Source organism: Tychonema sp. LEGE 06208, from assembly GCF_015207505.1.
Classification (GTDB): domain Bacteria; phylum Cyanobacteriota; class Cyanobacteriia; order Cyanobacteriales; family Microcoleaceae; genus Microcoleus.
In genome coordinates this window covers 1-57,671 of the sequence record NZ_JADEWT010000009.1, presented here as the reverse complement: position 1 = coordinate 57,671, position 57,671 = coordinate 1, and the positions used below count along the sequence as shown (strand labels likewise).

Here is a 57,671-nt window from a genome sequence, read left to right as displayed (position 1 = left end):
ATCGAATATATCGAGATGCGGCGCAAAGTCGGTGGCGCACCCTGGTCAGCCCATCTCGTCGAACACGCTGCGTTTGTAGAAGTTCCAGCTAAAATTGCCGCCACTCGACCGATGCGAGTCTTAAAAGACACATTTGCCGATGCAGTGCATCTTCGCAACGACCTGTTCTCCTACCAGAGAGAAGTGGAAGATGAAGGTGAGAATTCCAACTGCGTGTTGGTTTTGGAGCGCTTCTTGAATATTAGTACCCAAGAGGCGGCTAATCTCACCAACGAGCTGCTGAACTCGCGGTTATATCAGTTTGACAACACTGCTGTTACCGAGTTGCCCTCCCTCTTTGAGGAGTACGGAGTAGACCCCGTAGAGCGTGTGAACGTTCTCCTTTACATCAAAGGACTTCAGGATTGGCAGTCGGGCGGTCACGAGTGGCACATGAGGTCGAGCCGCTACATGAACGAGGAAGCGGGTAATTCTGCGACACCGACGCTGAATCTAGGCCCCACAGGGTTAGGGACATCGGGGTTGCGGTTGGAATCGTTATACTCCACCTTGGGTTTAGGAAGGTTCAATAGCTTTACTCACGTTCCCTACCAGGCTGTAGGGCCAGCGAAACTGCCTAAGTTTTATATGCCCTTCTCTACCACTTTGAATCCCAATCTGGATGAGGCGCGGAAGCATTCCAAGGAATGGGCACGCCAGATGGGGATGCTGGACGAGCTACCGGGCATTCCTGATGGCTTCATCTGGAATGACCACAAGTTTGATGTTGCCGATGTCGCCCTATGCGGTGCGTTGATCCATCCGAAGGGGTCTGAGGATGAGCTGAATCTGACAGCGTGCTGGCTGGTGTGGGGAACCTATGCCGACGATTACTTCCCAGCCATCTACGGAAATAACCGGGACATAGTTGGTGCGAAAGTGTTCAACGCCCGAATGTCGGTTTTCATGCCCCTGGACGACTCCACTCCCCCTGCCGTGCCGACTAATCCGGTGGAACGGGGCTTGGCAGATATTTGGTCTCGCACTGCTGGGCCCATGTCCCTCACCGCGCGGACTGAGTTCCGCCGCGCGATTCAGGATATGACTGACAGTTGGGTGTGGGAACTCGCCAACCAGATCCAAAATCGGATTCCTGACCCGATCGATTATATCGAGATGCGCCGTAAGACCTTTGGCTCGGATTTGACGATGAGCTTGTCTCGACTAGCCCAGGGCGGCGAGATCCCGATGGAGATTTACTACAGCCGGCCAATGCGATCGCTGGAGAATTCTGCGGCAGACTTTGCCTGTTTCACGAACGACATCTTTTCCTACCAAAAAGAAATCGAATTTGAGGGCGAAATCCATAACCTCGTGCTAGTTGTGCAGAATTTCCTCAACTGCAATATACCCCAGGCTGTCGAGATTGTGAACAATTTGATGACCGCCCGGGCCCAACAGTTTCAACACATTGTTGCCACTGAATTGCCTGCCCTGTTCGACGATTTCAACCTGGATGAAAGTACCCGCGAGAAATTGCTGGGATACGTCGAGAAATTAGAAAATTGGATGTGCGGCGTACTCAGGTGGCATATCAAGGTAGACCGCTATAAGGAATTTGAATTGCGTAATAGTGCTTCCCCGATAGCGCGGCTGCTCAGTGGCCCCACAGGGCTGGGAACCTCGGCTGCACGGATCGGCTCGTTGGTCGGTGCGGGAAATAATTTTGACAATATGTGGTCGAGCAATTCAGACCCTTATGTAAGAAAATAGGTTTTGTTGGAGTGGGTTCTTTTGTCAGCGTTCGGTCAAATTAGACCGAGTTTTTTAGTAACTAGATAGTTGAGGATTAAGTTGTGACATATTCTAATGATTCGGGTGCGGATGTTGAGGGTCAACAGCCCCAACTGAGTTTGGGTACAGCCGCTGCCAAAAATTTGGCGACGACGACCAAATCTGCACCGCAGATGCAGGAAATTACATCGCGGTGGTTGTTGAAGCTATTGCCGTGGGTGCAGACGAAGGGTGGCGTGTTTCGAGTCAACCGTCGGTTGAGTTATACCGTCGGTGATGGGCGAGTTACTTTCACCAACACCGGAGCCGAAGTGCGGGTGATTCCCCACGAACTTACTGAGTTGCCCTTGCTGCGAGGGTTTGACAACCTTGATGTGTTGACTGCGTTGGCAAATCAGTTTGTGCAGCGGGAGTACGCCCCAGACGACGTGATCGTCGAGATTGGGCAGCCGGCCGATCGCGTGATCCTGATTGCTCATGGCAAGGTGAACAAGATTGGTGTTGGCAAGTATGACGAGCAAATCGTATTGGATGTGCTCGCCGACGGCGACCATTTCGGCGATGAAACTGTGGTGCAGTCCGAGGACACTTGGCAGTACACCCTCAAGGCGATGACCAGAACCATAGTGTTGTCGCTACCCCAACAGGCGTTTGAGCAGTTGCTCGACCAGTCGGAAGCGTTGCGAACTCATGTTGAGGAGTTCAGAGCCAGCTTGGAACAGCCGCAGAACATGCACGGTGAAGCCTGCATCGACCTGGCAGCGGGACATCTCGCGGAGACCGAGTTGCCGGGAACCTTCGTCGATTACGACCTTGCACCCCGGGAATATGAATTGAGCATCGCCCAAACCGTGTTGCGGATCAGTACCAGGGTAGCCGATCTCTACAATGAACCGATGAATCAGACCGAGCAACAATTGCGGCTGACCGTCGAAGCATTGCGGGAACGTCAAGAGTACGAGTTGATCAACAACCCAGATTTTGGGTTACTGCACAACGCTGACCTCAAACAGCGCATTTACAGCCGTGGTGGCACACCCACCCCCGACGACCTCGACGAACTGCTAGCAACGGTATGGAAGGAGCCATCGTTCTTCCTAGCTCACCCCCGCACGATCGCAGCCTTCGGTCGCGAGTGTAACAGCTTGGGTATCTATCCAAGCAGCATAGATATGAACGGCGCTCAAGTGACGGCTTGGCGCGGCGTACCCATATTCCCCTGCAACAAGATCCCCATCACCAAGGCCCGCACCAGTTCTATCCTCTTGCTCCGCACTGGTATGGAAAAACAAGGGGTGATCGGCTTACATCAAACGGGTATCCCCGACGAATACCAACCCAGCCTCTCTGTCCGCTTCATGGGTATCAGCGAAAAAGCTATCATCTCCTACCTGGTCACTGCTTACTACTCGGCAGCCGTCCTAGTACCTGACGCACTCGGCATCCTCGAAGATGTCGAAATCGGGCGCTAAATATTTGTGAGAGATTAAGGGAAATAACTTGTGTCAATGAGCAATTGGCAAAAGGGTTATCGCCTTAACTTCTTATCTATTGGATTAGGCACTCAGGACTTACGCAAATGTCATCCTACTAGATAGCGGTTAATGGCAGAATTTGCGTAAGTCCTTGCATTTTTGTTAGTAACTAGAGGATGAGGTAATGACGTATTCTAATGATTCGGATTTGGATGTTGAGGGTCAACAACCTCAACTGAGTTTGGGTACGGCAGCAGCCCGAAATTTGGCGACGACGACCAAATCTGCACCGCAGATGCAGGAAATTACATCGCGGTGGTTGTTGAAGATGTTGCCGTGGGTACAGACGAAGGGTGGCACCTATCGGGTGAACCGTCGCTTGACCTATACGGTGGGTGATGGGCGGTTGACTTTCACCAACACCGGAGCGAGGGTGCAGGTGATTCCCCAAGAACTGTGTGAGTTGCCCTTGCTGCGAGGGTTTGACGACATCGCGGTGTTGAGTGCGTTAGCAGGTCGGTTTGTGCAAGAGGAGTTCGCACCTGGTGACATCATCGTGCAGTTAGGTCAGCCGGCCGATCGGCTTTTCTCGATCGCTCATGGCAAGGTCAACAAGATGGTTGTTGGCAAGTATGGCGAGGAGCCTTTGCTGGATATGCTGGCAGATGGCGATCATTTTGGCGATCATGTGTTGGTGGAGTCAGAAAGCACTTGGAAGTTTACAATCAAGGCTGTGACCCGATGCACGGTATTGGCGCTACCACAACAGGCGTTTCGGGAACTGCTCAACCAGTCGGGCGCGTTGCAGGCTCAGGTTGAACAGTTTAGGACTCGTGCCGAACAACCGCAAAACAAGCAGGGCGAAGCTTCGATCGCGCTGTCTGCCGGTCATCTTGCCGAAACCCCGTTGCCAGGGACTTTCGTTGATTACGAACTCTCACCCCGCGAATATCAATTGAGCGTTGCCCAAACTGTCTTGCGGGTGAATACTCGCGTCGCGGATCTGTACAACGAACCGATGAATCAGACGGAACAACAACTGCGGCTGACCGTGGAGGCATTGCGGGAACGTCAAGAACACGAGTTGATCAACAACCGGGAATTCGGGTTGCTGCACAATGCTGACCTGAAACAGCGTATCTACACCCGCAGCGGTCCTCCCACCCCCGACGATCTTGATGAATTGATTACTCGTCGGAGGAAGTCGAAGTTCTTCCTAGCTCATCCCCGAACAATTGCCGCCTTCAGTCGGGAGTGCAACCGCCGAGGCATCTACCCAGACAGCATTGACATGGATGGGAGCAAGGTAATCACTTGGCGCAATACACCCATTCTTCCCTGTAACAAGATCCCAATTACCAAGAACCAGACCAGTTCTATCTTGGTGTTGCGGACTGGTGAGGAAGACCAGGGCGTGATTGGTTTGCACCAAACGGGTATCGCCGACGAATACCAACCTGGCCTGTCTGTCCGATTGATGGGCATCGAGGAAAAGGCTATTATTTCTTACCTGGTCAGCGCCTACTATTCCGTTGCTGTCCTTGTTCCCGACGCCCTCGGTATCCTTGAAGATGTTGAAATCGGGCGCTAGGAGGGTACAGCTATTGAGCAGGTTCTGTGGGAAAAATTGTCCGATCCGAGACCTCGATTGCTTGCCCTAAATCCCGATCGCTAGCCAAGAAAACCTTCACTCAGCAACGCCAGAGTTCCCACAAAACTCTAGGAGATATTATTACTTTAGGACTTACGGAAGTGTAACAAGTAGTAAGGTGCTCTACTATCCCAAACTTTCGATAGTCGCCCTATTATAACGAAAGTAGTAGAGCACTCTACAAGTCAATAGAATTGTGCCAGTTGCATAAGTTTTCTACTTGTTAGGCACTACCAAATTTCAAAATAAAAGTAGGCCGACATCAATACAAACAAAATCAAGAAACCCGGTTTTTGTAGGCAATCCCTGTGGTTGCTATCGGGTTTCTTTGCAGTCTTTACCGAGCAGCAATCATTCCCGTTTGGCGCGCGTAGTCAAACAACCCTCCGGCATCAATTACCGGGCCTACTTCTCCTAAAGGTTTGAGCGAGAAAGTTCGATCGAGAGTGTGGTTGATAATTTGCTCTGCCGCAAAGTCGATCGTCACTTCTTGGCCAGTTAAAAATACATCGCAAAGTCGATCGACCGATTCGATCGGGTACAATTCGCCAGTAGCCGAGCAATTGCGAAAGAAAATCCGCGCGTAAGACAAAGCCACCACTGCTGTGACGCCCGCGGCCCCCAGAGCGATCGGAGCGTGCTCCCGCGAAGAACCGCAGCCAAAATTTTCGCCGGCAATTATAATCGGATACTGGGTTTTGATTTCGCCTGCTTCGATAAACTTGCCGTAGCGATCGGGCAACCCAATCATCGCATAACTGCCGAGTTTCTCGTACTCGTCGGGCTTCGAGGGCACCAGGGTCAGATATTCGGCAGGAATAATTTGATCTGTATCGATGTTGTCGTCTAAAACAAAAATTTTACCGCTAATTACTTTACCCATAGTTTATTTATTTCCTTTTGGCGCGAGCTCTTCGGCTGTGTTGATAGTTTTAAGTGCGATCGGTATGCAAAATTTGCACCAGTTCATTTTAACCTGGCAGCGCCAGTGATAACCTGTAGAAGTAAAAATTAGATCCGAGACTTTGGATTGATAAATATACAGACTGCTAAGCGTCAAGAAGTTTTATGGTGAATCAACAAATAGATGATATTGCTCGACAAGCTCGCCTGGGATCCGTGGCAGCGATTATTCAAATCCTTAACGACCAGCTCGCACAGGTAGGAGTCAGGGCTAGAGCCGTTTTTGCCGAAGGTGTGCTGCAACTGCTGTGCGAAGCTGCCACACCCCAACTGCTAGAACAGTCTAGTTTGGTCGATCGAGTCCGAGAAATTTTGGAGGGCTTAGATCCCCGCAATATTCGCCGAGTCAACATCAACAGCAGGCTTGTCCGAGAACACCAACTGCTGTGGCTCGAAGAAATTAGCCGCGATCCCGAAAATCAACTGCTGTGGTCTCAACAAATTAAACTCAGAAAGCCGAATTTCTTCAAGCGTTTGGTCGCCGCCCATCACGAACGCCAGGATCGAGGGGGCAAGCGGGCTTTGCCGAGAATTGCTCCACTTCGCTCGATGCAGGAACCGCGAAAATTACCGCGCGGTCTCGTCGCAGGTGTCGGCTTGACCGTGCTGTTGCTCGCTGCGATCGCCGCCATCTACAAAGGGCTCAATTCCCAAGTGCCAAACAGCACCGCAGCCACCACCCAAGCCGTTGCTACTCCAAGTCCAGCAACACCAGAAAAGAAAATTTCTCCGCAGACTGCTAATTCTGCTGTGGACTCTTTTGCACAAGCTGTGCGAACGGCCGAGCAAGCAGCCACCGAGGGCAAAAATGCTCAATCTCGCCAGGATTGGTTAATGGTAGCTGCTAAGTGGCAGCAAGCTTCGGATTTGATGGCCGCCGTGCCTCCAAATCATCCCCGCTACACGACTGCTGTCAACCGGAGGGCTGTTTACCGCCAAAATAGCGATAACGCCCAACAGGAAGCAGAAAATAAGTAAGCAGGAAGGTTGCATAAACTTAACAAGAGAGCTATCTCAGTGTCTCTAGAAGCAGTGAAAAATGTTTTTTTGAGCAAAAACTTCGTAACCATCAGCCAGACCGCGAGTGAGGATTTGGGGATTTTTTAATTTTTGCGATCGCCATCACTTGATGGGCTGATTTGTATCACAATAAAATTTTGCTAGGATCACAAACTTAAATAGGAAACATCACAGACTCAGCAGAGGAGTGTCACCAAGCGGTCTCTAGAAAAGCTTGATAATAATAACGGTCAGTCGATTTTCGTATTGAAGATTTACTTTCAGCATTCAATCTAGGAACCAGAACAAGACTCTAAAATCTTGGGATTTCCATGACAAAAGTGTCGGAAAGTAAGTACCCGTTTTTGGGGGCATGAAAATTAGTGGGATGGGATTTATCCCGATCGGGTAAAGGGTAGAAAACAGCAAAATAAAACTCGATCCGCTTGAGGTATATTTTCCTACAGACAATGACCCGCCCGCAAGCTACACAAACACAGAAAGCAGGCTCATAACAGTTAAGCTGACTGTGATTGATAGGTTCTATTTGCAGCGCGAGCCAGCTCAAACACTATTTAAAAATAAAGGCTTATTTGCCATGATCGATCGCCAGGGAAATCAAGACGTTATTCAGATCGATCGACCGATCGACCGATCGCCAGTCTTGCACTTTGCATCTACCACAAATCACAGAACCAGTATCAGTCCCAAAATTTCTGGATCGTCTTATGCAGTATCAGGTCGATCCCGCCCTTAATGGGCCGCAATTTTACCAAATTCTCGCTACCAGCATCGATCGAGAAATCCTCCTGCAAATAGCAAATACTTTGGGGGCTGCATGGGGGGTAGATTTCTGTTTGGTTGCTGCTGTAGCTAACCAGAAACTAATAAATCCCAATGCTTGCTGGGAAAATAAGAGCGATCGCCCAAATCCTGCCCCTGTCGCAGCGGATTCAACTCAAACAGCGGAACAGTCCCAAACCACCAAATTAGAATCGCCCAACATATCACTCGACCATCCACTCCTGGCCAAAGTCCTAGCAGAGGGCGAGATAGTGGCGATATCAGACTATCTCGATACTGCAGCAGCTTCATCGCCCAATTCCCCCGCGACACCGCTGTCTGGGAGGGCAATTTTGGCAGGCCCAGCACGATTTGGAGGAGCTGTAAATGGGATAATAGTTGTTGGTAAGTCGCAACCTCACGAGTGGTCGGCCGCCGACAAAAAGCGCCTAGAAGCAGTATCAGACGCGATCGGCATCGCGATTTGTCACATTCAAAAAAATCAAGAAATTGCCATTTTAAAACAACAGTTACAGCAACAAGCTCAATACAAAAATCTTCTCAAGTCTGTGGCCGCAGCGATGGAGACGAGTTCAGAAGTAGATCTAATTTTGCAGCGAGTTATTGAACGTACCGTCGATACCCTGCAAGTAGATAGAGGTCAAATCCTGCTGTTGAAATATACAGACCCCCTCTTAGAAACATCTTCCCTGACTCAAACGCCCAAAGCAAAAGTCGAATTGGTTTGCGAATTCGCTGTTAAAAAAAGTGCCAATAAACAAACAATAAAATCAAATAAGATCCACAAACAAAGTGCGAGTGGGAAAACAAAAAATTTAGAAAAAACAGCTAATTTCACATCTCAAATCTCCGATTCAAAATCAAAGAATTCTCCCGCTTTTTGGCTGTCGGAATCTAATTTGTGCGATCGAGCATTCCACACCGCACCCAAACCCCTCACCCTCGCTGACGCCAGCGAATTAATCGGCAACGAACCAGAGAAACTCGCAGAAATCTTGAAACTCCAAGACATTCGCGCCCTATTGCTAGTTCCCCTCACCGACACCAACAAAGAGCAAACCGTCTTGGGGTTCTTGGTGTTGCAGCACTCCGAGCCCCGCCCTTGGAGTCCTGAAGAATTGGAAGTGCTCGAATCAGTCTGCTTCCGAGTCAGCAAGGCGATTATCCAAAATCAGAAACTCAAGCAAGCGCAAACCCTAGTCGAAGATAGAACCGCTCAGTTGCAACAAAGTCTCGACGTGCAGGAAAAACTGTACGCAAAATCTGCCAATCAACGAGAGCAACTACGCAAATTGAAACTGATGAAAGACGAGTTTCTCAGTACAATGAGTCACGAGTTGCGTACCCCTTTAACCATCATGAAGCTGGCGATTCTGATGCTCAAACAAGCCGAACAGCCCTTAGCAAGTCGGGCTAAGTATCTCGACATTCTAGAGCAGCAGTGTTCTAAGCAAACCGCTCTGGTTAACGATTTGCTGGCTCTCAAGCAGTTTGAACCGCAGCAAGTCCCTATTGCTCCGATCGAAATCGATCTCAAGCATTTAATTCAAGATTTAGCTGGGGATTTTGAAAAAAATTGGGCGGATAGGGGATTGACTCTGAAGGTAAATTTGCCGAAGTCTTCCCCTTCGCTGCAAACCGACCCGGACAGTCTCAAGCGGGTGCTGCTGGAACTGCTGACGAATGCTGGCAAATACTCGGCTGCTGGAAGTGCGGTGATTTTGGAGGCATCTGAGGCTGGTGACTGCATTGTCTTGAGCCTCTCTAATTTCGGGCGCGGCATTTCTGCTGCTGATTTACCCCACATCTTTGACAAATTCCGCCGCGGGACTGGCATTACTGACCAAGCGATCGCGGGTACGGGTTTGGGTCTAGCGCTGGTAAAGTGTTTAGTAGAGCACTTGAATGGTACGATCGAGGTGTCTAGCTCTCCTGCAGAAAGTTCTGAAGCTGGCGACTTGTGGCGCACATCTTTTACTCTGACTCTGCTAAAATCTCCAGCGGAGCTCTGTCAACTAGAAGAATAGTTAGGTAGAAAAGCAACGCTTAATTGGCAACAAACAGGCGAAGACTTGCCTTGATTCGGAGATTGGAAAATCTCGCAAACCTAGTAAATCCTGCTTTTAAAATTGTTTGTCAGGTTTCCTGTCTCAATAGCAGGTTCGCGCCTGCGGAATTAAGTCCGCTCTTAAACAGGTTCGCGCCTGCGGAATTAAGTCCGCTCTTAAACAGGTTCTATAGGAGATAGAGGACTGGAGGAGGTGTTTAAATTATTAAATTTTAGTTCCTTAGTTTATCATCCATTTTTGACCGCATAAACCGGGTTTTTCAAATTTTTCAAAAGCCTGCAACGCGTCTTTTTGTACGTCGAAGCAGGTTTCTATGCTATATAATAGCCCTAAAAAATTATCGCGCTGCATGGAACTAGAACCTGAATATTATGCTAACAAAAGCTGCACCAAAACTCCTGCGTTGGCAGCGTTCTAAATATTCGCCCCTGGCACGACAAATAGACGTTTTTGCTGCGGCGGCAAAGTTTATGTTTTTTTTGTGGTGGGATGGACTGCTGCAAAATAATTCTCCTCAAACTAGAAGAATTCGCGCCCATTGGTTGGTCAATACTTTGCTGGATTTGGGCCCCACCTTTATCAAAATCGGCCAGTCTCTCTCGACGAGGGCAGATTTGCTGCCGCTGGAGTATGTCAAGGAACTCGAACAGTTGCAGGATCGGGTTCCTGAATTTAGTTCCGAAGAGGCGATCGCCCTTGTAGAATCAGAATTAGGCAAAGATATTTATGCTTTGTACCGCGATTTTGACCCGTTTCCCATTGCTGCGGCGAGTCTGGGACAGGTGCACAAGGCGAGGCTGCACACCGGGGAAGATGTGGTTGTCAAGGTGCAGCGTCCGGGTTTAGAAAGTTTATTCGATTTAGATGTGAAGGCGGTGCGCCAAGTGATGCGTTTTTGCGATCGCTATTTTCCGGCGACGCGCAAGTACGATTTGGAATCTATTTATCACGAGTTTTTTAAGATTTTATATCAAGAAATTGACTACGTGCAAGAAGGTAAAAATTCCGATCGCTTCAGCCATAATTTTCAAGAATATCCTCAGATTATTGTTCCTAAAGTCTACTGGCAATATACTACTAAAAAAATTCTGACTGTAGAATACGCACCCGGCATTAAGGTGGACGATCGCCTGAGTTTAGAAGCGATGGGAGTAGATATTGCTAAGCTCAATCAAGTGGGGATTTGCTGTTACTTGAAGCAATTATTAATTGACGGCTTTTTTCAAGCTGACCCGCATCCGGGCAATTTGGCGGTGACAGAAGATGGTAGGTTGATTTTTTACGATTTTGGGATGATGGCTGAGGTGAAGTCTCTGGCTAAAGACCAAATGGTCAATACTTTTTTTGCGGTGCTCAGAAAAGATACTGATGAGGTACTCAATACTTTAATGACGATCGGCTTAGTTGAGCCGATGCCGGATATGATGCCGGTGCGGAGGCTGATTACTTTTTTGTTGGATAAGTTTATTGATAAGCCGATCGACTTTCAAGCTTTTAATGAAATTAAGAACGAACTTTACATTATGTTCGAGCAGCAACCGTTTCGCTTGCCTGCAGAAATGATGTTTATTGTCAAGTCTCTGACAACTCTCGACGGCATTGCTAGAACTCTTGACCCTGACTACAATTTCCTAGCATCCGCTCAGCCTTTTGTCAAGAGTATTGCTGTGAGTAAGGGCCGGGGAAGTGCGATCGCAGAATTAGCCAGACAAGCCCGAGCTTTTATCACCTACAAATTGCAAAGCCCGAGCAAATCGCAAGTTTTCCTCAAGCGTTTGGAGCAGCGAATCGAAGATGGCGAATTGCAAATTAGAGTGCGAAATAGTTCGAGCGATCGCGCCCTCAAACGCATCAACCTAGCTCTGAAAACTCTAATTTTTGCCTGTGTGACTGGTTTTGCGGTGCTGTCGGGTGCGGTGCTGCTGGTGGGCGGATATCAAACGGGGGCGATCGTGGCTTTTGCTGTTGCGGGATGCGGCGGCTTATTTGCGCTGCGCTTTTTATTAGATTTGTTGGTGAAGGAAAAGCTCGATCAAATCGCTGAAAAATAAATATGCTGGGGAATGGGGAATTGGGAATAGGGTTTCCGCTAGTCTCAAAAAAATAGTTTTCCGATGGAGCGTGCGATCGCCCTTTCCAGATTCAAATAAAATTAAGTTAAACTAAATTCAAGCCAAATTATCCACCACTAGGCAATGGCCACCAAAAATCAAATTCTAGAACAGCTCAAAATTTTAGAAAAACTCTATAACCGAGGCGAAGTCAGCGAAGTTGTAGAACTTTCACTCTCAAAAATCATCGCCCACGAAATTGCCGTTGCTAAACAACAAGCGGCAGAACTAGAAACTGATTTACAGCAATTTGAAACTCAGTATCAAATGCCATCCCCTGAGTTTAACCAAAAATTTCGGGCTGGAGAATTAGGAGATGATATCGATTTTATCGAGTGGAGTTCTTTCTATCAAATGTCGTGTTCTGTGCGAGAACGCTTGCAGATTCTGCTCTCTAACTCCCAAGCATGATATCAGCCCAGTATCTCACAGAAATCAAAGCTAAATTGCTGGCAAGCCCTGCAGTCATAACTGTGGCGATTGTTAAAGAACGAACCTTGCTCGAAAGCGGCTATTTTCGCGATCGGTTAACCCTCAAGAATGGCGATTTTTTAGAAGTTGTAGAATTTTTTACCGTTCTCGATAATCGTTGCATTAGCGAAAGTTATCGATATCAGTGGATGGATGAAACTCAGTAAACTTTACGGAAGCGGTGGGATAATGTCGAACATTTCCCGAACTTACCCAATTTTCCCCATCATGTTCATATTGGCGAAGAGTCAAATGTTGAACCTAGCTGTTCAATAAATATTCTTGAATTGATTGATTTAATAGAACAAGATTTGTAAGCTGTTGTGCAAATAAACATTGTATATTTTGATGACAATCAAAAATCGTCAAATTCTCTCCCCCGATCCCCATCGGACCCTCTCCCCCTCAATCGCCATACACAATCTATATGAGCAACAGCTTACCCTTAATCAAAAACTAAGTTTCTCACCCACCCCAAATGCAAAAATGATACCTAGCGTGTGGGTTCGGGTTTTTGCCTTTACCAGTTGCTAGATATCAATTTGATATCAGAGTTAGATTTTTAATACCCCCAGGGGAATTCGAATCCCCGTCGCATCCGTGAAAGGGATGTGTCCTAGGCCTCTAGACGATGGGGGCGCGTTTCGCTGCGTTTGCTTGTGTTCCGCACCTTTATTACCTTAACTAATTTTTCCCAATCTGTCAACTACTTTGTGAAAGTTTTTTTTCTAGTCGTCCGAAAGCTGCTCGCAGTAAGCTTTGAGGATGCTGGCGCAGTTGCCGATCGCCCCCAAGTGAGCAATTTCAAACCCGTGGGTGTTCTGCGTCGGGAAAGCCAAACAAGCCGCGCGGGCTACATGGCCGAACTTCATGGCGATCGAAGCATCGCTCCCAAAACCGCTAATTACCGCCAACTGCACCTCCACATCGGCTGCGGCGGCGGCTGCGCGCAATTGGGCGTTCAATCCTTCATCGTAAACTCCGTAGCCGTCCTGAACCAGCAAAACCGGCTTTTCGCCATCGTCGATCGGGTATTCTGGCGCTAGAGGGCAAATTTCCAAAGCAATCAGCGCGTCCAACGGCTGGCGCTGCGAAAAATACAAAGCCCCGATCGCCCCAACCTCCTCCTTCGCCGAAGCCACCAGATAAACATTCACCGCAGGCTCTTGCAAACATTGGGCCAGAGCCAGCAAAATCGCCACAGAAGCCTTGTTGTCCAGGGTGTAGCTCGCTATCCAATCCTTCAACCGCAGCGGGCGCTTGCGGTGCTTTCCCACCACCATCCGCGTTCCCGGCCGAATGCCCGCCTCGGCTAATTCCTCCCTGGTACACTTGGTTTCAATCCAGGCATTTTCCCACTTGAGAGAAACATCTTCCTGCTGAGCTTTTTGGGGAGATTCGTGAGAAACGTGGCGGCTTCCGAAGCTGAGAATGCCGCTAATTGTTTGCTTGTCGCCCAACAAATCGACAACGCCTTCGCCGTAAACCCACGGAAACGTGCCGCCCAATCTGCGGACTTCCACGCGGCCGCGATCGCCTATGGTTTTGACGATCGCCCCAATTTCGTCTTTGTGGGCCGTAATGGCGATCGACCTTTCGGGATTGCGGCCAGGAATTAGGGCGATCGCATTGTCCGCGCGATCGATCCAAGCATTCACACCCAAAGCGGCGAATTTTTCCATCAACCGCTGGTTAATTTCCGACTCTACACCGCTGGGCGAGTGCAGCATGACTAATTCTTCGATTGTTTGAAACAGGCGATCGAACTCTAACATTTTTTATTCCCGCGTTTGGAATCGCATTTTGACATACATTAAAGCAGATTTACTCCTGAGAGTTCAAACCCTCCGAAATGTTGTTATTTTGACAGTAACGACAAAGTAAATTATGGCTTTATTTTTCAAAGATTTAGCGCAACTAATGCAGCGCAAAATCATAGCCCAAAAATTAGTGAAAAATCAACATATAGCGGCGATAACAAAAGTGAGTATAGTCCTATGCCCACGGAGCCCTATGCCGGATAGTACCTCATCTTTATGAGCAAGGCTATATTTGCTAGCTTTCAATTGCTAAAATAATTAATTGTGCAAAAAAAGCGGTATCAAGTAAACGTCCCTGCAAAAAAAAGCCTAGAGGGAGAATTTATAGAAGTGCTTTTAAATGACTGCTGCGGAGTCGAGCAATTCTCCCAATATCCAAGAACAATTATTGATATTTGAGCCAAGGTCGGGCTATTTCCTCTTGCTGCAAAAAACAAGTTTCCCAGAACGTGATTCACGCCTACGAAGCTAATTATAATTTTGAAATTCACCTCAAACATCAATCTAAGATTCTAAAAAATTGCATTCCCATGCTGCGAATCTATTTTAACAACAGAAGTTGAGTTAAATCTGTTCGTCTCCTCGATCAAAACGCTGACTTCCTTGATTTTCCTCAAGGCGAACAATACCATCATTGGGAACATTGAGGATACCCGTGAATGACTCTTGACTTAGTGGCAAAGCTTGTTCCTTGTTTTTGCGATCGGCAATTTCGCGTTGCAACTTATCAATTATCTGTTGAAAACGAGAGGCTTGTCTGAGCATTTCTTGTTCTGAAAAATCCAGCAATTGAATCAAATTAGAAATTTGATATTCCAGAAATTGAGTTTCGTGAAAATCATTATTGATGCCCGATTTTGCCGCAGTGTTTGAGGAATCAAATACAACTTTTTCACCACTAAGCAACAAAGCTGTTTTGACACTCAGTGCTAAATGTTTAAACATTTGGGCCGTGTTTTGTGAAATTTTAACTTTCAGGAAAATCTCTACAGCAAACAAACTCCCAGACGGCAGAAGTCCCCCAAATACCAACACAGATTTGACTTGGTAGGGAATAATTAAAGATTTTTGTTCGGGAATCAAGAGACTGCCTTTTGCCTCTGAAACGTGAAAAATATTTAATACTGCGGGTTCTAATTGCAGAAACCTTTCTGGCTGGGTTCCGATGACTGTAGGAATGTCTAAACCAAACTGCCGGATTATTGCCGAAATCGCCGGCATTTCGGCTACTAATTCGGCGCTAACTAACCCAATAGCAGTATTTTGGGCTGCTGTATGCCGAGAATTCCACTGCGGTTGGGAGCCTGCTGCTGCTAGCAAAGTCCAGCATTTCATGTCGGATGCAGGGGAATTATTGTTCATCAAACGGCGGACAGATTGTTGCAATGAGTCTTCTAATTCGCCGTAGGGATGAGTTTTGAACAAACGCACCAAAACACAGCTATTTTCTCCTGTTTCCGAACTGCAAAAATGTTGATAAATAAATTTAACAATTTTCTGGCTGCAAGCCTCCATACTAGCTGTATTTCTACCTAGCTGGCGCAGGACTAAGCTGCATTTCGCCATGTCTTGCGGGGTGAATCGGGTCATATCGTACATTAAAAAACGCTCTCCCAGAGCTCAAACACTCTTTTTCATTTATCGTTAAGGCCGCTACCGCATCCGGAGTCCTACTGAGAGGATTGAAAACTGTTGGTTAAAATACGTACAAAATCTTCTCGGAATTCCCAGAAATTGTGTCGGAGGATACATAAATGAAGACTGAGGGAAAACAATTGATCCCGCAGCGTGCGCCGTTCAAGCAGAAAGATGTTGATGTACGGTTTTTGAAAGGATTTGTGACTGTGACTCGCGCACAGAAATTACAGAAACGGGAATTTTCTACTGCGGTGACTACCGCAATCAAAAAGGTTCGATGGTTCTGACTTGGGTGCTTCTTTTGCTGAGAACCTAAGTCGGAACGATCGAACTTGCTTCAGAATAAGTAGAGGCTTTGTGTGAACTTTGAAACACTCAAACAACTTTACTGGGTAGGTTGAGACTTTGCTTGCAGAGCATCTTTAGCTGACAATCCCCCATCTTGAACGCCAAAATACCACAAACTAGCGGCAGCTTCGGCGCGAGTCACCGATTTCTTCGGCTGAAACAAAGTTGTAAAACCAAAAACTCGGCGAATATTTGCCAAATCTCCATTGTTAAAATCAGCTAAAATTGCCCGCGAAGCCTGGGAGTCAATTTTAGAAGCGTCTTGAAAACCCCACTTTTCTTTCACTCCGTCTATGTTAGCTGTCGGTAAAATTTGACGAGTATCTAAAGGCACTTTCCAAAGAATCATTGTTTCGCGAGTTAAAGGTGCATCGGGGCGAAATTTCACATCTTTAGTGTCTGCTGAAAGCGAACTCAGAATTACACCTGCTTCTGCTAAACCTTGAATTACTGAAAAATCTGGGTCTGTTTTGGATACGTCAGAAAAGGCGGGTTCGCTAGAGTCTACTGCTAATCTAATTTGTTTGCCTTGACGGCTGGCATAAATCTGGTTGTTTGCTGCTACTAACCAGCGGGCGTATTCGCGGCGGGTGATAATTTTGTTGGGTTTGGGCAAAGTGCTGTTAGTTTCTAAGTTAGCATTTTCTGTAGATCGCACTTTCAGCACTTCCAACTGAGCCAAATCTGCCACATACTGGCGCAATTGTTGAGGAATTTGGCTGTCTAATTCGCTAACTTTTGCTGATTTTGGCGAAGCTGATGGCGCTGGGGTAGTTTCCTCTGAGTTAGATGGAGTTGGTGAAGCGGTGGGAGATGGGCTAGACTCGGAATTGTTAGGTTGGGGACTGCTGGCAATTTCTGAACTCTCTTTGCTATAATTGATCGCAAATTCTGTAGAACCCCCTACTTTTTGAGTAGGAGAAAGCGACACTGTTACCCGCAAATTATCTCGCGTTGCGACTAAAGTACCTGGTTCGTCGGCGCTGGGGCTGCTGACTATTTGCCAGTTGCTGCGCCCAAATTCTTTGGTGTAAAAGTTCTGCACTGAATTAATCGGATCTGTGCTTTCCCAGCGCAGCCGCACAGTTTTTGGCGACGGATCGGTTTGCCCGCCAACTTCGATTAACTGAGCGTTAGGATAGAGTGGAATCTCGGTGGGGAAGTCGGGAGGAAGTTTGGCGGTTGTGCTGGTTTCGACTGCTGGCGGAGGAGGCGGGGGAGATAAAACTACTGGATTTTGTTGTAATTTGGGATCGGCGGCTAAAGATTCTTCGAGTGCTTTGCTGTTGGGGCTGTTTGCACAAGCTGTGACAGCAGCTAGCAGACACAGGGCCAGCCCAGTCTTTACACCAAAGAGTATATTGGTTTTATTGGTTTTACTGGTTTTGGCTTGCCCGATCGACTTGCGTTGTCGTTGAGTAAATATAGTATTCAGCATAAATCCCTCGTTTGCGGATATCTTTCTAGGCTAGCGCAGATCGATCGGGCAAATATAATTTTTACCCAAATGAAATTGCTGCATTTATTCTTAGTTACTGCTACATTACTGATATTCCCTGTCAAGTTTGCCACTTTGGCAAAAGCTCAAGCCGCCCCGCAGCGGCCTGCTTTGGAGATGCCAGAGTGGCAGCCGTTTTGCTCGGCGATGGGTTTGTTTGCGATCGATATGCCGGGAAATCCTAAAATTAATGCCGAAACTTTTTCAACTCAAATTATCGCTCATACCTACAGGTCTGTATTAAAAAACAAAGACAGTTATTTACTTCAATACTTCGATCTCGATTTTCGGATCGGCAACAATAATAGTAATAATAATATCAAAATTACTTTAAATAATGCCGTTGATTTCTTTGTTGTGGGGGAAAATGCTAAATTGCTGCAAGTGCGGGATATTTCCCTCGGCAGCTATCCGGGAAAAGAGTTTGAGTTTCAACCGCTTTCTCCGGCTGCACCTGTAGGTGTGGGCCAAGTATTTTTGGTGGAAACCCGCGTTTACGGCTTGGTTGCGACTACCTCAAAACCAGAAAACGCTCAAAAATTTCTTGATTCTTTTCGTTTGTTTTGAAGCCAGAAAATAGGCAAGTAATTGTTTGTGGCGTTTAACGAATTTAGCCGAAGTGGGTAATAGGTTCGAGGTGGGAGGGAAAAATTAGTTGGGAGTGGCGACGATCGAATTTATTAATAAAATTGAGGCTTTTCAACTTTGTTTGCACGAAAATATTGACTTTGGCAACGAAAAATATCGAGAACGATCGGGCTTTTGAGGAATAGTGGGTTTATAACTAATGATATTTTTTCTCAAAAAGGTGATAATTTTAGATTGGAGGATTTTAGATTGGGGGATTGATAACTCGATCGGTCAATACCCGATATTTGGCTCGAACTTGCTACAAGTTAAACAGGACGCAACACATTGTTTTGTTTTTTGTCATCTATCTAACGAAATACATACACCACTTACGCAAATGGCAGAATTAGTAGGATGCCCCGGAAGTCCAAACCCTGATGATCTCGATCTAATAATGCGTCTGACGTACCCTATAAGTTGATGGTAGCGTGACAATTGCGTAACTTATAATATAGAATTTACACCTGTAGAGCGATGTAAGAACTTCCTCAAATTTATATATTTGAGATAAGGATTTTTCCGCAATAAGCACAAACTACGTAGCCAACACAGATTCTGTCAGGCGCGGCGCAGTGCTCAACCAAGTCTAGACTCATCGAAAGCTTACCCGGAGGTTATTAGATCTTATGAACAAACTAACACCAATTGTCATCAGCGCTCTCCTATTATTTGGAGCTGCGGCTTGTACCGATGGAGCTAAAACAAGTGCTGACGCTCCTAATTCTACCACCACCACAGAAAATGCCGCCAGCCCGCCCCCAGCGGAGACGGTTAAAAAAACTCAGTCCGACGCCACTAGCGACATTCGCAAAAACCAAGCAAATGCTGATATCAGAGCCCGAGAACAGCGCAACAACGTGACTGGAGGCGATGCCATCAGAGCCGATGGCGACCTCCAAAGTGAAGTTCGCTCCAAGTTGGAAGTGAACATCACTAAAGGTCAGCTAACTGTGGACGCCAAAGATGGGGTTGTCACCGTAGCTGGCACTGTTCCCAATCAAGAAGATTTAGCTAAAATTGAGCCGCTAGCTAAAGAAATTAAGGGTGTCAAAATGGTGAACGTTACGGCTACTGTTGCCCCGGCTGCACCTGCATCGCCTAAGTAATAAATTAGCAGGAAGAAGCAATAAGGCCCTTGGGCTTGCTTCAGCTATGCTGGCTCACAAGTCGCGAGCGGGTAAAAAGAAGGAAAAGGGAAAGAAGGAAGAGAGCAAACGGAAAATTGGGAGTTTTAAAAGTGCTTTTAAAAGCGGCTCTCAATGCTTAGGTGACTCTTCCTTGTGGGTAACGGGGTTTTAAGTTAAAAGTTTTAAGATTCACGCACTCAAAACTCCCAACTCAAAACTCGTGCAATACCTGCAATTTCCCATTCCCAATTTCAGATTTCCAATTCCTGAAAATCAGGGTAAATCCGCCTGAAGAAAGAGGGCGAAGTTATTCCCAGCGACCGATGAAAAATGTCGAAAAAAATGAATAAATGTGATTAATGGTAGCAAGCAGAGCATAAATTCTGTAGTTGTGTAAAAGTAGTTTATTTTGAAGGACAAAAAAATGGCTTTAGGTCAAAACAAGCGAGCTGTAGGATCTTTTTCTAATTACCGCGATACGGAACTAGCCCTGTTGGAACTGCAAAGTAGCGGGTTTCCGATGAATAAAGTTTCGGTAGTTGGGGAAAGTCTCAATGGGAACGAAATTGGGGGCGCTAGCACTGCTAAGAGCACCGATGAGAAAGTGGGCGGCGGCGCGAAAGCTGGCGCGACGGCGGGAGTCGTGACGGGCGGTTTGATTGGGTTGCTCGGCAGCATTGGGGCGCTGGCGATTCCGGGAGTTGGCCCGATCATGGCGGGGGGCGCGATCGCGACTCTGCTGGCCGATACTGTAGTCGGAGGTGCGATTGGGGCTGCAGCAGGCGGTTTGGTGGGCGGCTTAATAGGTTTGGGCGTTCCCGAAGACAAAGCTAAAGTTTATAGCGATCGCCTCTCGCGCGGAGAATATTTGGTATTCGTAGAAGGAACAGATGCCGAACTTGCCACTGCTGAAGGAATTATGAGCGTGCGGGGCATTCAGGATTGGGGCATTTACGATGTGCCGACACACACCGGCCGCAGAGCTTCGACCCACGACAAGCGCGCTGTGGGGGTATTTTCAACCCGCCGCGAGACCGAGCACGCCCTGGGAGAACTCAGAACAGCGGGTTTTGACATGAATCGGGTTTCGGTGATCGCTAAAGATGCTGATTCTCAAGGCGACATCGCAGGGATTGACGTACACGACAGCGCCGACAACAAGGCTGATGAAGGGGCGACCAAGGGCGCGCTCACAGGCGGCACCTTGGGCGGTTTGACGGGCTTGTTGGTGGGTCTGGGCCTGGTGGCAATTCCTGGTATCGGGCCGATTATGCTGGCAGGAGCTTCCGCTACGGCGATCGCCACTACACTTGCCGGTACTGCTTTGGGTGCGGCGGCAGGCGGTTTGCTCGGAGCTTTGGTCGGTTTGGGAATTCCTGAAGAGCAAGCTAGAGTATACAGCGATCGGGTGGCAAGGGGAGATTATTTGGTGCTGCTTGACGGTAGCGAAGCAGAAATCGCCAGAGCTGAAAAGATTTTGAGCCGCGGCGGCATTCAGGATTGGAGCATCTACGACTCTCCCAGCGTCGATGGCGCTCGCGCAGATTACGGCGCTCCCGGCACTCCCGGCGTTGATACTACACCTGGTATTTACGACCCCAATCAGGGCCTGACCGGCCACCCAAGAATTTAACTGAATGTGAGTGGGAAGTCCCGCACCCTACCTGTACTCAGGTGGGTGACGGGATGAAAACGAACCAGAAACAAGTTGAGCGATAGCGAATCAGTGATACAATTGCACTATCTTGACCACTATCCTCCTAGGCGAAAACCAAGCTAAACGGAGCGTGTAGCCAGAAAAAGTATGGGTCTTAGGAACTAGGACTCCTGCCTGTGGAGGGAAGATCAGACTACTTGCTTCAACGGATAGCAACAGCACATCCCAATGAATCAGGAAGCCAGTGCTGTATGCTACGCATCAGCGTCTGGTAGTTCACTACTTCAAACTCGGTTTGGGTATTGTTTCTACGAACGGCAGGGTAGTGCCTCTCCCGCACTCGGATTGTTTATGGGATGGGCGTTGAACGCTTTGCCGATCGAATAATCTCAAAAGTCAGCTTTTTTTGTGAAAGCTGGCTTTTGTTTTGTTTTAGAAAGTTAAAAAAAGCGACACTATTCAACAGTTGATAGTTGACAAAAGGACAGTTACCCGGTAGTAGATCGCGAGGTGATTGCCTGCTAGGGAAATTAATTGTTCCTTGCACCCTACAAGGGGAAGGCTTTAAACCCATTTTTTCTGGTAAACAAGCAACTTTCGACCAACTCCAAACTCATACAGAATAAGTCATTGGCGGCCATGCTAAAATCTTAAATCACAAACTTGTACCCTCGCGACTTGTCGGCTGGCGTAGCCGAAGCAGGCCGAAGTATTTTAAATCGAAAATCTCAAATAATATGACCTATTAAAAGTTCATAGGACTAATAATAATATTGTCGTCCCCTTCAGTCCAGACTGAGGCTGGTCATTGGTTGGCTGTAGCAGCCCAATGGCCCTTGGCAACACCTGCGGCATAAATACAGTTTTTCTCGGCCTCAGCGAAGCATTTGAGCTAGGAACAGCTTTTATGTCCGGCAGCGCGTCTGGTGTCGGGCTTTCTGTTAATTAGAACCGCAAGCGCTCATGGATCGAGTCAAGATTGACAGCAAGCACAGCATCGCGGGAGCAAGTACCAGCCTCGCGGGGCATTTTTTCGGGAAATCTCAGGCGAGAGATAGCCTGTTTTTTGCTTCGCCCGGCCCTTGGGAGCGAGTGAGGGAAACAGCCTTCCTGTTAGATTTCACTGAACGCGAGTACAGTGGGGGGAGGTGAAACTAGCGGAGCTGGCAGGGTTCTGCTTTGATGGGCGATGGAAGATAGAAGGCAGAAAGTAGCAGGCATTCGGATTTTAAGCTTTGAGTTCTTATTTCTTTCTGGCACTAATAAATTCGATCGCCCGTACCGGCAATTTTTCGGCTCAGAAGGGGGCGGGGATGCCGGCAGCAATACCCCAAATAGGCGATCGACCTTGACAAGGGCGATCGACAATTTATCAATATTTTGCGAGTTTGGCAAATGGTTAGTAGTTAATAGTTAGTGATTAGCAGTTAGTATAAATACAACTAACAATTAACAACTAACATCAGTCGCAACTAACTATTAGCAAAATAAGACTTACAGGACTTACGCGGGGTGGCGATAAACTCTGTTTATTAATGACTGCCTCGGTGGAAAACCCAAAATCTGTTACGAAAAACATGGTTGATTTTCGTAAGTTATAACTAGGCAGCCCTGTCTGGCGGGTGTCAAACCCTTGGTTAAAACTGCTTGAAACCCTTGAAATTTGGTAAAAAACTAGGGTGTGCACCGCGTACCGGTTGACCTTGTTTCTCATCGCTGGGCGATCGGTTGACTTTTTGGCTACCGTCTTAAGCCAACCGTTCAAGATTAGCCGGTGCTGGCGGCCATCCTATATTCTGACGATATTTCAAGTATTTTGGAGACTTTCAACCAAACTCATCAAACACGCCCTACAGGGCTGGTTATAACTAAGTTAACAGAGTGATGCTAGCAATCAACCAGTTTTGATAATTTTTACTGTAGCCGTATCGATCGACAAAACTGACTAGCAAACACGATACAACCAACTTTCAGACAACATAGAAGATCGAGAAATTAAGGAAACTCACTCAACTTTTTTTATGGATTTCACTGAAATTTTAAGTGCCAATGAACTTTTAACTAGACATAGAAACGGGGAACGAGATTTTCGAGGAGCAAACCTCATTGCAGCTCATTTGAGTGAAGCTAATCTCAGTCGCACAAATTTGAGCAACGCTAATTTGAAAGGAGCCAACTTAATTAGAAGCAAACTAATTGGAGCTAATTTAAACGGTGCCGACTTAAGCGGGGCTAATTTATCTAAAGCAAAATTAATTGAAGCTAACCTCGGCACTTCTAGTTTAACTGGAACTGTGGCGATCGCAGCAGATTTTAGTGGGGCAAATCTCAGCGGAGCAATATTGTCTCGCGCTGACTTGAGCAAAGCTATTTTAACTGGAGCGAGTTTAGTAGGAGCTTGTTTGTTAAGCAGCTCGAAACTAAATGAGGCTAATTTGAGCGGGGCGACACTTAGTCGAGCAATTATGAGCGGGGTTGACTTAAGCAAAGCAAATTTGACTAGAGCGATTCTCAGCGAAGTGGATTTGAGCGGGGCCAACCTGAGCGGAGCAACTTTAATTCGGGCTTATCTCAATCGCGGAAATCTCGGAGGTGTCAACTTAGTTGGCGCTTATTTGAGCGAAGCAAGTATGCGGGAGGCTTCTGTTTGCGCTGCTGATTTAAGCGGGGCTGATTTGAGCGGGGCTGACTTGAGCGGTGCTAATTTAAATGGCTCTAATTTGAGCGGTGCTGACTTACACGGAGCTAATTTAAGTAAAGCCAATTTAAATGGTTTGATTCTGCACAATGCTGATTTGAGGGCTGCGAATTTGAACAAAGCTTCTTTGCGGGGAGCTGATTTGAGCGGTGCGAACTTGTCGGGTGCTAGCTTGTTGGAAGCGGATTTGCGGGGGGCAAATTTGAGTCACGCCAATTTGTCGGGAGCGGGTTTGCTGCTAAGTTCTTTGACAGGAGCAAATTTGACAGGAACTAATTTGTCAGAGGCTAATTTGATTGGGGCGAGCTTAAATGTTGATAATTTGAATCAAGCGGCTTTGGGCGGCGCTATTTTGCCGAATGGAGCTACTCACAGCCGCGATTGATATGTTGCAAGTTGTTAGTTGTTAGTTGTTAGTTGGCAGTTGGCAGTTGGTTGTTGGCAGTTGGTTGTTGGCAGTTGTTGCTATAATAGACCTCTTCTAAAAGCCAAGAACAGGCTCTACACCTGTTTCAAAATAATTCTTGAAATGTCTAATAGCAAATATTAGACAGTTGATTCAAGTCTGGTTGAGTCGATAAACTATAATACCTGTAAACCGGGTTTATTTGAGAAACTGGGTTTCTCACAAGCACGGGTTTTAGAGCTATCTCAAATCCGGGTTTGGGTTCCCCTTTAGAAACCAGTCGGCGCAGGCCGACTTTGTTTGTGTAGACGCGGTTTCAACCGCCCCCGTCACAACTGGCGTTTAGTATAATAGTGCTGGCGATTTTGGTTTATCCACTGAGATTCCGACCAATTCGGATCGGGTTGGTGCGCTAAATGGAGGTAGATTAATTCGGGCGATCGACAAAAATATCTATCCTCTCCTAAGTAGCGTTCAACAATATCTTGATCCTCTGCTCCCCAGCCAATGAATGTCTCATCCCATCCCCCGATTTCTATTAAGCGCTGGCGTTGAAATATGGGTGAAACTCCAAACCGCTCCCGCCGTGTCAAGTGCTTAAATAGGGCTGTCGGCCTATCTTCTGGTGCAACTTTCAACTCTTCAATTATGGCAGAATTTTGCTCGAAATCCAAGCAGGCTTTATCGCACATCATTCGATAGCCAGTGACTAACATTTGGGAGGAAATTTGAGCCATTTTTAAATGGCGCTCTAGGGTATTTTGGTAGGGAATGAGATCGACATCAAAAGCTGTTACCCATTGTCCGCGCGACAGAGATAAACCTAAATTTAAAGCTTTGGTTTTATGAAAAGTTCCCGCACAGGGAAGATAATTGTAGCTGATTGGTAGGTTGGTAATTTCTGGTAAAATCCAAGGTGAAGAAACCCGATCGATCTCGATTAAAATGATTTCGCAAATAGATAATAAATTTGAGGAAGCTTGAGTTTTCCACCACGCGAGTTGAGTTTTTAAGTGGTGTTCTCGCTGGCGGTAGGTAATAATTAAGGATAACTTAATTTCAGTCACGGCTATAATTCGGGGTAAAATTAGTGGTGATTTCCAAAATTTGAGGAGGTAAAATTGGTGGTTGGACTAAATCGCCAAAGAGAGCGCCTTTTTGGAGAGATTGCAAGCAAGAGATGATATTGCGATCGCGCGTTTGCTGGGTTGGTAGTTGCTGGTGATGTTGGTTGCGTGTCCGATCCGCATGAGAAATATGGATTACATTCCCCGCGCTGCAGATCTCGATTCCCAACAGGGTAGCGCGAATGAGCAAATCTTGGTCTTCCCATCCCCAACCTGTAAAAATTTGCTTGTATCCTCCCAAGCGTAATAGCGTTTGTTTGCGGGCACAGATTAAGCCGCAGCCCGGTCGATCGCGATCGCCCGATTTAGCCTCTACAATATTAACCGTGGCAGTCTGTTGGCGCATCTGGATGTTGTAAGTATAGCGTTTTCGCTTTAAAGTTGCGGTTTGCGGGCGAGACTCTCCGACAGTTTTCACACAGCAAATAATCCCATTTTCTCGCGATTTGGCAGATACAGGCAATAACTGTGGTAGATTTTCTACAGGTTTTGTCCTATTATTGAGCGATAATAATTTTAGACTATTTGGGGATAGAACTGAGTAGAATAATTGTAAAATTGCCTGCTGATTCCAGATAATGTCTGCATCGGAAATTAGCAAATATTCGCTGGTAACGTGGAGAATTCCTTGATTGATTAACTGAGATTTATTAAAGTCGGATTGAGGATATTTTAACCACTCTATTTGTTCGGAGTTGGATAATTTTTGTAAAGCAGTTAAACATTGAGGTTCTGTTGTGCCGCCATCGCAAATAATGATTTTAGTGACGGGGAAACTCCCTAAAAGCGATCGCACGCAGTCGCCGATTTCGGGACGGTTCTTAACGGGGATAATTACCTGTAACATGATGTTTATAACAGTTTGAAAAAAGAGGCTAGCTAAACAAGGAATTGCCAAGTATAAAATCAATCTAAAATCTAAAATAGTATTAGCTTGCCCAGTTTAGGGAAGCACCGGTAATATAATTGAGTTCGATCGCCTCTGCTGTCTTGAAAGGACGCAAATCTGGTAGTTTACCCTCGCGCACCGCCGCAGTATTGGCGATCGCTCTACTCTTGAGTTGCTGAATCAATTCTAAACGCACCGGAGCATCTAGTCCAGTTTGTCGATCGGTAGTTAGCGAACCCTCTCGGTGTCGGCGAAAATAAGCAAAGTCAGGAATATTAACTATTTTTGCAGCAAAGTGCGATCGCAGCAAAAACTCACTATCTCCAGAAAACCGCAACCCCGTAGCAAAACCGCCCAACCTTAAAACTAAATCCCGCGAAACTAAGCTAGTAGGGTGTAACAGCGGATGTCCCGGCTTTTCTGCTAGGGCGGCGCTGACATTGAGAGGATAAACAACAGGTAACAGCCTATCATCTTCAAACGCGCGTAATTCCTGCGTTCCCACTAATTCAGCACCAGTATTTTCTGCTGCTGCTAACAACAATTCTAAGCGATTTTCGCTCGACCAATCATCAGCATCTTGGAACAAATAAGCATCATAATTTGTTAGTTCTATCGCCTGTTGAATTAAGCGGTAAGGCCCGACATTCACAGCCGAAGCTAATAAAGTTACTCCCGGAAATTCTCGGACAATATCGATAGGTGGCGAATCCGAGCCATCGTCAAGCACCACAATACCATCCAGAGGTCTAGTTTGACTTACTAGGGACTGCAAGCAGCGATGCAAAAATTGTTCGCAGCGATAATGGGGAATCACCGCCAGGACGCGAGATTGATTTGTAATTAAATGATTATTTGTAGCTTTGATGTTTTTTTCAGCAATATTCTCTGAACTTGTAGAGGAAATAGAAGGATTTATTTTGGGATAATCATCCGAGTCTAAACTGGCAAAATTTATGTTAGTAGTTCCCCAATTAAAAGCGATATTTTGCCGTTCTAATTCTCTAGCAACTCCTAAAAGACTCCAGCGATTTATTTCTAACTGCGGTAGTGCTGCTTTTAGCAAAGGCGTTGACGCCATCCAGCCCAAGGCGGGGAGAGGATGTTGTTTGGCAGTTTCTAGTGGTAATACCACCGCTGGAGGTAAGGATGCTAGTGCGAAATTTGTTAGTTGAGGCGGCAAAAACATTACCGGCGTATTAGCCGTTAAAATTGCAGTGACTTCTGTATTAATTGTCTGTAAAACTTTCAAACACGATGCAAAAGATTCAATATTAAAGACGCAAAAATCAACATCATCTTTATCGAATGTGTAAATTGTACTTTCACCCTGATGATTTGAGGGATCGATCCCAATTATATGTTTTAATTGATAGAGTCCATTGTGTTGCAAAGCGCCCATTGCATTCGTTGACCAGCCCAGATGACTTTTACCCAGGATAATTAAAGTTAAACTTACCATTGGCTCGATCGCAAATTGTGGATTGTTTGTAATTCATTTCTCGTGCTAATCTTTCAAATCCCGAAGCCCGCATATTCGGCGGGGCGGCGGCAATTAAACACTGATAAGCTAATTCCGATTCTCCCCGTGCTAACCAAAGTGGGGCTAATTTCCACAAAAGCGGTATCCAAGGTATGGGATCGATATCTCGATCGGGCAAGTTGGTGCTAATTAGTCCAGCATTCTTTTGAATTTTCTCTAACCATTCTACGGGGTTAAGTGGTTCTTGCCAAAGTAGTTTAGCATATCCTTGTTCGAGTTCGACTCGTGCTATTTCTGTCGGTAAAGTTGCTGTGGCTTGTAACTGAGATAATGCTGTGGTAGCTGATGCGCGATCGCCCAAAATTGCTTGCCGCCAAGTTAACCAAGCGTCTAAAAAGGAATCGCCCGTTGTTTGTCGGTGGTTGCTGGATGCGAGGGTTTTTCCGTTGACCAACTCCCACCAGGATGCTAAAATTTGAATCTGGAATCTGGAGGCCCAAAAATTTAAATCTCCGATTAAAATAGATAAAATTGGTTTCCAGGCGATCGCGATTTTGAGATTTTCGCGTTTGGCTGTGCTTGCTGCGAGATTGAATGCTGCTAATAAGTGCTGAATATTAAATACATCTAGCTTGCCAGAATCGGGTAAATTGGTATTTTCCCAGATGGATCTAGCGGTGTTGCTGTCGAATCCTAAACTGGGAATTAGTAAATCTACCATCGCGGAATATTCGCCGCAATTCATCTCGGCTAAACGTTGCTGGGCGCTGTGGTAGATATTTTGTCTGGTTGGGCGATCGGCTAAAAAGCTGCACGTCAACAGCAATACTCGTACAGCTATCAATTCTACTGGCGATTTCCGACAAGGTGAAGGTTGCAAAAGTTTTGCGATCGCTTGTTGGGCGATCCTCTTCGAGGGCTGCGCCAACGGCGAAATCCCCGAATTTACCATCGCTGTCGGCTGAATTAAACTTTTTAACAATAATGCAATTTCTCTCGCTTCTCCTGCGGGTAATAAACCCAATTCCAACCACTCGCGCCAAGATTTTTTCGTCACCCATTCGATCCACTCTAGATCGCTACAACTTTGGGTATTTTCCAGTTGACTTAAATCCGATGAATCTACAATAACTCTCCCTCGAACTTCTCCAAATAAATTTTCTAACCAAAGCTGTAAAGGTTGCAGATCGAGAACTTGCTGCGGTTCGACTTGCAGCCAAATATCTACATCTAATTGATTTTGCTTGACTATCTGATAATTCAGAATCCCCGGAAATTTAGGTAAACAGATTTCTCCAGGATATTTCCAGCCTTGCTGAGTCTTGATTTGTTCTTGACTGCGGCCCAGAATTTTGGCGGTTATTTGCGATCGCCCGCAAGGACACGCATCAAAATCTAATTGCAGGCGATCGCCACATTTATAGCGAATCAAAGGCATTGTATAATTGAATAAATCTGTAGTGACTAATTCACCGTCAATAATTTCATAAAAACAGCGATCGACATCTAAATGCAGTCGCCCGCATTCAGGACAACTCAAGCCCGAAATCCCAGTTTCTTGGCAACCGTACTCGTTAATCACAGAAGTTTGAAAAATTGATTCAAGTAACTGTTTTTGAAATTCAAATAAAACCTCACCGGTACAAATAACTCCTAAAACAGCAGGAAATGAATGCCCAACTAGGGCGGCCGCTACTTCCGACAAACGACTGGGATAACCTCGAATTACCGCCGGCTTAATTTGCAACAATTCCTTTAAATTTTGCAGCCAATCGGCGGTGATATTTCCAATTAACGAAATATCGTTAACTCGCAGGGGCTGCAAGCGGCTGGCGAGATTAATAATTGGGACTTGTTCGTCAATTCCCCACCAACCTAAAGCGCGGTGGCGCGCCAATAAACGCGCTTGATTCCACTCATTACCGGCAAAGTAAGTAAAAAAATCACCGGAAGTTCCGCTAGTCATTCCTCGATAAACTAAATCGTCAGCAGTTGCCAGAAATAACCCTGGATTTTGCCGGACAGTTTGTTTGTCTATGGGCTGCAAGTTACTAAAAGCAGTTTGCCAATCGGTTACAAGTTGTTTTAACCCAGAGTCGGAATCAATTAGTCCAGCTTGCAAAAAGCGGTGGTAATTTCCGGGGAGAGTTAGGGCAACTTCTAAGACTTTTTTTAAGTTGATGGCGGTGCGATCGCTCAATTCTCTCATAAGCTGTTATCGCTCGAATTTTGCAGGCTGCGCTGTGGTTTTTATGCGTATTTCATTAAGATCAAATTATTTTTCAGAGTTTTGGCTGGCGATTTGATCTCCGATTTGCAGCCAATCTTGATTAATCAAAACTTGTTGTTTATCTGATACTTCTGGCAAAATTCCCCGCTGTGCGTTCAGTGGCTTTTCGCAAGAATCTCCTAAAGGTTTTAGATAACTTTTAAAAACCCAACCCACTCGGAAATAAGGTGCACTCATAAACCTGCCTTCGCGAAGAGTTTGGGTGTTAGAACTAAAGTGACTGCCAATTTTTACCCACTTTCCCGTTGCGTCTCGATCGCCCGTAACGACTTGCCAGCCTTTTGGAACTAAACCGATAACCTGGCCGTTGGGGGAGGAACGGATAGTGAGGGGATCTTTGTCGGTGACGACTTGAGCGAAGGGCAGAGGTTTGCCTCCGTAGGGGCAATTTTGAGCTTGTAAGGTTGTTGCCGGGGAAGTAGCAGAGGCGGCTGTTTTGACACCCGAAAGCGATAACAGCATTAAGCTAACAAACAGAGCAATTTTTTTCCAAACTTTTAAGGGATTCACGGAATATAATTCTCTATGATTTCACCAACCGATTATTACATATATTTGCTACAGGTTGCTCCTCCTAAAGTGCCAAAATTATTCGGACGATCGCGCTTCACCACTATTTTTTGATTTTTTGGGTAGACTACTTGCAAAATTTTTTACATCGTGCTATCGTCAAAAGGTTTGATACGAATTGTGAGTTAGAGGTAAAACCCCGCAGAATGAAACAATTGGGAACCCATCTGATCGCTGATGCTTGGCAGTCTCCAGGAGACCTGCTCAACGATCCTGAACGTATCCGCCGCGCCATACTCGATGCGATCGAAGCCGGAGGAGCTACTCTCATCGATTTGTGCGTGCACCAGTTTAGTCCTCACGGAGTAACGGCTACTGCAACTTTGGCAGAGTCTCATATAGCAATCCATACTTGGCCTGAACACGGTTATTTTGCTGCAGACTTATTTTTCTGCGGAGCCGGAGACCCTCACAAGGCCATGAAGGTGCTACAGTCAGCTTTGGAAGCTAAACAGGTAAAACTCACTGAGTTTACGCGCGGTTTCGAGCCCGGGGTGGGCAGCCTAGGTTCTGCTTGTGAAGAGCAGTATGCGCCTCGTCCATTAGAAACGAGTGCCGCCAGAGTATAATGGCCAATTAGCGTAACTTTGAACATTTTATGCTAGGTTTTGGTAAAAATCCCACGGCTCGGGCTGTGGGATTCTTGTTGGAAATTACTTTTTCATTAATAAAGGGCGAACAACTAAATAACCAGCACCGAAGGCGGCAATAACAATCAAAAAAATCGCGATGGCCAACCACAATCCGCTTAAGTCTGAGGATTTTTTGGGTTGAGAGCGAATCCGGTAAGGAGTTTCCTGCACCTCTGAAAATAATTTTTCTGGAAGCGTTTCGGGCGTCGGAGGGGGTGTGGGCGAAGTTTCCGGTACGGGAAAGGGAAAAGCCACTGTCTGAGGTGGTTGAGGTATGGTAGAGCTACTCCGCGAGATGACAGGTTCTGGAGGCTCCGGTTCAACGCTAAAATTGAATTTGACTGAGGGCATTTGCGGCATCCCTGTCTGGGTGAGGCTTTGGGCCGAGTTGACTACTTGCTGTAGTTGTTGGGATACTTGAACTACTGTTTCTACTTCTCGCCGCAGTTGTTGATTTTGTTGGACTAATTGCTGGTTGTGGGTTTTGAGGGAGTCAAGCATGGCTTGGGCGGCTTGCAATTCGGCGGTGACTTCTCGATAGAGCGAAATCGGTACCGATGGAGAGTAACTATTGGAGTTTTCAGGGGATGTATTGTCAGATAAGGTAGTATTTTGCATAGTAGTTGGCGAGGGTGAACTTTTTTTAGTTTAGCCTGAGAGTATTTGCAATTAGATCGATCGCAATACAATTCGTCAAGATATTTGTTAAAAATATTAATAGTGAGTTTAGTTAAATGTTAGAAATTTTTAGTCGATCGCTATGAATCACCAGCAAACCGAACAAAGTATGTCGCAAAAGTCAAGTACCGAAGAAATGAAATACGGCGAACGCGAGATTTTGGAAGGGCAGTTAATTACTTTTCCGAATCCGCGAGTCGGGCGGCGCTATACGATTAACATTACTTTGCCGGAGTTTACTTGCAAGTGTCCGTTTTCTGGCTATCCAGATTTTGCCACAATTCACGTTACTTACGTGCCAGACGAGCGGGTGGTGGAATTGAAGGCCCTGAAATTGTATGTTAACAGTTATCGCGATCGCTACATTTCTCACGAAGAATCGATCAATCAAATTTTAGACGATTTTGTCGCTGCTTGCTCGCCGCTCGAAGCGACGGTGAAGGGCGATTTTTCTCCGAGGGGGAACGTACACACTGTGATTGAGGTGCGGCACGAAAAGTAGAAGGTAGAGTCTTCTGCGGCTGGTACTTATTGCGGTAGGGTGCGTCAGGTTTGAGATTCTCAATCAGCACCAAAAGCATGATTCTGATGCACCGTTTTTTGCAAGGGTGCGTCACTGAGACTGTTGGTTTGGATCGAAAAATAACGCTAGAGTAGAGCAGCCTACTTAACTGCTTCAGAAAAAGCTTCTAACGAGATAAATTGTTTGACGTCTAATATTTCGATCAATACCAGTTCTCCACTGCTAGAATAGTGGAGAATCATTTGCCCTTCATCTTCGGCATAGGCGATCGGGCGTTGGCGAAGCCCTCGAAGAGGATCGGAAATTTCAATCAGCATCGCATCTACATCAGGGCTATATCTAATCTTTTTCATATCTTGACCTCTTACCAGGATAAGCAGTAATTACTAAAATTCTATCTGAATATTCTTGGTAGACCACTCTTAGGACAAGTCCATTCAATCTTTTTTTGCAAATAAACTTCCCTTGACCGCTTGCTTCTACCCAACTCGGCTATCTAACAGTTTCGGAAATTAAATCTGTTGAAATTGTAACCCCGTGACTTTCGAGAATTTCTATTTTCAGCAAGGCGTGTTGACTAAATTCTATTTTTTTATCCACATTTATTGTTTATTTTATTTTTCGTTCGAGCCCTTGGTGTAAGGTGCACAGCGTGCACCTTACAGATTGGTGCGGTTAACTTTGACTGGCTAGAGAAGTCGGGGATATTCCACTTTTTCCCTCTGCTGTTTTCGATTCGGCCAACTTGTCCAAAATCTCCACAACTTCTCTTTCAAAAGTCACCTGAGCGCGATTAGTGCGCCCGCCCACATAGAGTTTGCCGTTTTTCTCCAAAGCCCAAATCTGCGAGTGAGACAAATAGCTCATCAACACACTGAGCATCAGCAACCCGAAGCCAGTATAGACGAGCGGAATCCCCGGATCAGCCTTAATTTGCAATCCCGTGCTGCCTACAACTTCGTCAATTGTCAGCATCACGCCGTTAACTTCTACAGCGGTGCCGGCGCGAACTGTAGTTAATAATTTACCATCGGTACCGTAGATTAACATCGTTCCTTGCAAGTCCTTTGCTAGCAGAGAAACTCCTGCACTCAAATCTGGTTTTGTCGGAATCCAAGCGCCCCAAATTCTGCCTTGACCTTGAGTGTCTAACTGAGCCATTGGTAGTTGCAAAACCGGGCTTTTGTTGAGGCGGACTCGCACGGCGGCGATCGCCCAATCTGCTTGATAAAAAGTCACACCCCGATATCTCAGAGGCTCGTTAACGTGAATGGTTTTGCGATCGACCTCTTGGCCTGTTTTGTCCAAAACCGACAGATCCGAGTAAAATTGGTCGATCGCCCCGCTCGGACTATAATCGATCCAGAACCGATTCACGCGCATCGACCAATCCTTCGGTATTTGCGGCCCCGCCCAAGGCCCAGCATCCATAATATTCTGCACCTTAAAATTTTCACCGCTAGCCACCATTTCTTGACCGAGAAACCCCGTCAGCGAGCCCCACATCGACCCAGCTAAAATAATTAGCATACTGGCGTGAACAATAATCGGGCCGATTTTGCCAATTATGCCCTTGCGAGCATAAACTTTTTCACCTTCTCGAAAGATGCGGTAGTTTTTTTGCTGCAAAAGTTGTTCTAACGAAGTTAAAGGAACTGTTTCTAACTCCGCACTCAGAGCTAACTTTTCAAACTGCTTTGGTTCTTCATAAAATTTCCAGCGGCGGGCGGCTTTTAGCGCCGGAAATTGTCTGGTAAAAGTGCAAGCTGTCAAGCTACTGCCGAACAAAATTAGGATTGACAAAAACCACCAAGTGCGGTAAACATGGTCTAATCCTGCAATCAGTACAACTTTCCAAGTTAGGAAGCCGAACAAAGCCGGGTGTTCGGGATAGTTGGATTGGTAAAACTCTACCGATTGGCCTTGTTCTATCACTGTGCCAGAAATGCTGAAAAGTGCGATCGCCAGCAACAAAATAATTGCCAGCCGCAAATCTGCCAGCACCGGCAAAATTTCTCGCTTGAAAAACCTTTGAGGCGCAGTCGCCCAGTTTGATAGTTTAGATAGAAATACTTCTTTTGATGTCATTGGTAATTATGAAGAAGGAAGTTCGGCAACGAGCAATGTACGGGATGTAACGGATGTAACGGATGTAACGGATGTAACGGATGTAAGTCCGTCGGAAGAGAGAAGAAGGAAGAGGGAAGACGGAATAAACAGTTCTTATCTAGCAATTATCAATCAATTGTCAAGTCTTTCTTTGTTCTTCCTTCGTGTACTTCGCGTCTTCGCGGTTCGCCAAAAAAAACGCCAATTTTGTAATAATTGCTATATCTTTACTCAACAATAACTAAAGTCCTTACTACAAACCTAACTGCCAACCTTACGCGGGAAGTATGCGGGAAATCAGGGAAAAAACGCCAAATCCTACCAGCAAAACGCCACTGACAGGCGTAATCCAACTCGACCACCTGCGTAATTCTAACAACTTTTTAATGCTCGCGGTAAAAGTCCCGGCTATAATTAGGGGAGCGACGTAGCCAGCGGCGTAAAACAGCAGCAACACACCACCTAAAACAACATCTCCCGTTTTGGAAACCCAAGCTAACAGCGTCGCTAAAACAGGCGTGCTGCAGGGAGACGCTACTAAACCAAAAGTTAAGCCCAATAAGTACGATCGCACCGCTGCGGGCAAATTTTTCGGCACCCAGCCCGCAGCGTCAAAAGACGGCATTTGCAAGGGTAAAGCTTCGAGTAAATTCAGCCCCATTAAAATAGCGATGATGCTGACAACGATCGGCAAACCCAGACCAATTTTGCCATAAATTTGGCCGGCAAATGATGCTACAATGCCTAAACCCGCAAGGGTTGTCGCCAAACCCAAGGAAAACCATGCAGACTGGGTGGCGGCTTGGAGGCGGCTTTTTGCTTCGTATCCGCCGATGTAGCCGATCGTAATCGGCAACATGGAAAGCATACAGGGCGTTAAGCTCGTTAGCAACCCTGCCAAAAAGATGACTCCGACGCTGACTAAACTTAGATGAGTCAGTTGAGTGTTGACTAAATTATTAGCAAATTGTGCGAGTTCGTAAAGTAGGGTTTCCAAGGTTTCCATCAGTCGATTTTAGATTTTAGATTGAATAATTTTAGATTGACTCCAGTGTCGATTTTAGATTTTAGATTTTAGATTTTAGAGTAATCTGAGAGGTTAAACTAAATATCTAGTTTTTTCGATTTCCGGTGAATTCAGACGGGCGTGCTGTTCTGGCTCTGTTAAAAATTGTAACAGATGCGTGCAGCTTCGGTCGGAAATTTGAGATAGATTTTAGCGATATTGACTGGTTGGGAGTTGAAAGGTCGATCGCACCCTGCTTTTAACGGAATCTTGACACCATCCTCAACCAGCTTTTAGGAACTTTTGTTGACTGGTTCAGAAAATTAATACATTGTGGAACAGGCAGGAAAGCCTGAAAAAAGTCAGGCATTGTGAAACAGGCATTTTACCTGTTATTACTGGTTTGGGAGATAATTCAAAGCGAGTTTACTTTAAATTAAAGCCAACTTCTTCATTAATAGATCCGTCGGGCATTATTGCCCCAGCCAGCACCGCACCTCTGAAATTTGCTTTCGTTAAAATAGCACCTTCTAAATTAGCATTGCTCAGATTTGTGACTTGTTTGGAACCTCTAAAATAAAAGCTGTGCAAGTCGGCACCTGTCAAGTTCGTATTTGCCAAATTAGCATATTGCAAGTCAGCACCGTGCAGCGTCGCATCAGTTAAATTAGCTTCAGTGAGATTGCTTCCCCAAAGTCGAGAATCTAACACATTAGCATCTTGTAGGTTGGCGCGACTGAGATTTGCTAGAGTCAGATTAGCGTCCCACAATTTGGTGCGGTTTAAATTAGCTTCAGTCAAATTTGCTCGACTGAGAGTAGTACCCAAAATATCAGCATTTGTCAAATTGGCGCGGCTGAGATCTGCGCCCGAAAGGTCAGCATTTTTTAAATTAGCACCAGACAAGTTAGCGCCGGACAAATTAGCGCCACTCAAGTTGGCTTCAGTGAGATTAACTCCCTGCAAATCGGCAGCGCTCAAATCGCACTGCTTCCACAAAAAGCTGACGCACCAATTATCTTTTAATAGCTGACTCAAATCCTCGGCATTCGCGGCGATCGCAGGAGGAGTTAAGTAGAGAGTGAACAGGGCGATCGCCAGCACTGTAGCAGCTAAAGTTTTCAACCTCAGAACTCTGTTCATTGACAATAATTTGCGCGATAAATTCTTGATGTACAATCAAAGCATAGCAAATAACCAGAAACTTTCACCGGTAATATTACTCAAAAATATTAGTAAAATGTCGATCGGGGTTGACCCAGACACGAACTTAACTATGGCCGTGACGGGCGATCGCGAATAATCCGGTTATTTCGCAGATGCTTTGTAGGCAAACAATTTGTTTCATAAAAATCGGGATAGCAGTTCGATCTCTCATAGGAGGGATCGATCGCTCAAATTAGACAACTGCGGTATTAGTTGAATTTGGAAATCAGGAATTAGGAATCGATCGTCGCGTAAGGTGCGATATCAGCACCCTACACCTATAGGTTAAAGTTAGCCGATTCTGAACGCAGCGTCGCCTACTGGCAAGTCATTAGGACGGGAAATAGTAGCAAAATCAACGGCAAAAACAGCACTTTGAACTGCTGCGGCCGTAGCATTTTGAACATTAGCCAAAGTAGCCCCGCCTGATTGAATTAAAGTGTTGCTTCCCGATTGAGTAAATACCAGACTTGCCAAACTGGTACCGCCAATGCCAATGCGATCGCCCTGCTGCGATATAAAATCAGTAATTGTATCCGTTTCTCCATCACCTGCGATTAAAACAAAATTATCGGCACCTGCGCCACCAGTGAGAGTGTCGTTGCCTAAATCTCCAATCAAAATATCGTTGCCATCACCACCAATTAACACGTCATTCCCTTTGCCACCTCTCAAAAAGTCGTTACCAGCATCGCCATTGATAGTATCGTCGCCGAGATTTCCGTTGATAATATCGTTGCCAACACCGCCACTAATTAAGTCGTTACCTTTGCCGCCTCTAAGGAAGTCGTCGCCTGCTTCGCCGGTGAGAGTATCATTGCCTTGGCTACCGTTAATGGCATCATCAATCGGCGAACCGATAATGCGATCGTTTCCACTACCGCCGAGCACGCCGCTGGGGTTTTGCTGAGAATCTTGGGTGGTAACTTGATAGTTATTCGGGGCATCAGGCAATCTGAGCGCTCGCAAAGACAGATTGACAAAATTGGTAGTATTAACCAAATTGTTCAGCAAACCAGTATCGCTAATGATGTTGGAAACCCGACTTGGGACGATTCCTCCAACGACTTTAGCGCTCGAAATGCGATCGCCCTGCTGCACCGCATTCACCGTTTCAAAACCTTGAACAACATTGCCAAAAACAGCATAATTGCCATCCAAAAACGGCAAAGTATCCAAAGCAAAATAGAACTGCGAAGAAGCCGAATTCAAAGCAGTAGCCCGAGCCATTGCCACAGCCCCGGCAGTGTGCTTCAACTGCGGTGTCTGAGTCACAACTTGGTTGTAAACAGGTTGCGCCGCGCCTTGCGGCTTGATTTCCAAAGGAATAAAACGCGGCCCATTAGTATCCGGGTCAATAAAATTACCTGTTCCCAATTGACTTGCGGGAATTGTAGGATCTTTGCTGCGCGGATCGCCTCCTTGCACCACAAAAGGATCTGGCTGGCGTACCACTCGGTGAAACATCACCCCATCGTAGATGCCCCGTTCAACTAAATCAACAAAATTTCCCCCAGTAATCGGGGCATTAGTGCCGTCAACTTCGATCGTAACGGGTTGACCGTTAATTACCTGGACTACTGTAACTTTGCCTGTTAACGGGAGTGCAGCGCTCATAAGTAAATTGTGATTTGAGTGAGTTATCTCTTGACTAATACCAAATCCTGGCTAAATATCCGCTTTATTTCTTAACCTGCTAAGGCTGGTTCCCTCTGTCGAGAAGCGGTTTTAACCGCCGAATCATCAAAGGGTAGCTAACACCGGATTTGGTTTCAGAAGCAATCCGCGAATTGCCCCTACCCATTTAATCAGAAAACTGTAAACTTGTCTTAAGTACAATTCTACTTGTGAATTTATGATTTCCCGCCGCAAGTTTTTTAGCACTTTATTGGCAATTTGTCTAGTCTTTCTCAGTTATAATTTTGCGGCCCCTGCCTTTGCCCTCGGCGGCAAGCTGCCGGCGGTGAATCAAGCTGCACCGGATTTTAGTTTGCCGACAAACAGTGGCGGCGGACAAGTGTCCCTCTCCGATTATCGCGGTAAGTGGCTGGTAGTCTATTTCTATCCCAAAGATTTTACATCGGGTTGTACGATCGAAGCGCGTCGATTCCAGCAAGACTTGCCGAAATACTTGGCAAAAAACACTCAAATTATCGGCATCAGCGCTGATGATGTCAACTCCCACGCAGAATTTTGCGATGCTGAAGGTTTAAAATTTCCGCTGTTAGCTGATACCGACGGCCAAGTCAGCAAAGCTTACGGTTCTTGGATGAGTTTTATCTCGGCGCGGCACAGTTTTATTATTGATCCTGAAGGCACTTTGCGGGAAACTTTTGTTAAGGTTAACCCGGCGATTCACTCGCAAGAAGTGTTTGCCCGTCTGGAGGAATTGCAGGCTGAGGGTTAATATCGCGCCCCGTCGATTACACAAAAAACGGTTCCTAGTGCGGACTAAAGTCGGCCCTCGGCCCAGGAATCCTGTCCGCAAGCGCGATCCTTAGTTCTTGGGGTTGGGCGATCGCACAGGATGTAATGTAATGGGAGCGCGATCGTCCAACCCCAATCAAATAAAATAGTAGTGAAGAATGCAAGTCCTCGGAAAAAGCAAAAAACTTGCAGTCCGAACGCTATCATGTTTATTTTACCGAAAACAATGGCTAATAACGCCACCATCTGTAAAAGAGCTAATCTCAAATCTCAAATCGCCATTTTGCCCTACTCAATGAGAATTAAAATTGCTATTAACTGCCACAGGTTCTGAAGAAGATTCTGACTCTAACTGATTCTTCCTTTTGCTAGCAAAACGGCGTTCCGGGTCAATTCCCTCAAAGGTGGGTGGCAACCAAACCCGGACTACCAACAACACTCCCAAAACCAGCAAAAATGCTCCTGTTGATAATATTTTAATCCAGGGAGTTTCCAGCACTCCCCGCACGATGACTTCTCGCAAAACTGATACAATACAAACTTCCACAGCCACACCAATCGAAACGCGCTGCTCTTGCAAATAAATAATTAGCAGCCGAAATAATTCCACTAAAACTAATAGAAATAGAATATCTGCCGTCACGTGCTGGAAATCCAAAGGAGGTAACAGCGAGAAAAACATTTCTCGCAGTTCAATGACCATAAAGCTGAACAAACCGATACACAAAGAAATTACAATTAAATCTTGAATTGTTTCGAGAACGCTGACTATTAGTTTCAAATTCAACCACTGCGGGGGGTTACTTGTATGGTTAAGTGAACGATTTTCCATTGACAGCTCCTGCAATCTGTTTGACCTGCTTACAGCTTAAGTTAAATAAAGTCACTCTTTGACAAAAAATAGGTTTAATTTATTTATAACTATTATCATACTTCCCTGTGTTGACCATTTCCCCCCCAAACTTTTATTTATCGCGCAAGTGGGTTGACATCTTGGCAATGTTTGTGCTAGCTGGCCCATAGTATTAGTAGATTTGGTGAAACCCAGAATTCAAAATCCAAAAATGCTGCAACTGAGATAAAATATAAAAATTGTAAAGAATTATTTACGACAGCTTGATCAACTCAAGCTAGGGACTTTAGGCTCGAATCAACGAAAAGCCGGAAAGTCAACCGAAAAACAACAGCCACCTAGAGAGGATTGAACACAATGGCATTTACACTCGCACCATTACCCTTCGCCGCTGATGCCTTAGAGTCAGATCATATGTCGGCCAACACGTTTTCGTTTCACCACGATAAGCACCACGCTGCTTACGTGACCAATCTCAACAAAATGATTGAAGGCACGGAACTTGCCAGCAAATCCCTGGAAGAAATTGTGATGGCATCTGCTAAAGACCCATCCAAATCTGGCATTTTCAACAATGCAGGTCAAGTTTGGAACCACAATTTCTTTTGGAAGTCGCTCAAACCAGGTGGTGGCGGCACTCCGACAGGAGCTTTAGCTGATAAAATCAACGCCGACTTTGGCAGCTTCGACAAATTCAAAGAAGAATTCAAGACTGCTGCGACAACTCAGTTCGGCAGTGGCTGGGCTTGGCTGGTTTTGGACAACGGTACTTTGAAAGTTACCAAAACTGCGAACGCCGACACTCCGGTAGTACACGGCCAAACTCCTTTGCTGACTTTGGATGTGTGGGAACACGCTTATTATTTGGATTTCCAAAACCGTCGTCCCGACTACATTACTAATTTCTTGGATAATTTGGCTAACTGGGATTTCGCAGCAGAAAATTTCGCTGCGGCTTAGTAGCACCTGAGTTTTAGGATTAAAGTCCTCACTACGAATCTATTAAGTTCGTAGTGAGGACTTTATTTTTTGTTTCCAAGGACTGAAGTTCTCACTACTAGCTTCATAGGTTCGCTTAAATAGGTCGGCGCTGTAAAACGCAAATATGTAAACGACTATAAATCATTCAAATGCACATCTAGCAACACTCTTTAGCCTTATTTACATATTTTTATATTGTTAAGTTTAATATCGCCAACCTACTTAATAAGTGGATGTAAGAATAGGGATGGTAGTTTTGGAACTTCCACTGCCTCACACGGTATCTAATTTGTGAAGATTTCTAAACCCATTTGTAGGGAGGAAAGGAGAGTTATACTATCCTTTCCTCGCAAAGTCGGGACGTTTCCCCTTGCTATAGTAATGTTGTTGTGATAGATAGAGTTCTGGACAGATAGATGTGTGGACAGATAGATGTCTGCAGAGATATATTTTTAATATTGGGTGCCGAAATATTTAACACAACCTTTTGGAGTATAAAAAATGACAAAAAATGTATCAGTAGTGATTCCATCCTACAACAGCGCCCAATTTTTACCGGAAGCAATTGATAGTATACTTGGGCAGACTCTACCCGTATTTGAGATTATTGTCGTAGATGATGGTTCTACTGATGAAACGAAAGAAATTTGCGATCGCTACCCGAAAGTAACATACTTCTATCAAAACAACCGAGGCCATGCTACTGCACGCAATACTGGTCTGCAGATTAGTACGGGAGAGTATCTTCTGTTCCTGGATAGTGATGACTGCCTTTTGCCTGAAGCGATTGAGATTGGAGTCAAGCATCTCAACGCCATGCCAGAGATGGGCTTGGTATTTGGTCGTTATTTCTTCTATTCCATTCAACCCGATGGCTCATACAAAGTAGAAGAGAAATATGAGAACCAGCCTGAAGTTGCTAATTATGAAACCCTTTTGGCTATCCGGCATAGGGTTCAATGCGGTTGTATTATGTTTCGCCGTGCTGCCCTCGATAGTGTCGCCATTGAGTCTATCGGTGCATTTGATCCAAGTGTATTAGCGACCGAAGATTACAATTTATGTCTGCGAATTGCCCGTAATTTTCCTATCTATTTCCACGGTCAAGTCGTTTCTCAATATCGCTACACTGGCAATAACATATCCAGTAAATCGACCTACTTTCTGATCCATGCAATCCGAGATCATTATCAGCAATGGAGTTACGTTCAACGAACAGAAAAAGAAGAATATATAGTTGCCTATGAGCAGGGCAAACACCACTGGATTAATCTTTTTGGCAATCGATTGCCTTACGAAATCCTGAAATATATAGCAGCTAAAAAATGGGTTGCAGCCTTGGGTATTCTGAGATTAATCTTGTATTACGATCCCAAATTGCAATCTATCGATCGGGCTATTTACGAAACATCCTATACAACTCTGATGTCAGAGCTACGAAAGCTCCCCCTTCAAGACTCCTTAGCCTATTGGCAAAAACAACTTGCGGGAGCCACCCCTTTATTACCCCTACCCACTGATCGGCCACGTCCCCCAGAGCAATCCCTCCAGGGAGCTTCTCTGTCTTTTGGCATTTCTGGGGAAATCACGACAGCCCTCAGCCAATTGGGCGGCCAGGAAGGCGTCGCCCTATCAACAACCCTGTTAGCCGCGTTTAAGATCTTGCTCTATCGCTATACAGGTACGGAAGACGTGATTGTTGGCTCCCCCTTTGTGAGCCGTGTGAATGCAGAAAATTTTTTCAATGCCGTCCCCCTTCGTACAGATATGTCGGGTAATCCCACGTTCCCAGAGTTTCTGGGACGAGTGCGGAAAGTTGTTTTGTTAGGGCAAGCCTATCAAGATGTGCCCTATTGCTTATTGGTCGATCAATTTTGTCCCCAGCCCGACTTAAGCTATTCCCCTCTGTTTCAAGTGACCTTTGTCTTTGAGGAAAATATTCCCTTCCAAAGGATCGATCTGTCAAGATTAACAGCCAGTCCGTGGGTGATTGAAAACAACGAAGGAAAGTTTGACTTAACTTTATTCTTAAAACCAACCAGCGCAGGATTGGAGGGGAGTTGGTACTACAGCACGGATTTGTTTGATGCAGAAACTATTGAACGAATGAACGAGCATTTCCAGATTTTGTTGGCTGGGATTGTGGCTCATCCAGAACAATCGATTTCTGCCTTGCCGCTGTTGCCAGAACAAGAGAAAAATCTGTTGCTTGTGGAATGGAATCAGACTCAAAAAGATGAGTCGCCAGAGCTATGCCTGCACCAGTTAATAGCTCAACAAGCAGAAGTCACTCCAGAGAAAATTGCGGTTTCCTTTGAAGGTCAAACATTGACGTACAAAGAACTACATCAACGCTCTAATCAACTGGCCCACTATTTGCAACAAAGAGGGGTGAAGCCGGATGATTTAGTGGGCATTTGTGTCGATCGCTCTCTGGAAATGCTTGTGGGATTATTAGGTGTGCTGAAGGCGGGCGGAGCCTATGTTCCCATAGACCCCAACTACCCTCCCGATCGCGTGGAATACATGATCGAGAATTCCCAAGCCCAAGTATTGTTAACACAACAGCAGCTTGTGAAGAGCCTGCCTGCCAAAGAAGCCAAAAAAGCATTGGTCATCTGTTTGGATACGGATTGGCCACTGATTGCCCAAGAGAGTCAGGAAATGCCGATCGCCAGCGTTACGCCAGAAAATATGGCCTACGTCATTTACACGTCTGGTTCTACGGGTAAGCCCAAAGGCGTACAAGTTCTCCACCGCGGGGCAGTCAATTTTTTAAATTCGATGCGCGAGCAACCGGGAATCTGTGAGGCGGATATTTTGCTGTCTGTCACCACTCTCTCTTTTGATATTGCAGTCTTAGAACTGTACTTACCCCTGACTGTGGGAGCGCAGGTTGTCATCCTGAGTCGGGAAGCTGCGATGGATGGCAGAAAGTTATTAAGGACGATCGTCCAATTAGGCATTACGATCCTGCAAGCGACTCCAGTGACTTGGCGATTATTGATAGAATCGGGTTGGGAAAGTCAGTTCCCGCTGAAAATCCTCTCCGGTGGGGAAGCCATGCCCAAAGAATTGGCTGCCCAATTGTTAACCAAAGGTACAGAACTTTGGAATATGTACGGGCCGACGGAAACAACAGTTTGGTCAACAGTTTATCAAGTCAAAGACGCCGAACAGCGAATTTTAATTGGTAAGCCGATCGCCAACACCGATATCTACATCTTAGATTCTCTCCTGCAACCCGTTCCCATTGGGGTGGCTGGGGAATTACATATTGGTGGTTCAGGATTAGCGCGAGGCTATTTGCAACGTGACGATTTAACCACTGAGAGATTTATTCCTAATCCCTTTCGAGAAACCGAACGAATATATAAGACAGGGGACTTAGCACGTTATTTGCCCGATGGAAATATTGAGTGTTTAGGTCGCCTAGATTTTCAAGTCAAAATTCGCGGTTTTCGGATCGAACTCGGTGAAATCGAGTCTGTTTTGGTCAAACATTCCAACGTGCAGCAGGCAGTGGTCATCGTCAGGGAAGATTTTCCTGGCGACAAGCGTCTAGTGGGTTATATTGTCGCTCTCAAAAATCCGAACCCAAGCATCCAAGAACTGCGAAGTCTGCTCAAGGAGTATGTACCAGAATATATGGTGCCATCTATCTTCGTTTTCTTGGAAGCTCTACCTCTAACACCGAATGGTAAGGTAGATCGTAAAGCTCTACCTGTACCTGAACAATCTCGCGAAGCAGCAATCATACCCGCCACTCAAAAGGCTCTAGATTTGCCCGCCCCTACAACTCAAGAAAAGCCAGAAAAGCCAGAAAAAAGTGCCAAGCCCAAGGATGATTTGGAAGTTCAACTCGTCAATATTTGGGAAGAAGTATTGAATATTTCACCCATCAGTACGACAGATAATTTCTTCGAGATGGGAGGACATTCCCTATTAGCGATATCCCTAATTCGTGAAATAGAGAAAACCTACAATAAAGAGCTACCTTTACCTATCCTTTTCCAATCGCAAACGATTCAGCAGTTGGCTAACACCCTTCGCAAACAAAGATTCTCGTCTTCTTCGCAGGCTTTAGTCACGATTCAGAAAGGTAGTTCCAAACTGCCTTTATTCTTTATTTACGGCATATTCCTTTACTATAATTTATCAAGACACCTCGGCAAAGACCAAACCTGTTATGGAGTCTATGTCAAAGAGGAAGTCAATATGTTCCAAAGGAATAAACTTGACCAATCACCAACGCCTTCAGTGAGTATTCCATATCTGGCCACTCGCTACCTCAAAGAAATACAAAAACATCAGCCTAAAGGCCCTTACCTCCTAGCGGGTGAGTCCTTAGGTGGCTTAGTAGCTTTTGAAATGGCACATCAACTTCATTTACAGGGTGAGGAAGTAGCTTTACTGGCTCTTTTGGATAGTGCGATTCCAGGAAAAAACCAACTGTCATTGAGTCAGAAGCTGGCTTTTCATATCAAGAAGCTGCGCCAACAAGGGATTTCATATTTGTTCCAAAAAATACGAAAATCGAAAACTAAATCGACTCCTAATATTAACAGTGATAATGTTAATAATAATCGCGTAGATCCTCTATTAGAGTTTCGGCAGTACGCTTTCAATAGTTACAAGCCACAGCCTTACCCAGGCAGGGCAGTTTTGTTCCGGGCGATGGAGGAAAGTCACTTTAGCACTTTGGAAAACTGGAATGAACTGTTGCTTGAAGGATTAGATATATATGATATCCCTGGAGATCATCTAAGTATCCTTCAAGAACCCAATGTCCCTATCTTGGCAGAAAAAATGAGAGTGCATATCGATCGAGCTTTAGCAAAACTTTAGGCTGTTGAGTTGAACGACTTATACAAGCGATTCAACAGGCTATTACAGATCAAACAATGCGTCAACGCGCCGCCAGATTGGCGGCGCACATCCAAGCTGAAGATGGTATTACCAAGGCAGTTGCTATCGTACAGGAAATCTAAAATTGTGGGACTGTTTACGGATAACCCGTATTCTACTGGAGGAATTCAAAGAACCTTAAGTTATATCAAATCCGGTAGCATCGGAATGATTCAGATATATATTCTCGGACTCTGTGTACTCTGTGTACTCTGCGGTTAAATCATTCCAATCCAAACCCCAATACGGTTTACTTAAGTTATAAGGTTTGTGAATTAAATAATTTCCATTTTTCTTCTAGCCCATCCCACAACAATCAAATTTGGAAGTTATTTAATTCTCATTTCTAAGTTGTAGGGTGCATCGCTCGTTTAATCTGGTGTTCTAGGGCGAGAGTTGTTTTTGGCGACGCACCCTACGTTGACTTAAGTGAACCGTATTGGTTATCCCCCCTTCAGTATTTTTAATAAGGCTCTTCGATAAATTTGTCTGCCTTCTGAGTCAAGGTGAACGCCATCTGTTGTTACCTGATCTTTCAATACTGTCCCTTCGTACAGGGGCTGAATTTCTTTTTCTACTATCAATAACTTATCTGTCGCTGCCACTTGACGAGTCAAGGCTTGAATGCTTTTCACTCTTTCCAAAGAACCCGCTAGTGTGATATCATGGCTGGCTTCAATCGTTGAGTAAAAAGCAGGGATTAACACTACTTTTTTGGTGTTCATTTTTGTTCTGACAGTGCGGATAATTTCCTGCATATTGTTAACAAATTGTGGATCATTTATTCGATAACCCGCATCATTAGTACCGATCGCAATAATTGATGTATTACATTTAACGTTAGCCGCAGTTAAGAGTTTTAGCTGTTCGATCAGAGAAATTGTTGACATTCCGGGCAAGGCAAAATTAAAAGTATCTTGACCCATTGTATTTCCCAGCCCAGAGGTGATAGAATCGCCCCAAATGCAAGCATTAATTTGAGTGTTTTTAGTCAGATATAGTTGATAATCAACTTCATCTAGCCACCAAGAACTAGAACTTAGGGTGTCTGTCGATAATCCGATGGAATTTGCATTAAACATGACTAAAAATCTACCTAAATACCCCTTCTTTATCGTAAATTCTAAAATCCCTGTTAAGAGAATGACATTTAATAGCAGTGAAATGATGGCGATAGTTTTTTTCATACAGGTATGAGCAAGTAAATTAACATAAATTATCAATTTACCTCTTGCAAAAGTGCTTTTAATCAAATTGTGGAACAGGCTTTCCGGCTTGTTCCACGAGCAACATTTTTTATTATGGAAGGAGCCGGAGAACCCGTCCTAGTTATTTTTGCAAGAGGTCTAATCACTACACTACCAAAAAGTAATTCACATTATAATCAGTTTGTCCGATCGCGAATTACGAATTAAGCGATCGCACTCCTCCATCTTGTTTGAGATCGAATAGAGTGCGCGCGTAAGACTGGATGAGCTAGTAGACAAAAACAGCTTTCAACATTCCTTCACCTCGCTCTGGTTTCAGTTCAAATCCTATTTTTTCACAGAGGCTCTGCATCTTGTAGTTGCTAGTGAGAATGTAGCCGACGATCGCATTTAATTTCTCTTCGCGACCAATTTGCAGCAGCAGCCTCAATAATTCTGTTCCCAAACCCCGCTCCTGATAGCTATCGCGGACGATCAGGGCAAATTCGGCTTCGTTTTTGCCGTGCAGATTGCTGAGACGTGCTACTCCCAAAATCTGGTGTTCTGAGGTTTCGGGGTCTTTGCGATCGGCTACTAACAGCATTTCTCGATCGTAGTCAATAAAACAACTCCGGGTCAAACGTTCGTGAGCGATGCGGTGCTTTAAATTTACCATATGAGCGTAGCGCAAATACACGCTCTCTTCGGAAAGCTCTTGATGAAACAGCACCATCAGCGGCTCATCTTCCGGGCGAATCGGACGGATGGTAATGGAACTATCTGTTGACCATTGTTGAACGTATTGCACCGGATAGGGGCGAATCGCAGGTGAAATGGTGTTTTCTGTGGTCTGGAGCACAACGCGGGCATCGAGGGCGATCGCACCTTCTGGAGAAACCAGCAGCGGATTAATATCTATCTCGGCAATCTGAGGTTGCTCGACAATCAGTTGACTGAAACGAACTAATAACTGTTCGAGTTTTTCTAGGTCAATTGCCGATCGCCCGCGCACTCCTTGCAAAGCTTTGTAGATGCGCGTTTGCTCCATCATCCGCCGCGCTAGGGTGGTATTTAAAGGTGGCAGTGCTAGCGATCGATCCTGAAAGACTTCCACTAATTGTCCGCCGGAACCAAACAGCATAACTGGCCCAAATTGGGGGTCGATACTGCTACCCAAAATTAGTTCGTAGCCTTCCAAACGCACCATCGGCTGCACAGTGACACCGAGAAACGCAGCAGGATCGATCGCCCGTACCCGCTGGGCGATCGCCTCAAAGGCACTAATTACAGCCTTAGCATCGCCTAAGTTTAGTTGTACGCCCCCCACATCGGTTTTGTGAGTAATCGTCTCAGAATGGAGTTTTAGCACCACAGGATAACCGAGACGATCGGCAATTTCCACAGCTTCGCGATCGCTGGTGGCTATGGATGTGGCGATGGTGGGAATCCCATAAGCAGAGAGTAACTGCTTTGATTCGTACTCTGTTAACAGAGGGCGATCGTTGGTGCGTGCAGAAGTCAAAATCTTAGCGATCGTCGGTCGATCGGGACTCCAGAGATCCGAATCAGCCGCCAGAGAAGGCGTTTCGTAGATAGCGCGCAGGTTGTAGCTGTACCGCCACATATAATTGAATAACCTGACGGCCGTATCGGGATAGGGGAAAGTCGGAATTTTGGCCTGATTGAGAATTTCCGTTGCTGCTAAAACTTCTGCACCGCCCATCCAGCTTGTTAATAAGGGCTTTCCGAGTTTGCTGTAGGACTTTAATTCTTCTGCGGTTTTGGTGGGATTTGTCATCGCTTGGGGTGTGAGGATGACCAACAATCCGTCACTATTGGGATCGGAAGCGACAACTTCTATAGTTTTGGCGTAGCGATCGCTACTAGCATCGCCCAAAATATCGATCGGGTTTTGATGGCTCCACTGAGGCGGCAAAAACCCATCAAGCTGCTGCAGCGTCTCCGGTGCCAGCTCTGCCAGGGCACCGCCGCCGCTAATTAAGGCATCAGTGGCGATCGCCCCTGGGCCTCCTGCATTGGTGACGATCGATAGGCGGTTGCCCTGCGGTCGCGGTTGCTTGGCCAGAATTTCTGCCATGTCAAACAGATCGGAAATCGTATGTACCCGCAAGGCGCCACAGCGGCGGAAAGCAGCGTTGAGCACGTCATCGCTGCCGGTCAAAGCTCCCGTATGGGAAGCGGCGGCGGCGGCGGCGGCGGCGGTACGTCCCACCTTGAGAATGATGATCGGTTTGTCGATCGCCACTGGGCGGGCGGCGGACAGGAACGATCGAGCATCACCCATCGATTCCATGTATAAAACAATACTTTTGGTGTGGGGGTCGTCCCCAAAATACTCGATCAGATCGCCCCAACCGACATCGAGCATAGAGCCGATCGACACAAAAGTGCTAAAACCGACATTTTCTCCCAAACTCCAATCGAGAATCGAAGTACAGAGGGCGCCACTTTGACTGATGAAGGCTACATTACCCGGACGGGCGATCGTACCTGCAAAAGTAGCATTGAGCCCGAGAACAGGATTCATCACGCCGAGACAATTGGGGCCGATAATCCGCATTCCGCCCAGACGCGCTGCAGCCATAATTTCCTGTTCTAGCGCAACGCCTGCCGGGCCAATTTCTTTAAAACCAGCAGAAACAATCACTGCCCCTTTCACCCCAGCAGCGATACATTCGCGGATTGCTTGCGGTACAACAGCCGCAGGCGTAGCAATCACCGCCAAATCCACTACTTCCGGGACGCTAGCAATGTCAGGATAAGACTTGAGCCCCAGGACGCTGTGGCGCTGGGGATTCACCGGAAAAACTGTTCCGCCAAAGGGATTGCTAATCAAATTCCACAGGAGAGTGCGTCCGACACTTCCTTCTCTCTCTGTTGCGCCGATAACAGCCACGGAGCGAGGCCGAAAAATTCGATCGAGTTCGTGACGCTGTTCTTTCCAAATATCGTGAGCCGGATCGCTCGCAGTGCTGTGATTCATTGAATTTATCTGCATAATACCCTAGTTCAATTGATCGGCCATTAATGTTGCTTTGCTGTCGGTAGAAGCAATAAACCAGAAAGCAGAACCAAGAAACAAGAACCAAGAAGGCTTTAAGCTATTCTGCATTTAAATTGTATATTTCGATAATCGAGCGAAAATCGTCAAATTCACTCTCCTTTTTATCCGAAGAGCAACTTGTCCTAAGAGCGCGGTCGAAGGAAGCCTTTATAGCTTCCTTTTTCTCCTCTGGTGCTCGATCGCCATACACAATCTAAATGCTCTCACAGCTCAGTCATCTAGGAGAGCAGTAATAATACTGACGGAACCAGCCGAACCAGCGTTATTTGAAGTTTAATCAAGTGAATTTACTGAACAATTACCGCATCAAATCCGAACTATTTTGCGGCTAGTTCCGCTAGTTCGGCTGGTTCTCGATCTCGCTCCAGTCGCTGTTTGGACATCTTACTTACGTAATTGTCACATTTTAAATAGGATCTCCGGGTGCGTTAGTTTTAAGGTTGGTACCAAAAATTTGTTTTTTTTTCACTAACGCACCCTACTGATGGTGTCACTTGCCAAATTCCTGTTACAACAAAATCTGATTGCACGTTTCCGACCAAGCAGCCATTAAACAACATTGTTGTTGTCAAAGTGTTAGCTCATAATCCAATTTTATCATAATCTCATCAAAAACTCCAGAGGAGTTTCTGGATACTATCTATTTTAATATTTCCAGAAAATCGCAGAGTAAACTTTTGTCACAAAGGGCAAAAAAGCTATTAAAAATTTGCAAATTCAAGATATGCTAGATTTAGCGGTCAAAGAATAAAAAAAGATCGCTAACAAAAAATTGAGGCGAAAGAAAGCTATGTTTGTAGAATGGCAGGGCTTTACAGAAGGCAGTTGGACAAAAGAAGTCAACGTTAGAGACTTCATTCAAAAGAATTACACCCCCTACGAAGGGAATGCAGAATTTCTCGCAGCACCAACCGAAAAAACCCAGCAGCTTTGGCAAAAAGTTCTGGAACTAATGAAGCAAGAGCGCGAAAAAGGTGTGTTGGATGTTGATACAAAATTACCCACATCGATCGTAGCTCATGCAGCAGGATACATCGATCGCGAGTTAGAACAAATAGTAGGTTTGCAAACCGATCGACCTTTGAAACGCGCGATTATGCCCTTCGGCGGAATTCGCGTGGTCAAGGCAGGTTTAGAAGCTTACGGTTATCAACTCGATACACAAACAGAAGAAATATTTACGAAATATCGCAAAACACACAACGATGGTGTCTTCGATGTTTACACCCGCTCCATGCGTCTGGCGAGACGTTCTGGTATCATCACAGGTTTGCCCGATGCCTACGGACGCGGGCGGATCATCGGTGACTATCGGCGCGTTGCTTTGTACGGTGTCGATCGCCTAATTGATGATAAGAAACACCAGCAAGAATCCCTCGAACTAGAGGCGATGGACGAGGGAACAATTCGTTTGCGCGAAGAGTTATCCGAGCAAATTCGCGCCTTGTTTGAGTTAAAAGAAATGGCTGCTAACTACGGCTTTGATATTGGCAAGCCGGCGGCCAATGCACGAGAAGCTGTCCAGTGGCTGTATTTTGGCTACTTGGGAGCAGTGAAAGAACAAAACGGGGCGGCGATGTCCCTCGGCCGTGTATCCACGTTTCTAGACATTTATTTCGAGCGCGATTTGCAAAGTGGCACCAGTTCCGAACAGGAATTGCAAGAACTAATCGACCATTTTGTAATGAAACTCCGCATGGTGCGGTTTTTGCGAACTCCCGACTACAACCAACTGTTCTCTGGCGATCCAACTTGGGTAACAGAGGCGATTGGCGGTATGAGCAAGGACGGGAGAACATTGGTAACTCGCAACAGTTTCCGATTCCTGCATACTCTCTTAAATCTCGGTACTGCGCCAGAACCTAACCTTACCGTTTTGTGGTCGGAAAACTTGCCGGAAAGCTTCAAGGAATTTTGTGCAAAAATATCCAGCGATACCAGTTCGATTCAGTACGAAAACGACGATTTAATGCGTCCTGACTACGGCGACGATTATGCGATCGCCTGTTGCGTCTCCGCGATGCGAATTGGTAAGCAAATGCAGTTTTTTGGAGCGCGAGTTAACTTAGCTAAGACTTTGCTCTATGCAATCAACGGCGGTATAGATGAGAAATCTGGCGACCAAATTGCGCCGCAATTTCCACCAATTACTTCCGAATATCTCGATTATGACGAGGTGAAAGCGCGGTTCCATGACATGATGGCGTGGTTGGCAAAAACCTATATCAATACGCTGAATGTCATTCACTATATGCACGACAAATACTGCTACGAACGGCTGGAAATGGCATTGCACGATCGCGATGTTTACCGGACAATGGCCTGCGGAATTGCCGGATTGTCCGTGGTGGCAGATTCCCTGTCGGCGATTAAACACGCGAAAGTTAAGGTGATTCGCAACGAGCAAGGTTTGGCAGTGGATTACTCGATCGAAGGAGAATATCCAAAATATGGCAATAATGATGATCGCGCAGACAGTCTAGCCATCGAACTCGTGCAAAGTTTCATGAACGAAATTCGCCAGCACAAAACCTACCGTGACGCCGTAGCGACTCAATCGGTACTCACGATTACTTCTAACGTAGTGTACGGCAAAAAAACTGGCAGTACACCCGACGGACGTAAAGCAGGGGAACCCTTTGCTCCCGGTGCTAACCCGATGCACGGCCGAGATTCCTGTGGAGCGATCGCATCCTTATCTTCTGTCGCCAAACTGCCTTACAGCGATTGTCAAGATGGCATATCGAATACTTTTTCGATTCTACCAGCAGCCTTGGGCAGAATGGAAGGCGATCGGACTAATAACCTAGTTGGTCTGTTAGACGGTTACTTCCACGATGGCGGCCATCACATTAATGTTAACGCGCTCGATCGGCAAACATTACTAGATGCGATGGAACATCCCGAAAAATATCCGCAGCTAACAATTCGCGTCTCCGGTTATGCGGTGAACTTCATCAAGCTTACCCGCGAACAACAATTAGATGTGATTAAACGGACATTCCACGAACGGGTATAGCTTCGACTTCGCTCAGCCACCAACCTAAACGGTGTCTGAGCAAAGCCCAAACTCAAACTTCGACTTCGCTCAGTTAACAATTTAACCGCTGGCTGAGCGGAGTTGAAACCAAGCAAAATTCAAAACCAAATCAATGTCTGGAATTGGTCGCATTCATTCAATCGAAACTTTTGGTACCGTCGATGGCCCCGGAATCCGGTTTATCGTCTTCACCCAAGGCTGTCCCTTACGCTGTCTTTACTGTCACAATCCCGACTGTCGCAATTCCCACGATGGTAAAGAAGTAACCGTCGATTATTTAATCGATCAAATTACCAAATGTAAATCCTACCTGCGGAAAGGAGGCGTTACAGTCAGCGGCGGCGAACCCTTGATGCAGCCAGATTTTGTCAGAGAAATCTTTAGCCGCTGTCATCAAATGGGGTTGCATACAGCCCTAGACACATCAGGATTCTGTGTTTTAGAACTTGCTAAACCGGTTCTGGAAATGACCGATCTGGTTTTGTTGGACATCAAATCCTACATTCCCGAAGTGTATTACAAAGTCACCAACGTTTCCATCGAGCCTACTTTAGCAATGGCCAAATATCTCAGCGAAATTGGCAAACCGACTTGGATTCGATTCGTTTTAGTTCCTCACCTCACAGATGCCATCGAAAACATAGAAAAACTAGCGGATTTTATTGCCAATCTGACTAATGTGGAAAAAGTAGAAGTATTACCATTTCATAAAATGGGAGAATACAAATGGGAACAATTAAAGCTGAATTACGAACTCAAAGATACACCTCCAGCTTCACCGGAAATCGTCCAACAAACTGTTGATATTTTTAGCAGTCGCGGTGTCTATGCGATCGGAGCTAGCGGTTTATAATTATTGAAGAAGGAAGAAGTCATTAGTCATTAGTCATTAGTCATTAGTCATGTTTTGCTGTCGCCTCCGAGCTTTCCGTCCAACGTCATCAGGAACAAGGAACAAGGAATAAGGAACAAGGCCCTTCGACTTCGCTCAGGGTGAAAAGAAGGAAGAAGGAAGAAGGAATAGTCTTGGACGCACGGGTGGTCAGAAACTGGTTTTTTTATGAAAATCCTTCGCTGGAACCCGCAGATTAAGTAAAAAAACAGGTTTATTTGGTCTTGATGCGTTCAAGAGTGAGGAAAAAGGAAGAAGTCAAAAACACTAATAGCAGGAAAAGAACCATGAAAGTTACGAATTTAGATGAATTAGAAGTGCTAATTCAAAAAGTTAAAGTAGCCCAAGCTGAATTTGCTACCTACACTCAAGAACAAGTCGATCGCATATTCAAGCAAGCAGCTTTAGCCGCCAATGCCGCCCGCATTCCCTTAGCCAAAGCAGCAGTTAAAGAATCGGGAATGGGAGTCATCGAGGATAAGGCAATCAAAAATCATTTTGCCTCGGAAATGATTTACAACAAATACAAAAACGACAAGACTTGCGGTATCATCGAGTCCGATCGCCATTTTGGCTACGAACGCATTGCCGAACCCGTGGGACTGCTGGCGGGAATCGTCCCTGTAACTAACCCGACTTCCACCACCATCTTTAAATCTTTAATCGTGCTCAAGACGAGAAATGGCATTATATTTTCTCCCCATCCCCGCGCCAAATCCTGCACCGCTGCGGCGGCAAAAATCATCCTCGATGCTGCTGTAGCTGCTGGAGCACCACCGGATATTATTGGCTGGATTGACGAGCCAACTGTGCCACTTTCCCAAGCTTTGATGCAGCACCACGATATCAAACTAATTTTGGCAACTGGCGGGCCGGGAATGGTAAAAGCGGCCTACTCTTCAGGACATCCTTCTCTCGGTGTGGGCGCGGGAAATACTCCGGCCATCATCGATGAAACCGCCCACATCCAAATGGCTGTCAGCTCAATTTTGCTCAGCAAAACTTTCGACAACGGTACGATTTGTGCTTCGGAACAATCGGTAGTTGTTGTGGATGAAGTGTACGATGCGGTGCAACTAGAATTTATCAAGCGGGGTGCTTATTTCCTCAATGCACAAGAACGGGAAAAAGTGCGGCAGGTAATCTTAATTGATGGTCGATTGAATGCTGAAATTGTCGGACAATCGGTGCAAAAAGTGGCGGAAATTGCTGGTTTTTCAGTGCCGTCAAACATCAGGGTTTTGATTGGAGAAGTGGAGGCGATAGGTAAAGAAGAACCCTTTGCTTGTGAAAAACTTTCGCCGATTCTCGCAATGTACCGCGCCAAGGATTTTACTGAAGCAGTAGACAAAGCTGAAGCGCTGATAATTTTTGGCGGACACGGCCATACTTCTGTACTCTACACTGCTCCGCAAAATCAGAAGCACATTCGTTATTTTGAAAGCAAACTAGAGACTTCGCGGGTGCTGATTAATACGCCTTCTTCTCAAGGTGCGATCGGCGATTTGTACAATTTCCGCCTCGATCCCTCCCTTACTCTCGGTTGCGGTAGCTGGGGCGATAATTCGATTTCTGTCAACGTGACACCCCATCACTTGCTGAATATCAAAACTGTAGCAGAACGGCGCGAAAATATGCTCTGGTTCCGCATTCCTCCCAAGATTTATTTTAAGTCTGGCTGCATTCCTGTAGCTTTGAGGGATCTTGCAGGTAAGAAACGTGCTTTGATTGTGACGGATAAACCTTTGTTTGAATTGGGATTGATTAAGGAAGTCACAGATAGTTTGGAAGAAATCGGCATCGCTCATTATACATTTTATGATGTGGAACCCGATCCTTCCCTTGCTACTGTTCGCAAAGGTTTAGAAATTTGCAATAGTTTCCATCCCGATGTAATTATTGCTTTTGGTGGTGGCTCGCCGATGGATGCTGCTAAGGTAATGTGGCTGATGTACGAGCATCCAGAAATTGAGTTTGAAGGATTGGCGATGCGGTTTATGGATATTCGCAAGCGGGTATACGAACTGCCTCCTTTGGGTTCAAAGGCACTTATGGTGGCAATTCCAACTACTTCGGGAACGGGTTCGGAAGTTACGCCTTTTGCGGTTGTTACGGATGAGAAATCGGGGATTAAGTATCCGCTGGCTGATTATGCTCTGACTCCGAGTATGGCGATTGTCGATCCAGAAATTACGCTGAATATGCCCCGGAAACTGACTGCTTATGGTGGCGTTGATGCGCTGACTCACGCTTTAGAAGCTTATGTTTCTGTGTTGGCTTCTGAGTATACAAATGGTTTGGCTTTAGAAGCGATTCGTTTGCTGTTTAAATACCTGCCCAGCGCTTACAAAAATGGTGCTAACGATCCGAAAGCGCGGGAGAAAGTACATTATGCTGCTACGATCGCCGGGATGGCATTTGCGAACGCTTTTCTGGGGGTTTGTCACTCAATGGCTCACCAATTAGGTGCAACTTGTCACGTCCCTCACGGTTTAGCGAACGCGCTGATGATTTCCCATGTAATTCGCTACAATGCAACGGATGTTCCGTTCAAACAAGCGATTTTTTCTCAGAATAAGTATCCTAACAGCAAGTGGCGTTATGCGCGAATTGCGGATTATCTGAATTTGGGCGGGGAGACACTAGATGAGAAAGTTGAGAACTTGATCGCAGCGGTGGAAGATTTGAAGCGTCAGGTAGATATTCCTAGCACGATTCAGGAGGCGATCGCCAGTCAGGGAATGAGTGATGATTTCTTTTTTGCTCGCGTTGAGGAAATGGCCGATCGCGCTTTTGACGATCAATGCACCGGAGCAAACCCCCGCTATCCGCTGATTGAAGATTTAAAGCAACTTCTGTTGCAAGCATACTCTGACACCAACACTTCTGGGGTCGATCGAGAGTTAACTGTAATTGGATAAGCTGTACTGCATCTAACGATCGATCGGAAACCGGGTTTTTCAACCAAAATCGTGGGTAGAAACCCTCAATTTCCTGAAAACCCGGTTTCTTTGTCCTCAAATCTCAAATCAAAAAATCGCCCTCGAAAATCGCCAAAGTCGATCTATTTGCAATGGGCGGTTTTAAAGTTCAGAAATTGTGATATAGTTGAAGAGGTAACTATTGTACGAATTTTGTAGTTTCAGTGGCTGTTCGCGCGATGACCTCTTCACCAACCATAGCACCCGTTCGATCGAGTCAAGTTACCCGCAAGCCTTATCCTAACTATCGGGTAATAGTCCTCAACGACGATTTCAATACATTTCAGCACGTAGTGGAATGTTTGACGAAATACATTCCAGGGATGACGAGCGATCGAGCTTGGGATCTCGCCAACCAAATTCACAACGAAGGCCAGGCCACCGTCTGGGTTGGCCCGCAAGAACAAGCAGAACTTTATCATATGCAATTGAGCCGTGCTGGACTGACAATGGCTCCGCTAGAATCGACTTAAAAGTCTGTAGAAGCCCGAAAGTTCGACTTTTTGTGGCTAATTAATCTTCAAGCAATACGATATCCGCTGAAGCTAAACTCGATCGGCATAAATATTCGATCTGTTAACTGCCGATTTCCAGCGGATAGACACAGATAGACGCACATAATTCAATAAAACTCTTGCAAAAATCCAAAGTACCCCACCCCAACCC

43 protein-coding genes, 1 tRNA gene and 1 pseudogene (1 of these 45 running past the window's edge) are annotated in these 57,671 nt (G+C 45.8%); 26 read left to right on the top strand and 19 right to left on the bottom strand.

The window, feature by feature from the left end:
• The 3 genes from IQ263_RS04250 to IQ263_RS04240 all read left to right on the top strand — a co-directional run.
• Positions 1–1,752: the 3' portion of a family 2 encapsulin nanocompartment cargo protein terpene cyclase gene (locus tag IQ263_RS04250; protein ID WP_194066323.1), read on the top strand. It extends 543 nt beyond the left edge of the window; only the last 1,752 of its 2,295 coding nucleotides appear in the window; its start codon lies beyond the left edge, outside the window; its stop codon occupies positions 1,750–1,752.
• Positions 1,753–1,835: 83 nt separating this feature from the next.
• Complete coding sequence (locus IQ263_RS04245; RefSeq protein ID WP_194066322.1) at positions 1,836–3,245, top strand: family 2B encapsulin nanocompartment shell protein; 1,410 nt, start codon at positions 1,836–1,838, stop codon at positions 3,243–3,245.
• Between the two features lie 187 nt (positions 3,246–3,432).
• Positions 3,433–4,839: a family 2B encapsulin nanocompartment shell protein gene (locus tag IQ263_RS04240; protein ID WP_194066321.1), complete on the top strand. Its 1,407-nt coding sequence runs from the start codon at positions 3,433–3,435 to the stop codon at positions 4,837–4,839.
• 397 nt (positions 4,840–5,236) lie between these two features.
• Here IQ263_RS04240 and IQ263_RS04235 read toward each other — a convergent pair whose 3' ends face one another.
• A complete protein-coding gene (locus IQ263_RS04235; protein ID WP_194066320.1) occupies positions 5,237–5,782 on the bottom strand; it encodes a LeuD/DmdB family oxidoreductase small subunit in 546 nt (181 codons plus the stop codon).
• Positions 5,783–5,967: 185 nt separating this feature from the next.
• Here IQ263_RS04235 and IQ263_RS04230 point away from each other — a divergent pair, with 185 nt between their 5' ends.
• From IQ263_RS04230 to IQ263_RS29730, 6 genes and pseudogenes are all read left to right on the top strand, one after another.
• Entirely contained in the window at positions 5,968–6,840 is an 873-nt protein-coding gene (locus IQ263_RS04230; protein WP_194066319.1) for a hypothetical protein, read from the top strand.
• Between the two features lie 568 nt (positions 6,841–7,408).
• A complete protein-coding gene (locus tag IQ263_RS04225; RefSeq protein WP_194066318.1) occupies positions 7,409–7,618 on the top strand; it encodes a hypothetical protein in 210 nt (69 codons plus the stop codon).
• Complete coding sequence (locus tag IQ263_RS04220) at positions 7,590–9,692, top strand: sensor histidine kinase (RefSeq protein ID WP_194066317.1); 2,103 nt, start codon at positions 7,590–7,592, stop codon at positions 9,690–9,692. Before IQ263_RS04225 ends, IQ263_RS04220 begins: the two co-directional genes overlap by 29 nt.
• A 413-nt stretch (positions 9,693–10,105) precedes the next feature.
• Positions 10,106–11,785, top strand: a complete 1,680-nt coding sequence (locus IQ263_RS04215) for an ABC1 kinase family protein (RefSeq protein WP_194066316.1) — start codon at positions 10,106–10,108, stop codon at positions 11,783–11,785.
• Positions 11,786–11,929: 144 nt separating this feature from the next.
• Complete coding sequence (locus tag IQ263_RS04210; RefSeq protein ID WP_194066315.1) at positions 11,930–12,256, top strand: hypothetical protein; 327 nt, start codon at positions 11,930–11,932, stop codon at positions 12,254–12,256.
• A pseudogene (locus IQ263_RS29730) lies at positions 12,253–12,633 on the top strand (toxin-antitoxin system TumE family protein). The gene IQ263_RS04210 and the pseudogene IQ263_RS29730 overlap by 4 nt, the downstream one beginning before the upstream one ends.
• Positions 12,634–12,882: 249 nt before the next feature.
• Here the strand turns inward: IQ263_RS29730 and IQ263_RS04200 are convergent.
• From IQ263_RS04200 to IQ263_RS04185, 4 genes are all read right to left on the bottom strand, one after another.
• A tRNA-Glu gene (locus IQ263_RS04200) sits at positions 12,883–12,955 on the bottom strand.
• 89 nt (positions 12,956–13,044) lie between these two features.
• Positions 13,045–14,091 (bottom strand): M42 family metallopeptidase, encoded by a 1,047-nt coding sequence (locus IQ263_RS04195; RefSeq protein ID WP_194066314.1) that lies wholly within the window; start codon positions 14,089–14,091, stop codon positions 13,045–13,047.
• A gap of 609 nt (positions 14,092–14,700) precedes the next feature.
• Complete coding sequence (locus IQ263_RS04190; protein ID WP_194066313.1) at positions 14,701–15,735, bottom strand: histidine kinase; 1,035 nt, start codon at positions 15,733–15,735, stop codon at positions 14,701–14,703.
• 424 nt (positions 15,736–16,159) lie between these two features.
• Positions 16,160–17,560 (bottom strand): S-layer homology domain-containing protein, encoded by a 1,401-nt coding sequence (locus tag IQ263_RS04185; protein WP_194066312.1) that lies wholly within the window; start codon positions 17,558–17,560, stop codon positions 16,160–16,162.
• Between the two features lie 69 nt (positions 17,561–17,629).
• Here IQ263_RS04185 and IQ263_RS04180 point away from each other — a divergent pair, with 69 nt between their 5' ends.
• The 7 genes from IQ263_RS04180 to IQ263_RS04150 all read left to right on the top strand — a co-directional run bounded on the left by IQ263_RS04180 (position 17,630) and on the right by IQ263_RS04150 (position 24,117).
• Positions 17,630–18,187: a hypothetical protein gene (locus IQ263_RS04180; RefSeq protein ID WP_194066311.1), complete on the top strand. Its 558-nt coding sequence runs from the start codon at positions 17,630–17,632 to the stop codon at positions 18,185–18,187.
• A 689-nt stretch (positions 18,188–18,876) separates the two neighbouring features.
• Entirely contained in the window at positions 18,877–19,356 is a 480-nt protein-coding gene (locus IQ263_RS04175) for a BON domain-containing protein (protein WP_194066310.1), read from the top strand.
• 445 nt (positions 19,357–19,801) lie between these two features.
• Positions 19,802–21,010, top strand: a complete 1,209-nt coding sequence (locus IQ263_RS04170; RefSeq protein ID WP_194066309.1) for a general stress protein — start codon at positions 19,802–19,804, stop codon at positions 21,008–21,010.
• Positions 21,011–21,262: 252 nt separating this feature from the next.
• Positions 21,263–21,421: a hypothetical protein gene (locus IQ263_RS04165; protein ID WP_194066308.1), complete on the top strand. Its 159-nt coding sequence runs from the start codon at positions 21,263–21,265 to the stop codon at positions 21,419–21,421.
• A gap of 576 nt (positions 21,422–21,997) precedes the next feature.
• A complete protein-coding gene (locus IQ263_RS04160) occupies positions 21,998–22,186 on the top strand; it encodes a hypothetical protein (protein ID WP_194066307.1) in 189 nt (62 codons plus the stop codon).
• A gap of 37 nt (positions 22,187–22,223) precedes the next feature.
• Positions 22,224–22,451, top strand: coding sequence for a hypothetical protein (locus tag IQ263_RS04155; protein ID WP_194066306.1), 228 nt, complete (start codon positions 22,224–22,226; stop codon positions 22,449–22,451).
• Positions 22,452–23,055: 604 nt separating this feature from the next.
• On the top strand, positions 23,056–24,117 hold the full coding sequence (locus tag IQ263_RS04150; protein WP_194066305.1) for a pentapeptide repeat-containing protein: 1,062 nt from the start codon (positions 23,056–23,058) through the stop codon (positions 24,115–24,117).
• A gap of 350 nt (positions 24,118–24,467) precedes the next feature.
• Here the strand turns inward: IQ263_RS04150 and IQ263_RS04145 are convergent, their stop codons facing one another.
• The 5 genes from IQ263_RS04145 to IQ263_RS04125 all read right to left on the bottom strand — a co-directional run bounded on the left by IQ263_RS04145 (position 24,468) and on the right by IQ263_RS04125 (position 30,437).
• A complete protein-coding gene (locus tag IQ263_RS04145) occupies positions 24,468–25,205 on the bottom strand; it encodes a galactosyltransferase-related protein (RefSeq protein ID WP_333193126.1) in 738 nt (245 codons plus the stop codon).
• Entirely contained in the window at positions 25,198–26,112 is a 915-nt protein-coding gene (locus IQ263_RS04140) for a glycosyltransferase (protein WP_194066304.1), read from the bottom strand. The genes IQ263_RS04145 and IQ263_RS04140 overlap by 8 nt, the downstream gene beginning before the upstream one ends.
• An 82-nt stretch (positions 26,113–26,194) precedes the next feature.
• On the bottom strand, positions 26,195–27,616 hold the full coding sequence (locus IQ263_RS04135; RefSeq protein WP_194066303.1) for a glycosyltransferase family 2 protein: 1,422 nt from the start codon (positions 27,614–27,616) through the stop codon (positions 26,195–26,197).
• Positions 27,585–29,846 (bottom strand): phenylacetate--CoA ligase family protein, encoded by a 2,262-nt coding sequence (locus tag IQ263_RS04130; RefSeq protein ID WP_194066302.1) that lies wholly within the window; start codon positions 29,844–29,846, stop codon positions 27,585–27,587. The genes IQ263_RS04135 and IQ263_RS04130 overlap by 32 nt, the downstream gene beginning before the upstream one ends.
• A gap of 66 nt (positions 29,847–29,912) precedes the next feature.
• A complete protein-coding gene (locus IQ263_RS04125; protein ID WP_194066301.1) occupies positions 29,913–30,437 on the bottom strand; it encodes an SH3 domain-containing protein in 525 nt (174 codons plus the stop codon).
• A gap of 206 nt (positions 30,438–30,643) precedes the next feature.
• On the opposite strand from IQ263_RS04125, the gene speD reads away from it, so the two are divergent.
• A complete protein-coding gene (gene speD / locus IQ263_RS04120; RefSeq protein WP_194008626.1) occupies positions 30,644–31,066 on the top strand; it encodes an adenosylmethionine decarboxylase in 423 nt (140 codons plus the stop codon).
• A gap of 84 nt (positions 31,067–31,150) precedes the next feature.
• Here speD and IQ263_RS04115 read toward each other — a convergent pair whose 3' ends face one another.
• The gene (locus IQ263_RS04115; RefSeq protein WP_194066300.1) at positions 31,151–31,747 is read right to left on the bottom strand and encodes a hypothetical protein; all 597 of its coding nucleotides are present in this window, start codon (positions 31,745–31,747) and stop codon (positions 31,151–31,153) included.
• 142 nt (positions 31,748–31,889) lie between these two features.
• Here IQ263_RS04115 and queF point away from each other — a divergent pair, with 142 nt between their 5' ends.
• A complete protein-coding gene (queF, locus tag IQ263_RS04110) occupies positions 31,890–32,309 on the top strand; it encodes a preQ(1) synthase (RefSeq protein WP_194008628.1) in 420 nt (139 codons plus the stop codon).
• A gap of 161 nt (positions 32,310–32,470) precedes the next feature.
• Here queF and IQ263_RS04105 read toward each other — a convergent pair whose 3' ends face one another.
• The 4 genes from IQ263_RS04105 to IQ263_RS04090 form a co-directional block, all read right to left on the bottom strand.
• Positions 32,471–32,683, bottom strand: coding sequence for a DUF2283 domain-containing protein (locus tag IQ263_RS04105; protein ID WP_194066299.1), 213 nt, complete (start codon positions 32,681–32,683; stop codon positions 32,471–32,473).
• A gap of 322 nt (positions 32,684–33,005) precedes the next feature.
• Positions 33,006–34,418: a cytochrome c biogenesis protein gene (locus tag IQ263_RS04100; protein ID WP_194066298.1), complete on the bottom strand. Its 1,413-nt coding sequence runs from the start codon at positions 34,416–34,418 to the stop codon at positions 33,006–33,008.
• A 295-nt stretch (positions 34,419–34,713) separates the two neighbouring features.
• Complete coding sequence (locus IQ263_RS04095) at positions 34,714–35,445, bottom strand: cytochrome c biogenesis protein CcdA (protein WP_194066297.1); 732 nt, start codon at positions 35,443–35,445, stop codon at positions 34,714–34,716.
• A 426-nt stretch (positions 35,446–35,871) separates the two neighbouring features.
• Positions 35,872–36,588, bottom strand: coding sequence for a pentapeptide repeat-containing protein (locus tag IQ263_RS04090; protein ID WP_194008632.1), 717 nt, complete (start codon positions 36,586–36,588; stop codon positions 35,872–35,874).
• Between the two features lie 28 nt (positions 36,589–36,616).
• Between IQ263_RS04090 and IQ263_RS29150 the strand changes: the two genes are divergently transcribed.
• On the top strand, positions 36,617–36,748 hold the full coding sequence (locus IQ263_RS29150) for a hypothetical protein (RefSeq protein WP_255515810.1): 132 nt from the start codon (positions 36,617–36,619) through the stop codon (positions 36,746–36,748).
• 194 nt (positions 36,749–36,942) lie between these two features.
• Here IQ263_RS29150 and IQ263_RS04085 read toward each other — a convergent pair whose 3' ends face one another.
• A complete protein-coding gene (locus IQ263_RS04085; RefSeq protein WP_194066296.1) occupies positions 36,943–38,268 on the bottom strand; it encodes a peptidylprolyl isomerase in 1,326 nt (441 codons plus the stop codon).
• A 238-nt stretch (positions 38,269–38,506) separates the two neighbouring features.
• Between IQ263_RS04085 and IQ263_RS04080 the strand changes: the two genes are divergently transcribed.
• Entirely contained in the window at positions 38,507–39,058 is a 552-nt protein-coding gene (locus IQ263_RS04080) for a peroxiredoxin (RefSeq protein ID WP_194066295.1), read from the top strand.
• Positions 39,059–39,370: 312 nt separating this feature from the next.
• On the opposite strand, the gene IQ263_RS04075 is transcribed toward IQ263_RS04080, so the two are convergent.
• Positions 39,371–39,910: a phosphate-starvation-inducible PsiE family protein gene (locus tag IQ263_RS04075; RefSeq protein ID WP_194066294.1), complete on the bottom strand. Its 540-nt coding sequence runs from the start codon at positions 39,908–39,910 to the stop codon at positions 39,371–39,373.
• 378 nt (positions 39,911–40,288) lie between these two features.
• Between IQ263_RS04075 and IQ263_RS04070 the strand changes: the two genes are divergently transcribed.
• Both IQ263_RS04070 and IQ263_RS04065 read left to right on the top strand, forming a co-directional pair.
• Positions 40,289–40,891, top strand: coding sequence for a superoxide dismutase (locus tag IQ263_RS04070; protein WP_194066293.1), 603 nt, complete (start codon positions 40,289–40,291; stop codon positions 40,889–40,891).
• 522 nt (positions 40,892–41,413) lie between these two features.
• A complete protein-coding gene (locus IQ263_RS04065) occupies positions 41,414–45,760 on the top strand; it encodes a non-ribosomal peptide synthetase (RefSeq protein ID WP_194066292.1) in 4,347 nt (1,448 codons plus the stop codon).
• Between the two features lie 503 nt (positions 45,761–46,263).
• Here the strand turns inward: IQ263_RS04065 and IQ263_RS04060 are convergent.
• Both IQ263_RS04060 and IQ263_RS04055 read right to left on the bottom strand, forming a co-directional pair.
• A complete protein-coding gene (locus IQ263_RS04060; RefSeq protein WP_194066291.1) occupies positions 46,264–47,007 on the bottom strand; it encodes an SGNH/GDSL hydrolase family protein in 744 nt (247 codons plus the stop codon).
• Between the two features lie 289 nt (positions 47,008–47,296).
• On the bottom strand, positions 47,297–50,011 hold the full coding sequence (locus IQ263_RS04055) for a bifunctional acetate--CoA ligase family protein/GNAT family N-acetyltransferase (protein ID WP_228049780.1): 2,715 nt from the start codon (positions 50,009–50,011) through the stop codon (positions 47,297–47,299).
• Positions 50,012–50,882: 871 nt separating this feature from the next.
• On the opposite strand from IQ263_RS04055, the gene pflB reads away from it, so the two are divergent.
• The 4 genes from pflB to clpS all read left to right on the top strand — a co-directional run bounded on the left by pflB (position 50,883) and on the right by clpS (position 57,478).
• The gene (pflB, locus tag IQ263_RS04050) at positions 50,883–53,111 is read left to right on the top strand and encodes a formate C-acetyltransferase (protein ID WP_194066289.1); all 2,229 of its coding nucleotides are present in this window, start codon (positions 50,883–50,885) and stop codon (positions 53,109–53,111) included.
• Between the two features lie 133 nt (positions 53,112–53,244).
• On the top strand, positions 53,245–53,985 hold the full coding sequence (pflA, locus tag IQ263_RS04045) for a pyruvate formate-lyase-activating protein (RefSeq protein ID WP_194066288.1): 741 nt from the start codon (positions 53,245–53,247) through the stop codon (positions 53,983–53,985).
• Between the two features lie 326 nt (positions 53,986–54,311).
• A complete protein-coding gene (adhE, locus tag IQ263_RS04040; protein WP_194066287.1) occupies positions 54,312–56,945 on the top strand; it encodes a bifunctional acetaldehyde-CoA/alcohol dehydrogenase in 2,634 nt (877 codons plus the stop codon).
• A gap of 239 nt (positions 56,946–57,184) precedes the next feature.
• On the top strand, positions 57,185–57,478 hold the full coding sequence (gene clpS / locus IQ263_RS04035) for an ATP-dependent Clp protease adapter ClpS (protein WP_194008643.1): 294 nt from the start codon (positions 57,185–57,187) through the stop codon (positions 57,476–57,478).
• The last annotated feature ends 193 nt before the right edge of the window (positions 57,479–57,671 follow it).

Bases quoted from the DNA above. Each gene is read 5' to 3' on its own strand.
- IQ263_RS04195 (WP_194066314.1), bottom strand. From the start codon at position 14,091: ATGTTAGAGTTCGATCGCCTGTTTCAAACAATCGAAGAATTAGTCATG.
- IQ263_RS04160 (WP_194066307.1), top strand. From the start codon at position 21,998: ATGGATCGAGTCAAGATTGACAGCAAGCACAGCATCGCGGGAGCAAGT.
- IQ263_RS04135 (WP_194066303.1), bottom strand. From the start codon at position 27,616: ATGGTAAGTTTAACTTTAATTATCCTGGGTAAAAGTCATCTGGGCTGG.
- IQ263_RS04065 (WP_194066292.1), top strand. From the start codon at position 41,414: ATGACAAAAAATGTATCAGTAGTGATTCCATCCTACAACAGCGCCCAA.
- IQ263_RS04180 (WP_194066311.1), top strand. From the start codon at position 17,630: ATGAAATTGCTGCATTTATTCTTAGTTACTGCTACATTACTGATATTC.
- IQ263_RS04170 (WP_194066309.1), top strand. From the start codon at position 19,802: ATGGCTTTAGGTCAAAACAAGCGAGCTGTAGGATCTTTTTCTAATTAC.
- clpS (WP_194008643.1), top strand. From the start codon at position 57,185: ATGACCTCTTCACCAACCATAGCACCCGTTCGATCGAGTCAAGTTACC.
- IQ263_RS04100 (WP_194066298.1), bottom strand. From the start codon at position 34,418: ATGACATCAAAAGAAGTATTTCTATCTAAACTATCAAACTGGGCGACT.
- IQ263_RS29150 (WP_255515810.1), top strand. From the start codon at position 36,617: ATGTACAATCAAAGCATAGCAAATAACCAGAAACTTTCACCGGTAATA.
- IQ263_RS04115 (WP_194066300.1), bottom strand. From the start codon at position 31,747: ATGCAAAATACTACCTTATCTGACAATACATCCCCTGAAAACTCCAAT.
- IQ263_RS04075 (WP_194066294.1), bottom strand. From the start codon at position 39,910: ATGGAAAATCGTTCACTTAACCATACAAGTAACCCCCCGCAGTGGTTG.
- IQ263_RS04105 (WP_194066299.1), bottom strand. From the start codon at position 32,683: ATGAAAAAGATTAGATATAGCCCTGATGTAGATGCGATGCTGATTGAA.
- IQ263_RS04210 (WP_194066315.1), top strand. From the start codon at position 11,930: ATGGCCACCAAAAATCAAATTCTAGAACAGCTCAAAATTTTAGAAAAA.
- IQ263_RS04150 (WP_194066305.1), top strand. From the start codon at position 23,056: ATGGATTTCACTGAAATTTTAAGTGCCAATGAACTTTTAACTAGACAT.
- IQ263_RS04130 (WP_194066302.1), bottom strand. From the start codon at position 29,846: ATGAGAGAATTGAGCGATCGCACCGCCATCAACTTAAAAAAAGTCTTA.
- IQ263_RS04080 (WP_194066295.1), top strand. From the start codon at position 38,507: ATGATTTCCCGCCGCAAGTTTTTTAGCACTTTATTGGCAATTTGTCTA.
- IQ263_RS04060 (WP_194066291.1), bottom strand. From the start codon at position 47,007: ATGAAAAAAACTATCGCCATCATTTCACTGCTATTAAATGTCATTCTC.
- IQ263_RS04230 (WP_194066319.1), top strand. From the start codon at position 5,968: ATGGTGAATCAACAAATAGATGATATTGCTCGACAAGCTCGCCTGGGA.
- IQ263_RS04190 (WP_194066313.1), bottom strand. From the start codon at position 15,735: ATGTACGATATGACCCGATTCACCCCGCAAGACATGGCGAAATGCAGC.
- pflB (WP_194066289.1), top strand. From the start codon at position 50,883: ATGTTTGTAGAATGGCAGGGCTTTACAGAAGGCAGTTGGACAAAAGAA.
- IQ263_RS04140 (WP_194066304.1), bottom strand. From the start codon at position 26,112: ATGTTACAGGTAATTATCCCCGTTAAGAACCGTCCCGAAATCGGCGAC.
- IQ263_RS04185 (WP_194066312.1), bottom strand. From the start codon at position 17,560: ATGCTGAATACTATATTTACTCAACGACAACGCAAGTCGATCGGGCAA.
- queF (WP_194008628.1), top strand. From the start codon at position 31,890: ATGAATCACCAGCAAACCGAACAAAGTATGTCGCAAAAGTCAAGTACC.
- IQ263_RS04055 (WP_228049780.1), bottom strand. From the start codon at position 50,011: ATGAATCACAGCACTGCGAGCGATCCGGCTCACGATATTTGGAAAGAA.
- adhE (WP_194066287.1), top strand. From the start codon at position 54,312: ATGAAAGTTACGAATTTAGATGAATTAGAAGTGCTAATTCAAAAAGTT.
- speD (WP_194008626.1), top strand. From the start codon at position 30,644: ATGAAACAATTGGGAACCCATCTGATCGCTGATGCTTGGCAGTCTCCA.
- IQ263_RS04165 (WP_194066308.1), top strand. From the start codon at position 21,263: ATGAATCAGGAAGCCAGTGCTGTATGCTACGCATCAGCGTCTGGTAGT.
- IQ263_RS04175 (WP_194066310.1), top strand. From the start codon at position 18,877: ATGAACAAACTAACACCAATTGTCATCAGCGCTCTCCTATTATTTGGA.
- IQ263_RS04235 (WP_194066320.1), bottom strand. From the start codon at position 5,782: ATGGGTAAAGTAATTAGCGGTAAAATTTTTGTTTTAGACGACAACATC.
- IQ263_RS04085 (WP_194066296.1), bottom strand. From the start codon at position 38,268: ATGAGCGCTGCACTCCCGTTAACAGGCAAAGTTACAGTAGTCCAGGTA.
- IQ263_RS04090 (WP_194008632.1), bottom strand. From the start codon at position 36,588: ATGAACAGAGTTCTGAGGTTGAAAACTTTAGCTGCTACAGTGCTGGCG.
- IQ263_RS04070 (WP_194066293.1), top strand. From the start codon at position 40,289: ATGGCATTTACACTCGCACCATTACCCTTCGCCGCTGATGCCTTAGAG.
- IQ263_RS04095 (WP_194066297.1), bottom strand. From the start codon at position 35,445: ATGGAAACCTTGGAAACCCTACTTTACGAACTCGCACAATTTGCTAAT.
- IQ263_RS04240 (WP_194066321.1), top strand. From the start codon at position 3,433: ATGACGTATTCTAATGATTCGGATTTGGATGTTGAGGGTCAACAACCT.
- IQ263_RS04220 (WP_194066317.1), top strand. From the start codon at position 7,590: ATGCAGTATCAGGTCGATCCCGCCCTTAATGGGCCGCAATTTTACCAA.
- IQ263_RS04215 (WP_194066316.1), top strand. From the start codon at position 10,106: ATGCTAACAAAAGCTGCACCAAAACTCCTGCGTTGGCAGCGTTCTAAA.
- pflA (WP_194066288.1), top strand. From the start codon at position 53,245: ATGTCTGGAATTGGTCGCATTCATTCAATCGAAACTTTTGGTACCGTC.
- IQ263_RS04155 (WP_194066306.1), top strand. From the start codon at position 22,224: ATGGAAGATAGAAGGCAGAAAGTAGCAGGCATTCGGATTTTAAGCTTT.